We start from the raw sequence: 49,224 nt of genomic DNA on the forward strand, positions 1-49,224 counted from the left end.
GAAATATTGAAGGAGGGCTGTCTTCTATTGAGGAAAAATCACTTGGATGTGTTCATAAAGCAGGTACCAAACCTCTAGTTGATGTAATTGACTATGCTGAAAAGATAACTGAAAAAGGACTTGTATATATGGATACTCCGGGTAATGATATTGAGCAGCTATCTGGTATGGCGGCAGGCGGATGTCAGGTATGTGTGTTTACAACTGGAAGAGGTACACCTACAGGTTCAGCTATTGTACCTACTATAAAAGTTTCAACTAATTCTGAGATATTTGAAAAAATGAGGGATAATATAGACCTAAATGCAGGTACTATAATTGATGGCGATGAAACAGTTGAGGATGTAGGAAAAAGGATAATAGAAGAGATAATTGATGTAGCTTCTGGAAAACTTACAAAAGCTGAAATTCTCGGGGAAAATGATTTCGGAATTTGGCGTATAGGACCTACTATGTAGTCCTATATATTTGTCAGAAATAGGAATTGCTGTAGATTTAGATAAAATTCCTATTTCTGTATCAAGAAATCATGATATTCTTTGCAGCGTATAGTAATATAATTAAATAGAGCACTAATATTAATTAGGTGGTGAGTTTAATATGAATAACAATATATTATTGGTTGCACCTTATCATGGGCTTGAAATCTTAGCAAGGAAGTTCAATGAAAAATCTAAAGTTAAGTTATCTATCATAGAAGGAAATATGAATCAGAGTATTGATGAAGTAAACTATGCCGTAAAAAATGGTATAAGGATTGTGCTTAGCAGGTGGGGTACATCAAACTATTTGAAAGGCAAAGTTGATGTGCCAGTAATTGACATATCTGCAACGCCTGTTGATGTATTGAAGGCTGTGAATAAAATAATCATTGAGGGCTACAAAAAGGTTGCTATTGTCAATGTATCAAATATCATCGGTAAAAGTGAAAGACAGTATCTCAATAAAATTTTGGGTATAAATTTGCAATTTTCAGTGTGCCATGGAGTAAATGATGTCAGAATGAAAGTGAAGTATCTTGCAGAAAAAGAGCACATAGATGCTATAATTGGTGATGTAACCGCAGTATATGAAGCTAGAAAAGCAGGAATATATGCAGAACTGCTTGAATCTGGAGAAGAATCTATTGTGAATGCATTGTCATTATGTACCAATATACTGAATTATGATTTTATTAGCAGGTATAGGAATGAACAGATAAGAATTTTGTTGAACAGAGCTGAAGAAGGGATTGTCCTCAAAGATAAAACCGGTAATTTATTGTTTAACTCCAACATAGAAAGATTATTTAGATATTATAATACAGATATTAGCAAGGAAAATCTATATAAAATTTTAAATGGCAGTAGATATGAAGAAATTCCAGTAAACGTGGACAAAAAATATGTTGGAAGTGTATTTTTAATAAATCAAAAAAGTGCCAATGCAGTGACAAAGAATAATTTAGAATTCAGAGCCAAGTATAAACTCACTGATATCATAGGCCAGGATGATATAAAAACAAAAGCAGCTAAATTTGCAAAATCAAATGAAACTGTAATTATTTACGGAGAAACTGGTACGGGAAAAGAATTATTTGCCCAGAGTATTCATAATGAAAGTAAAAGATCAGGTGGGCCTTTCATATCTGTTAATTGTGCGGCTCTAAGTGAATCATTAATTGAGAGTGAATTATTTGGATATGAAGACGGTGCATTTACAGGAGCTGTGAAGGGAGGGAAAAAAGGATTATTTGAATTGGCAAATAACGGTACCCTATTTCTTGATGAAATTGGGGAAGTTTCCTTGAATTTTCAAAGAAAACTATTGAGGGTGCTTCAGGAAAATGAAATCAGGAGAGTTGGAGGAAATAGGAATATTCCGGTGAATGTGCGCATTATATGTGCAACAAATAAGAATTTGAAAGAAGAATGTAGAAAAAATAATTTTAGATATGATTTGTATTACAGAATAAATGTCCTTGAATTGAAACTGCAACCTCTCAGATTCAGGAAAAAAGATATAATACCTCTGTTTGAAAGATTTATAGACAAGCAATGTATTATTGAAGGTAAGAAACTTAACTGGAATAATGATAAAATATTTTTACCACTTTTGAAATATAGTTGGTATGGTAACGTGAGAGAACTACAGAACTTTGCTAAATTTGTTGTAGCCTGTTCAGAAGGTACCGAATTAAATGAGCAAATTATTTCTAATATGCTTGAGTCAAGAAATTTGGAAAACAGTGATGAAATAAATATTAGATTTTCTTATGATTTAAAAGAGATGGAAAGTGAAATATTTAATACTCTGTTAGATAGATACAATGGTGATAAAGATAAATTATGCCTGGATTTTAATATTAGTAGAACAACTTTGTGGAGAAAATTAAATTCCATGTAATCGATAGCAATCGAAAAAGTACTAAGATATATAGGGCTTTTCGGTAAAATTGCAAGATTAGTTATTATGAAAGGATGATGGAGATGGGAAATAAAATAAATTCACTTATAATAAGTGAAAAGGACAGTGTTGCAGTTGCCCTAGAAGAACTTAATAAAGACGATGTCACGAGCTATAAATCAGGCGATAAAGTTGTAAGTGTAACTATATTACAGCATGTTCCTATATATCATAAATTTTCTATTAAGAATGTAAAAGAAGGGGAGCTTGTATATAAATATGGGCAGGTGATTGGAAAGGCTACCCAGAATATAAAAAAAGGTCAGCATGTACATTCTCAAAACTTAGTAAGTATACGTGAATTTATTGAAGATTAAGGAAGGGAGATTTTACTATGAATTTTTTAGGATACAGAAGACCAGATGGAAAGGTTGGAATTAGAAATCATATTCTAATACTTCCTACCTGTTCCTGCTCCAGTGAAACTGCAAGGGCAATTTCAAATCAGGTTGAAGGTACTACCAGCATAATAAACCAGAATGGATGTGCACAGGTTAAAGGTGATCTTAAGATTACTATGGACATACTTTCTGGACTTGCAGCAAATCCAAATGTTTATGGTACCGTACTTGTAGGACTTGGATGTGAAAACGCACAGCCTAGAGATATGTATGAACTTATAAAGTCAAAGACAAATAAACCGCTTGAAATGGTTATAATACAGGAAGAAGGTGGAACTCTTGCTACTATAAAAAGAGGTGCGGAATATGCAAGAAGGATGAGAATGGAAGCGTCAATGAAGCAAAGAGAAAAAGTTCCACTGTCAGAACTGATTGTTGCCACTAACTGTGGAGGTTCAGATCTTACATCAGGACTTGCTTCAAATCCTGTGCTCGGAAATGCAACTGACAGGCTAGTTGATCTGGGTTCAACCTCTATATTATGTGAAACGACAGAGTTTATAGGAGCAGAGCATATTCTTGCAGAAAGGGCAGCTACTTCTAAAGTAAAGGACAGGATATACGAAATTATAAAAAGATATGAGGAGCATTTAAAAAATGTTGGAGAAAATCTTAGAAATGGGAACCCCTCACCTGGAAACAAGGCTGGAGGAATAACTACCCTTGAAGAAAAGTCACTTGGATGTATACACAAGGGTGGACATAGACCTATTGAGGAAGTTACAGACTATGGTGTCGGTCCAAGCAAAAAAGGACTTGTCATAATGGATACCCCAGGATATGATATAGCTTCTGTAACAGGGCTTGTTGCAGGAGGTGCACAAATAGTTGTGTTTACTACAGGGAGGGGAACTCCGACAGGAAATGGACTTGTACCTGTTCTTAAAATGACAGCAAACAAGATAACGTTCAATAAGATGAGAGAAAATATAGATTTTGATGCAAGTCCTATAATTAAAGGGACAAAATCCATAGAAGAAATGGGAAAAGAACTGTTAAATGAGATAGTAGCTGTTGCAAATGGAAAGGTTGTAAAGGCTGAAGCCTTTGGTTTCAATGACATTGCAATAAGTAGACTGTGCAATTATGTATAAACTTATTATAACAAGGGGATGATTATATGAAATTTGTAACTTTTAGTTTCAACAACCAGCAAAAACTTGGTATGTATGATTTGAATATGAAAAGTGTAGTTGATATTGGCAATCTGAAGAACCTTGAAGGACATTATGATAGCATGGTTGAGCTTATCAAAAAACTTAGGGAGGATGATATAGCAAGACTTCAAAAAATATGTAGAGAACCAGAAAATTATAAGCAGTATCATCTGTCAGATATCAAGCTGTGTACTCCTATAGAAAAATTTGACAATGATATAATATGCCTTGGACTTAATTATAAGGAACATGTAGAAGAAACTTCTAGAAGTTTCAAAGATAGTTCTATAAAAGTTCCTGAAGCTCCTGTGTATTTTTCGAAAAGGGCAAATAAACCTATAGGTCCGGATGATTTTATAGACAGCCACCCGGATGTTACTGGTCAATTGGATTATGAGGTTGAATTGGCTGTTATAATAGGTAAAGAAGGATCAAATATACCTAAAGATAAGGTGGAAGAGTATATATTTGGCTATACAATTATGAATGATGTCAGTGCAAGAGATATACAGCAGAAGCATGTTCAATGGTACATGGGAAAGAGCTTGGACACGTTTACTGCATTTGGACCATGTGTAGTTTATAAGGATGAAATAAAGTTTCCCGTAGAATTGAATCTTTGTAGCAGAATAAATGGTGAACTCAGACAGAATTCAAATACGAAAAATTTCATATTTGACATTTCAGCTATAATTCATGAACTTTCTTCAGGTATGACACTGAGAGCTGGGGATGTTATAGCTACAGGAACTCCATCGGGAGTCGGGATGGGATTCAACCCTCCTAGATTCTTGAAAAAAGGTGATACTGTAGAGTGTGAGATTGAGAACATAGGTGTTCTCAGAAACAGGGTTGTTTAATAATAATTAATCTTAATAAAGAGGTGTAATCATGGAAAATTTTACATTCAAAAATGCTACCGAGATAATTTTTGGCAGAAACACTGAAAATCTTGTAGGCAAAAAAGTACGGGAATATACAGACAAAGTGCTTTTCTGCTATGGTGGAGGCAGTATAAAGAGATCCGGCCTTTATGAAAGGGTTGTGAATTCTCTCAGGGAAAATGAAATCGAATTTATAGAACTTCCGGGAATAAAACCCAATCCCCGTCTGAGCCTTGTAAGAGATGGAATAAGGTTGTGCAGGGAAAATGATATAAAATTTGTTCTGGCAGTAGGCGGCGGAAGTGTAGTTGATACTGCAAAGGCCATCTCGGTAGGAGTTCCATATAAGAGGGATGTGTGGAACTTCTACATTGGAAAGGCAATTGTAAAGGAGTCACTTCCTGTAGGGGTTATAATAACTCTTCCTGCAACGGGAAGTGAAGCCAGCAACAGCTCGGTCATTACGAATGAGGATGGATGGTTCAAGAAAGGGCTCAATTCCGAATATATAAGGCCGGCTTTTTCAATTATGAATCCCGAGCTTACATTTACACTGCCGGCCTACCAGACGGCCTGCGGGGCTGCCGACATCATGGCTCACGTAATGGAGAGATATTTTACAAATGTGAAACATGTGGATTTTACGGACAGGCTTTGTGAAGCAGCGCTCAGGACGGTGATAAACAATGCGGAAATTGTACTGAAGGAACCGGAGAATTATGATGCAAGGGCGGAGATAATGTGGACCGGGACCATTGCACACAATGATCTTTTAAGTACTGGGAGAATAGGGGACTGGGGCTCCCACAAGATAGAGCATGAGCTTAGCGGATTATATGATATTTCCCATGGAGCAGGACTTTCAATCATATTTCCAGCATGGATGAAATATGTCTACAAACAAGACCTAAACAGATTCGTGCAGTTTGCAGTCAGAGTGTGGGATGTGGATCTGGCCTATGATTCCTATGATAAAATTGCGCTTGAGGGCATAAACAGGATGACAAAGTTTTTCAGTAAAATGGGACTTCCAGTTACATTGAAGGAGGCAAAAATTGGATATGACAGGTTTGAAGAAATGGCAGATAAATGTACTGTTGAAGACAACATTACTGTAGGACAGTTTGTTAAATTGAAGAAGCAGGACGTCATGAACATACTTGAACTTGCAGAATGAATTTGCAGCAGGGACTTGTCTTAAGAGAGAACCTTCTCAAAACATGTATTTTGGGAGGGTTTCTTTTTTTGAAAAAGTTTCTTCCTATATTGTCCCAAAGTGCATATATGTTATGTGAAAGGAGATGATAGTATGGCTGCTCAATCAACAAAACTGCAGACCTCGCTTGTAATCAAATATCAGGATGGGGTGGACGAAGATGGGAAGGACGTAGTTAAGTCACAGAAATTTTCCAAAGTAAAGGTTATGGCTACAGATGACGAAATCTACAATACCTCAATGGAAATAGGAAAACTCATTGGTAAAACTCTGGACGAGATAATAAAAATAGACCAGAACAACATAACTGGTTAAAAAGGGGGATATTTAGATGGAAAGGTCACTTGTAATGAATTTCTTGAATGAAGGTGGACAGAAAACTTCTCTGAGGGTCTCAAATGTGAAGGAGGCCCTCACTGAAGCCGAGGTCAAGACTGCCATGGAGGCTGTAGTTGAAAACAATATATTTGAGTACAAGGGTGGAGATCTGAAGACCATAGATTCGGCGCATATTCTGGAAAATGAGACAGTTGAACTGAATGTGAAGTAGCAGCTCCGTCTAGTGAAAGTTATCCAAATGCCCATTTGCCTTTTTGCAGATGGGCATTTATAATACATATATATGGGAGGTAGTGTATGAATAGAAAAAAGATGATTTTGAATATCGTACTTGGTGCTGCAATTGTATCTTCTTCGGTTGCTGCGGTACCCCAAAAGGCATTTGCAGCAATTTCAAGATTCGGAGGAGCGGACAGGTATGAGACATCCGTTGAAGTTTCAAAAGGTGGATGGAAAAATGGTGCCGATCATGTAATACTTGCAGGTGGGGAAGGTTATGCGGATGCTCTCTGTGCCGCACCACTTGCGAAAAAATATGATGCCCCGATATTTCTTACAGATGGCAAAGTCCTTAATGAAAAAGTAAAGGCTCGCATATCCGAGTTGGGTGCCAGTCATGTAACAATTATAGGGGGAAGTGGGTCGGTTTCAGATTCTATACAGGAAGAACTGGAGTCCATGAATATTGAGGTTGATCGTATATGGGGATCGAATAGATATGAAACTTCAGTTGCAGTAGCAAAAAAGCTTGAGAACTCAGGCAGCGTAGTTTTAACTTCAGGATTGGGTTATGCGGATGCCCTTTCAATAGCACCTTTGGCTGCAAGTCAGGGAATGCCAATACTTCTTACAGCTAGGGATTCTGTTCCGGAAAATGTTAAAAATTATATAGATGATATAAAAGATGGTATAACAAATACCTATGTTGTAGGGGGAAACGGGATTATAACGGATGCTTCTGTTGCTTCACTGCCTAAAGAGACGAGAATAGGTGGAAGTGACAGGTATGAAACAAATGTGGATGTTATGGATTACTTCAAGGGAAGAATTGATTTCAGTGATATATATGTAGTCAAGGGAAATGGACCTAATGGTGACGAATTCGCAGATGCTCTCTCGGCTTCTTCACTTGCTGCAAAAACATCTTCGCCAGTTGTGCTTACAGACAATATTCTGCCAAAGTGCACGGAAGACTTTATCAAAGAGGATGTAGATGATAATAAAAATGTCATTGCAATAGGTGGACAGGGTGCTGTCCCTGATGATCTTCTAAGTTATGTACAGTTTGTATCAAAAATTGATGAATTTAGATCAATACCGGGCGAACTAAAATCCATAGCTGATTCTGTGGAAAATGAGGATGAGAAAAATGTACTTCTGCATTTGTCCTCAATTATAGAAAAAGCAGTAAACTCCGGTGACTTTGGGACTGATTTTGAAACTGATATGGCTGATGCTGAAGAACTTCTCGGAAATCTAACCGACAGTGAACAGGTGGATCTATATAATAGAATCTCAGCCGATAAAGAACTGATGCAGAAGCTTCAGGATTTGAACAGCAGCGGTTTCAGCGAATAAATAATGAAATAAAATTATTGGAATCTAGGAGCTGAATATGAAAAAAACCAAATTGCGAACAGGGAAAATAGTATTATTAATAGTTGTTTTGATTATAGCAGCGGCAGTATTTTTTTCACTTATATTCTGGAATTCTTCTTATGATGTCAAGAAATATAAGGTTTCATCGGAAGTATTTGCTAAAATAATCAAAATACAAAAAGATGGTGGAACCATAAAGTTTAATTCAGAAGAAGTAAATGAACTCATATCTTCATTTGAGGGAAATCAGAAAACTTCTGGAGGTATTACGGTCAGGGGTGTAAATGCAGATATTACGGATAATACACTGAAATTCTACATACCGGTAACTTACAGAAAGTTCAATTTTCTCATGACCTCTGAAGGTAGAGTGTATTTGAAAAATCAAAGAATAATATATGATCCCTCATATTTTAAGGTTGGGAAGGTAAATATACCTGAGAAGTATGTGCTTGGAAGGCTTTCAGAAAAGTTGAATGGCAAATTGAAAGTCGAGGGAAATGTCATAAGCATGCCTTCCAACATGATTCCAGTAAAGGTGGAAAGTATCGGAGTTCAGAATAAAATGCTTTTCATAAATGCAGCCAAAGGTGATATGAGTATTGAACAGAAGTTGAAATGGTTCAGAAATACGCTCAAGGATACGCTAAATTCTTCTGAAAATACAGGGCAGGATCAGGCGGGTTCTACTGGGAACGCTGGTACCAAGTCGGCAAGTACGGCATCAGAAAATGAGAAGAAAGTTATATCAGAGATAATATCTGCTATAAACAGTCATGATGAGACTATGCTTGTTTCTGCACAGGCTGACTATGAGAGGCTTTCACCTGAAGGTAAAAAACGCGTAAAAGCTGCTGTAACGTCGAGTCTTGATGAAGATACACTGAAAGAAATTCAGGAAAAGCTCAATTGAGCAAATTATGAAGCTGGCTCGACTTTAGTTGTATGGAAGCCAAATAGACAGAGTGAAGTTTGGGGGAAAAAATGCTTGGAACAATAGTTAATTCATTGACCATAATAGGAGGATGCCTGATAGGTCTTGTTGTAAAGGAAAGATTGACAGAAAAAATCAGTAAAACTATAATGAGCGGATTGGGTTTATGTGTATTATACATAGGTATATCCGGGGTACTTAAAGGTCAGGATACTTTGCAGATAATAATCTGTATGGCAGTAGGTGCATTTATAGGTGAGATAATTGATATTGATATGAGTTTAAATAATCTGGGTAAATTCATAGAAAAGAAAATAAATAATACAGGAAAAAGTAACTCAGGTGAAAGAATTCCCATATCGGAGGGTTTTGTAACAGCGAGTCTGTTATTCTGTGTTGGGGCAATGGCGGTAGTTGGGTCACTGCAGAGCGGACTGCAGGGGAACAACAGTACATTATTTGCAAAATCCATATTAGATGGAGTATCTTCAATAATATTTGCTTCGTCTTTAGGAATAGGAGTAATACTTTCTTCAATAGCAGTGTTTATATACCAGGGAAGTATAACACTACTTGCAGGAGGACTTTCAACAGTACTTACTTCAGAAGTGATTTCAAATATGTCAGCAGTCGGAAGCCTTTTAATTCTGGGACTTGGACTTAATATGCTGGGAGTAACTAGAATAAAGGTCGCAAATTTGCTTCCTGCCATATTTTTACCGATTATATATGGAACTTTAAAAACTATCCTGGGAAATTGATTATATTAGATTTATAAAAACTGTTTTAAATTGCAAGTGTACCAAAATAGCCGCGTGTTTTGTTACTCCTGAGTATTGATATCAAATCAGTTCAAAGGAAACTAAAACATGCGGTTATTTCTATCTGCACCTATTTTGTGATCTGAGTTTTCTGATGCTCTCAAAAAACTTAAAAGAATTTGAAGAAGACTCCCTTGTTATTCGTCATAAATACAATGAAATTCCACCAAAAGTAGAATATGAATTATCAAAGCTTAGTCAAAGACTTATAATTGTTTTAAAGGCTTTGGATAAATGGGGGAGCGAAGTTTATAAATATAAAAAAACATCCATATAACATACAACTACCGTTGATTATATAATAAAATATAATTGCTTCGGGATAATTTATCATTCAACTGCGAATGAGCACAGTCTGCAAAGAAATAATTTTAACTCCAGCGTGGGAGAATTGTTCTAGGACTTATTTTTTCTTCTTTTTAATGGACATATTACTACAACAAAGGGCTATTGCAATGCAAATAATTAAAGCTATAATACTTCCAGTTGACCATCCACCGAAATTCATCTTCCAGTCCTCCAATTATAAAATTTTTGTCTACATTAGGTATAGTATCATAGATTCTAACTATAAGTCTATATTGTAGAATTATTTATGTTTACTTTTTTTACTTGACTGTATTGAATTTATATAGTATTATTTGAAGCATAAGTCTAATATATAATAGACTGTTTAATAATTTAATTGCTATGATGAGAAGAGTAGGCTGCACAATGCTACGAGAGAGAATTCCCCCTGGGTGTAAGGAAATTTTAGCTAAAATGTAGTCGAATTGCATCTTTGAGCACTGAGTTGAATCCTAGTAGATTTCAGCGTGTACGTACGTTAGAACGTTGAGGTATGATTGTACCAATAATTAGTTTTTACATATGAACTGTATTTGTGTAATTTATACAGTTTAATATGCGATAAACAGAGTGGAACCGTGAAAGTGACCTTTTGCCTCTGTATAGAGACGGAAGGTTTTATATATTTTTATATAATTTTGATTATAATTCTTAGTTGACCAGATATACTGGAGACTAGGTAAGCAGAAAGTTGATGCTTGCTTGGTCTTTTTTTGTATTTAAATTATGAAGAAAGGGTGATAAAATGTCAAAAAAAACAATAAATCTTAACTTGACGCAAGTAGAAAACAGGGAGACTAGATTAGGGACCATAACTGCCTGGGATGGTTCGGCAACTGAGTTGTGGAAGGAATCAAACTATGAATTGAGAAGTCAGAGGAAACATGATGGCTGCAAAAAACAGAAAGTTTGTCGATTGTGTGAATTAAATTCACCGATAAATCAACAGACAATGTGTGCTAATGCCATTGTTGAATGCCAGATAGGGAATATTACAGACTGTGTACTTATTCAGCATGCTCCAGTTGGTTGCTCGGCAGATAATGCCTGGTTTAATCTTGCCTTTAACATGGGACTTGGAAGAAGGAACAAGCCGCCACAGAATTTACAGATTTATAGCACAAATCTTTTAGAAAATGATATGGTTTTTGGTGCTTCAGATAAACTAAAACAGACAATACGGGATGCAAAGGAACGTTTTAATCCCAGAGCAATTTTTATTTCAATGTCGTGTGCTACGGCTATTATAGGTGAAGATATAGATAGTGTTGCACAAGAGATGGAAAAAGAAATTGGAATAACAGTTATTCCATTGCATTGCGAAGGCTTTCGCTCAAAACACTGGAGCACTGGATTTGATATTTCACAGCATGGAGTTTTACGTCAAATAGTAAAGCGCAAACCTGAAAAACAGAAGGATTTAATTAATATTGTGGCTTTGTGGGGAACTGATTATTTTACAGAAATATTAAAACCTCTTGGCTTGAAAGTAAATTATATGATAGACATGGCAAGCTATGATGAACTTGCTCAGGCATCGGAAGCTGTGGCTACAGCAACTTTTTGTCACACACTTGGTTCTTATATGGCTACAGCACTTGAGGAACATTTTGGTGTTCCGCAGATTGACGCACCTCAGCCTTATGGAATTTCAGGTACGGATGCATGGTTGAGGGCAATCGGTAAAGTTGTTGGGAAGGAAAAGGAAACCGAAGAATACATAAAAAGCGAGCATGAAAGAGTACTTCCCAAAATTAAGGAACTGCGAGAAAAGTTTAAAGGAATTAAAGGGTTTGTCATGACAGGTTCATCTTATGCACATAGTCTTATTTCAGTTCTGCGTGAATTGGGAATAGGTGTTGATGGTTCTGTGGTATTCCACCATGACCCTGTTTATGACGGTGGACATGAGAATCAGGATACGCTTAGAGAGCTTATCGGCACTTATGGAGATATCCCTAATTTTACAGTAAGTAAAACACAGGCATTCCAATTAAATGCCCTATTTAAACGGGTGAAGACAGATTTTGTAATAATTAGACATCAGGGACTTGCACCTGAGGCGGCAAAACTCGGTATCCCATCTTTGGCCATGGGTGATGAGCATTTTCCTGTTGGTTATGATGGAATAATTCGAACGGGTGAGGTTTTGCTGGATATTCTTGCAAGAAAGAAGTTTAATGAGGTTCTTTCTAGACACGTTAAAAGTCCGTATAATGAATGGTGGCTTAGCCAAAATGATCCATTTTTGCTTGCAAAACATCCTGAAGTGCTTGATGAAAGAGTAAAACTTGTGTAAAAACATATGAGGAGGATTAGAATGTCTGAAACTAAGATAGAGAAAAAAAGCAGTACAATAGTACATCCACATTATGCTTGTGCAGTAGGCGGCGCATATACTGCAGTAGCAATTAAGAATGGTGTTCCAATTACAAACTGTGGACCGGGGTGTATGTACAAGCAATACTTTTTTATGGGATTTGAAAATGGCTTTCAAGGTTCTACCAGTACCGGCGGAGGTAATGTTCCCAGTGTAAATGTAGGTGAAAATGATATAGTATTCGGAGGTGAAAAAAAGCTTGATAATTTAATAAAATCAGTTTTAGCAATTTATAATGGTGAATTGTTCGTGGTAGCTACAGGCTGTACTGGAGAACTTATAGGAGATGATGTCGGAGCAGTTGTAAAGAAATATCGTGAGGCGGGTTATCCTATAGTGTATGCAGATACAGCTGGTTTCAAAGGTTCAAACCTTATAGGTCATGAAATTGTTGTGAAAGCAATTATAGATCAATTTGTTGGAGATTATGAAGGGGAAAAGAAAAAAGGATTAATCAATTTGTGGTTTGAGACACCTTTTTTTAATACAAATTGGCGTGGAGACTATTTGGAAATTGTAAGGATTTTAAAGAATATAGGTTTTGAAGTAAATGTACTCTTTGGACCACAAAGTGGTGGGGCAAAAGAATGGAAGGAAATTCCCAAAGCACAATTTAATCTTGTAATATCACCCTGGGTAGGAGTAAATATTGCGAAACACCTGGAAAAAAAATATAATCAGCCTTATTTGCATATTCCTGTAATACCTGTTGGTGAGGAAGCTACTACAGCTTTTATAAGACAATTAGTTGAATATACAGGAATCGATGCTGGAAAAGCAGAAGCGTTTATTGAAGAAGAGACAGAATTGTATTATTACTTTTTAGATTCTTTTTCACATTTTTTCTCAGAGTATTGGTATGGCCTGCCCTCCCGATTTGCTGTTGTAGGCGACAGTGCTTATACGCTTGCCTATACAAAATTTCTATCAGATCAGATGGGGCTTATACCTGTAAAGCAGATTATTACAGATAATCCACCGGAGCAATTCAGAGAGAAAATAAGCAAGGAATTTAGGAATCTGTCTGAAGGTGTGTCTGTGGAAGTAGAATATATTGAAGATGGTTATCTTGCAGAAAAATCACTTGCAGAAGCTGATTTCGGTTCAGGAGTTCCATTGATATTGGGTTCAACATGGGAATCCGATGTAGCACGACAAAAAAATGCATTGCTAATAGAAATAAATTCACCTTCTTCCGAGACAGTAGTGCTGAACAGATGTCATATAGGATATAGAGGTGCTCTGCAGTTGATAGAGAGAATTTATACATCAACTGTAGGCGGAAAGTAAGAAGAATATATATTTACCGTTATAATTTTTATGTTATTGTGGTATAATATTAGTAATAAGAAGGGTGGATTATGAATTTAGTCTGCTTAATTAAATTTATATGCTTGAATAATAGATAGATCTTCCAAGGGACTATCTATTATTTTTTAAAAATATTGTTATTTATATTGACTATTAATAGACAATAGGTGTATTGTATAATTAACTTAAGAATAGAGATAATAAAAGCAGGATGCTGGTAACATCCTGTAGTATACAACTCAGTTGCTCGACCAACTGATAAAGCTTAAACTATAAAAAGTAGCCATACCAATTGAGACGGGTGGGCTACTTCTTTATGTTATTTATAAGCACGATAATTAAATTTATCAAAGCTATCAAAAACGATAGAGCAGCAAAAACTACTATAAACATTTCGTACATATGTATCACCTCCCTTCTTAAAGGGATGGCAATACCAGCTGCCCACACGCAACTTATTGAATTGTACATTTCATATTATATCATAGAATGTGAGTGCTGAAAATATATAGGTGGGTGGTGAAACGCCGATACCTACCACTATTAAAAACTTTCGGGACAATTATAAAATAAAAAAGAACCTACCATCCTGTAAGTCCTTTGATTTCAACATTTATGGCAGGGGTAGAAGGCTTCGAACCCTCAACCAATGGTTTTGGAGACCACTACTCTACCAATTGAGCTATACCCCTATAATATAAATATCTATCGACAGAAGTTATTATATTACATAAAGGTGTACTCGTCAAGTTCTAGTTGTTGTTTTTTGGCTCATATACTTTTCTGAGGCTTTCCATGTTGTATTTAATAGTATCTTCATAGGTTTCCCGTCCGTCAAACATATGTATTTTGGCAGTCTTAATATGAGAATTTTTTATTACATCGTAATTGCTTTTCAACTCAGAATCATTGGTATACAGAAGAACTGTAGAGCTGTCCAATTTGTCCTGTAAAGATTTACGGTCTACAGGATCTACTGGGAGAATATTCCCCATGGAGGAATTTATATTCATGAGTTTCAGTCTATTGTAATTCGTAAAATATGCTAGATTTTCATTTAATGTTATAAAATTGTACTCCTTCAAATTTTCATTTATGTCGTTTATATCCTTTTCATAATCCTGAATTTTTTTTAGTTCGTCTGAGAAGTTCTTTTCATAAAAGGATCTATTTTGTGGATCTTTGTCCTCTACTGCGTTTTTTATATTGACAAGTATGACCTTGTAATTGTCAAGATTCATAAAATAATAAGGATTTTGATTTACTGTAATATTGCCGTATTTTAAAGGTTTGTCATAGGATAAAAGTTTTGCACCTCTTGAAGAATTTATTATTCCAACCTTGTTTTTGTCAAGTTTTTGTGTGAAACTATCTATCCATGGCTCAAATCCAGCACCCACATATATAAATAGATCTTCTCTGGAAATATTATTTAAACTGTCATATGTAAATTTAAAATTAATTTCACTTTCTCTATTTTTAAACATATAGTTTACTCTGTGCTTGTCTTTTACAATGGTTTTTACAATTGTATACAGTAGTTTGTCGGTAGTCATTATATCCAACTTTACGCTGGAATCCTTTGGCGCTTTATATGTAGGAATATCGCTGCTGGTCTTTGAATTACTGCAGGCGGTAAGAAATAACAATGTAATAATTAATACGATCAAAACCTTCTTCAAAATTTTCACCTCTATACGGCTTTATAAGATTCTGTAATAAGTATATTTTACATAATGTGTTTTAACAATGCAAACAATGTATAATTCATATATGTTTCTTATTTTACCATTTTTAACTTAAAATACTTTGGATAAACTATTTATTATGATAAAATAAAAATTAGTTATATATTTTTTTATAAGGAGTTTAATTATGAAGATAAGCATGGATAAAATAATAAGAGCTATGTCGATTGCATTGGATTTGGCACAGATGAGTTCAAGAGGAAGTAATTATAATACCCCTATTATAGAAAAAATAACGAACATAAACTATTCTAATCATAGATTTATGCATCATTCACAAAGAACTACTTATATTGCTCTTAAAATTGCTGAACAGTTGAATTTGAGTGAGGATAGGAAAAAATATATATATGTGGTTTCTCTTCTTCATGATATAGGAGCGTCAAATTGTCTTGATGAAAGTCATTCATCAAGTTTATTTATAAAGAAACACTGCATTACAGGTGCGAATATAATCAGCACTTTCCCAAAATTTAAAGGAATTGATAGAATAATATTGTACCATCATGAAAATTTTGATGGCAGTGGTGCCATTGGACTGAAAGGAGACTCTATCCCTATAGAGAGTCAGATAATCAGGGTTTCCGATATAACTGAACTTCTGTATAAAGAAGATGAAAATGTTTTTAAACAGAGGGAGTACATCAGAAATTGGATAAAAAGGAAAAGTGGCATTATATTTTCAAAGGAGATAGCGGATGCATTTCTGGATATTTCATCCAAAGATATATTCTGGTTTGATATGGAAAACATATCTTTTATGGATATAATCCTGGATAAGGTAAGACCAAAACTGAATATATATTTTGATTTAAATGAATTTGCAATAATAGCAGGAATATTTGCAAATATTATAGATGACAAGAGCAAATTTACGGCTACACATTCCAAAGGTATAGCTGAGCTGGCTTATTTGGTTTCAATACATATTGGATATGACAGGGAGAAATGCAGTAAAATGAGGATAGCAGGGCTTTTACATGATATAGGAAAACTTGCCATTCCAATAAGTATACTTGACAAGGAAGGAGCTTTGACTCCTGAAGAATTTGAAATAATAAAGTCACATGTATATTACACAAGGATAATACTCGACAGGATAGAGGATATACCGGATATAAGTACATGGGCATCAAATCATCATGAAAAATTGAATGGAAAGGGATATCCAGAGGGGCTTACAGCAAAAGATCTGTCGGAGGAATCAAGAATTCTTGCCGTATGTGATATATATCAGGCCTTGACGGAAGACAGACCGTATAGAATTGGAATGGAACGTGGGAAGGCATTTTCCATAATGGATGATATGGTCAAGGGAGGATTTATATGTGGAAGAGCTTTTGGAAATTTAAAATGTGCATTGAATTCTATAAATGAAATTAAGGATGTAGCGAGGTGAGTGTCAGTGGATTTCTTTTCGGGCAGTGAGGAAGACACCGTAGGTTTGGGTGAGAGACTGGGGAGGCTTCTGAAGGCTGGAGACATAATTTGTTTAAATGGAGAACTTGGTACAGGGAAAACACATTTTGTAAAGGGATTGGCAAAAGGACTTGATATAGATGATACAATAACGAGTCCGACTTTTGCCATAGTGAATGAATACAAGGGGAGATTGAAACTCTATCATTTTGATGTATACAGGGTAAATGATCCTGATGAAATAGAGGCTATAGGATTTGATGAATATATTTTCAGCAATGCAGTGAGTATTATAGAGTGGTCGGATTATATAGAACAGCTTATACCGGAGGAACACATAAAAATAAATATAGAGAAAGACGCATTGCAAGGATTGAATTTTAGAAAAATAAGTATAAATTATTGTGGTGAAAGATATGATTATATAAAGGAGTTAGTTTAAATATGAAAGTACTGAGTCTGGATTCTTCAACGGAATGTGCAGCATGTGCAGTATTATCCGAGGAGAAATTGTATGGGGAAATATTATTTAATTATAAAAAACAGCATTCCAGGATATTGATGCCCATGATAGATAGTCTGCTCAACAATATCGGAATGGATGTGAATTCATTGGATGGATTTGTAGTTTCAAAGGGTCCGGGATCATTTACAGGACTTAGAATTGGGGCTGCAGTAGTGAAGGGACTGAGCCAGGGAAGCAGCAAACCTTTCGTGGGAGTATCTTCCCTGGATGGATTGGCATATAATTTATCCTATACTGAGGGAATAATATGCCCCATGCTCGATGCTCTTAGGGGGAATGTCTATACTGCTGCCTATAAGTTTCAAAATAGTCAGCTTGTTAGGATGAGTGAATACATGGTAGTTCCCATAGGGGATCTGATAAACAGGTTGAATTCTATGAAGCAGCAGATTTGTTTTATCGGGGATGCTGTTTCAAAATTCAGAGAGGAAATCTTGAAGAGCAGTACAAATACGGTGATATTTGCACCTGTCAGTATGAATATTGTAAGGGCTTCTTCTATAGGAGAAATTGGAATTAAGCTTATGAGGGATAAAAAATATGATGACATATACAGCTTTGCACCTTTTTATCTAAGAAAATCACAGGCGGAAAGAGAATATGAAAGGAAAGCGAAATTGGAACATCATGAGTGATATAGAGATAGTACCATTGAAATTGGAGCATATGGACAGAGTGGAAACAATAGAAAGACTTTCGTTTTCAATACCATGGAGCAGAGAATCAATGGTTCAGGAGATTGAAAACAATAAATTTGCAAGGTATATAGCTGCAATAAAATTCGGCACGATAATAGGATACGGAGGAATGTGGGTTGTACTCGATGAAGCGCATATAACAAATATAGCAGTACACCCTGAGTACAGGGGTATTGGAGCGGCAAGTGCCATTATGGAGGGACTCATGGAATTATGCAGACTTGAGAATATAGCTGCAATCACTCTGGAGGTTAGAAAATCAAATATAGTAGCCCAAAGCCTGTATAAAAAGTACGGATTTGTGGAAGAAGGACTGAGGAAAGCCTACTACGTGGACAATAAGGAGGATGCCATAATAATGTGGAATCATAACGTGTTGTAAAATTAATATCGATATTATAGAGGAAATAGGAACTTTTTATAGAATATTTTAAGTAGGAAATAGAAAGGATGTGTTGTATATGTCAAAGAAAAAAATTTTGGTACCACTCGATGGAACTGAGAGAAGTATGCACTCCCTTGATTGGCTTAAAAAAATGTTTCGGAGTGATAGCGTGAAAATAACACTTATGAATATTAAAGAAATAGTTATAGCAAATGATATGGTTATTACGAATGATGAAATTAAAAGAGTGCAGAAGGAAAGTGAAGATGTTTTAAATGATGCCGAGAAGCAGCTTGAAGGTTACGAGGTTGAAAAGTATTGTGCTTTTGGATATGCAGCAGATGAAATACTACTGAAAGCAAAAAGAGATAACTATGATATGATAATCATGACCAAATCTACAAAAAAAGGTCTGGCCAGGATGATTGGTTCGGTAACCTCCAAAGTTGTGAAAAATGCACAGACTCTGGTAATGATTGTACCTGAATAAATAGATATAACTTTAAATTCAGATGGCTATAATATTTGTATGTTATAGCCATTTTGTGCATAGGTGACAAACGATGTTATAAATTTAACAAATTTAGTATTTAAATAGAGGAAATAGGCTGTTTATGTAGAATAATATTATTATATAGATTAAGAAAGGGTGTGCTATCATTTTGGATAATAGAAAAAAAGTTTTAATCCCGGTAGATGGATCTGAAAGAAGTATGCATTCTATTGAATGGGTTAAAAAATTATTTAAAGAAGATGAAGTGGATATAACTCTCATAAATGTTATAGAAATAGTTCTTGTAAATGACAAGGTCGATCTTGATCAGAGATATAATGCAGAGAAAATAAGCAATGAATTTCTGGAAAAGGCAGCTGAAAAGCTAGAAGGATATGATGTAAAAAAATATTGTACCTTTGGATATGCTGCGGATAGAATATTGAAAAAAGCAAAATTGGATAAGTTTGATATGATAATTATGACCAGATCCACTAAAAAGGGACTTGACAAGATAATTGGTTCAGTAACTACCAAAGTAGTAAAAAATGCTGAAAATTTAATCCTGATCGTTCCGGAATAAGTTGATATTTTATGAGCCATAATGTTAATGATGCATTATGGCTATTGTATGTGTATAAAAATTTGTTATAATATATCTGAAATTGCGAACTGATATACATAATTATGGAGGTATTTAAGATGACTTTTAAATCAGACATAGAAATAGCCCAGCAGTGTAATATGCAAAACATATTGAATATTGCCGAAAAATTGAACATACCAGAAGAAAATGTAGAATTATATGGTAGATACAAGGCTAAGATAGACTATAATGTTCTAAAAAAAACACCCGATAAAAATGGGAAATTGATATTGTGTACTGCTATAAACCCAACTCCGGCAGGTGAAGGAAAGACTACAACCTCCATTGGTTTGGCAGATGCACTTTCAAAGCTTGGGAAATCTACTGTAGTGGCACTTAGAGAACCTTCCATGGGACCGGTCTTTGGAATCAAAGGAGGAGCAGCAGGAGGCGGATACGCCCAGGTTGTTCCTATGGAGGATATAAATTTGCATTTTACAGGAGATATACATGCACTGACAGCAGCCAACAATCTGCTTGCTGCCATGATAGATAACCATATACAGCAGGGAAATTCCCTGGATATAGATCCGAGGAGAATAACCTGGAGAAGATGTGTGGATATGAATGACAGACAGCTTAGATTTATAGTTGATGGACTTGGCGGAAAACCGAATGGAAATCCAAGAGAGGATGGATTTGATATAACGGTGGCATCGGAAATAATGGCGATATTCTGTCTTGCCAACAATATAAAAGACCTCAAGGAAAGAATTGCGAAGATAATAATAGGTTACAACAGAAGCGGAGATCCTGTGACTGCACATGATTTAAAAGCTGAAGGTGCCATGGCCGCACTGCTGAAAGATGCACTCAAGCCAAATCTTGTTCAGACACTTGAAGGCACCCCTGCTTTTATTCACGGCGGTCCTTTTGCAAATATTGCACATGGGTGCAATTCAATAATGGCAACAAAAATGGCAAAACACTTTGGAGATTATGCGGTTACGGAGGCCGGTTTTGGTGCCGATCTCGGAGCGGAAAAGTTTGTTGACATAAAGTGCAGAATGTCAGGTCTGAAACCTGATGCAGTTGTAATAGTTGCTACTGTAAGGGCACTAAAATACAATGGCGGAGTAGAAAAAGCAAATCTTGGAAAAGAGAACCTGGGAGCACTTAAAGCTGGAATACCGAATTTATTGAAACATGTTGAAAATATAACAGGGGTATTCAAGCTGCCGGCAGTGGTTGCCTTGAATAAATTCCCGACGGATACTGAAGCTGAACTTAAGCTGGTGGAAGACGAGTGCAGTAAACTTGGAGTAAATGTAAAGCTCTCTGAAGTATGGGAAAAGGGAGGAGAGGGTGGAATAGAGCTTGCAAAAGAAGTACTCAGGATTATAGAGGAAGAGGATAATAATTTCCAGTTTGCCTATGATGTGGACTTACCTGTTAAAGAGAAAATAAAAGCTATAGCATCAAGAATATATGGAGCAAAAGATGTGAATTTTACAAAAGAGGCAGATAAAGAGATAAAAAATCTTGAAAGACTGGGATTTGTAAATACTCCAGTATGCATAGCAAAGACTCAGTACTCATTGACAGATGACCAGACGAGACTTGGCAGACCGACTGATTTTACAATTACCGTGAGACAGATATCTATTTCTGCAGGTGCCGGCTTTATAGTTGCAATGACCGGTTCCATAATGAAGATGCCAGGACTTCCAAAGGTTCCGTCTGCGGAAAAAATAGATGTGGATGAGAATGGGGTAATAAGTGGACTATTTTAATATATTTATGTGTAAGGTGATGAAATATGAAAATTGTAGATAATCCATGCAGAGATTTCTTGGAGGAGCTTTCTTCCAAAAGTGCGGTACCAGGCGGAGGCGGTGCGGCAGCCATGGATGGGGCCATGGGGGCGGCGCTGTTGAGTATGGTATGCAGTCTTACTCTTGGAAAGAAAAAATATCGGGAATATGCTGAAAAGCTTGAATCAGTACTGGAGAGTGCAGGGAAGTTAACTAAAGAGTTCCTGGATATGGTTGATGAGGATGCAGAGAATTTTATACCGCTTTCTAAAGCTTATGGAATTCCCTGCAGCAATGAGGAAGAAAAGATCAAAAAAGAGAAAATAATGGATAAGTGCCTGAAATCGGCCTGTATAGTGCCTGTGAAGGTGATAAAGAGAAGCTATGATACTATCCTTTTACATTCATCCATAGTTGGTAGCTGTTCTGAACTTGTGCTCAGTGATATAGGAGTGGGAGTTCAATGCCTTAAAGCAGCTATGTCAAGTGCATATTTAAATGTGATTATAAATATTAAATTCATAAAAGACAGGGAATATGTTGCAAAAATAGAGGACGAAGTAAAGTCTCTGCTTAAAGATGGAGCCAAAATTGCAGATGATGTCTATGAAAATGTAGTAAAGAAGCTTTCTGAATAGTTTCAAATCAATGTTTTAACAGATGGGAGATAACTGATGTGCAATATAATCAAGGGTAAACCTGCAGCAGATGATATAAGTTCTTCACTGATTTCTGAGGTGGCTGATTTAAAGTCAAAGAATATTATACCAAAGCTCACTATAATAAGAGTCGGGGAAAATGAAAGTGATATCGCCTATGAAAGAGGAGCCTTGAAAAGATGTGGGAATATAGGCATAGATGTAGATGTGAGAAAATTGCCTGAGAATATAAGCCAGAAAGATTTCATACGGAAGCTGGAAGAAAAAAACGATGACAGATCTGTTAATGGAATAATGGTATTCAGGCCGCTTCCGGAACATCTTGATGAGAATGTTATAAAATATTCAATAGATCCTGAAAAGGATGTAGACTGTTTTAATCCTGCAAATATGTCTAAAATACTGGAAAATGACATTTCTGGATTTGCACCCTGTACTGCAGCAGCCGTGATGGAGATTTTGAAATACTACAAGGTGGAAGTCCAGGGTAAAAGGGCTGTTGTAGTAGGCAGATCAATGGTAGTGGGGAAACCACTTTCACTTCTGCTTTTAAATGCAAATGCCACAGTTACTGTATGCCACTCCAAAACACAGAACATGAAGGAAATTTGTTCTGAAGCTGACATACTTGTAGCATGTGTTGGAAGACCCAATATGATAGATTCCGCTTATATCAAGCAGGGAGCTGTTGTGATTGATGTGGGAATAAATGTGGATCAAAATGGAAGCTTGTGCGGCGATGTGGATACAAAAAGCTGTATTCAAAAGGCAGAAATGATAACCCCGGTACCCGGAGGTGTCGGTTCAGTCACTACGTCCGTACTTGCAAAACAGGTTGTTGCAGCTTGCAAATTTCAGCATAATCTTTAAATTATTTTCATCATATACTTGAATATTGTTTTCATATATGCTAGACTTTAATTGTAAATAAAAGATAATATGTTGGCAGAGTTTATGAGAGCCAGTTTTAAGATATGTTCATATCTTGAAATTGGCTTTTTTGTTTTATAGACAATCAGATTTATGGTTTAAGATATAAAATTAAGAGGAGGCATATTCAATGTTTGATGTAACAATTATAGGTAGTGGGGTTATTGGAAGCATAATTGCAAGGGAACTATCGAGATATAAATTGAATATATGTGTTCTTGAGGCAGATTCGGATGTGGCAAACGGAACAAGCAAGGCAAACAGTGCCATAGTACATGCAGGTTTTGATGCAAAACCTGGAACGCTCAAGGCTAAATTGAATGCAAAGGGAAATAAAATGTTCGATGAACTTTCAAAGGAGCTGGATTTCCCATTCAAGAGGATAGGCTCTCTGGTGCTGTGCTTTGATGAAAATGATATGGACAATCTAAATGGATTAAAAGAACAGGGGCAGGAAAATGGAGTGCCGGATCTTCAGATACTGAGCGGTGATGAAGTAAAAAAGATGGAACCAAACCTTTCAGACAACGTAGCAGCAGCTCTTTATGCGCCTACTGGAGCTATTGTCTGTCCATATGAAATGACCATTGCTCTGGCTGAAAATGCAGCGGATAATGGAGTGGAGTTTAAGCTTGATACGAAGGTTTTGTCTCTGAATAAATATAATGACAGGTATAAAATAGAAACTACAAGAGGCAGTGTAGAGAGCAGGCTGGTTATAAATGCTGCAGGTGTATTTGCAGATGAAATAAACAATATGGTGAGTTCAAATAAAATTCACATAATTCCAAGAAGAGGCCAGTACTGCCTGTTTGATAAGGCGGTTGGGAACATGGTTTCAAAAACTATATTTCAGCTTCCAACTAAAATGGGCAAGGGTGTACTTGTTACTCCAACTGTAGACGGCAATCTCCTTATAGGACCTGATGCAGAGGATATTGATGACAAGAATGATGTTACAACCACAAGCCAGGGACTGGATTTTGTAACAGAGAAAGCAGAGCTGAGTATAAAGCAGGTTCCGGTGAGACAGATTATAACTTCATTTTCAGGGCTCAGGGCCCACAGTATTTCGGGAGATTTTATAATAGGCGAGGCAGAAGATGCCGAAGGATTCATAAATGCCGCAGGAATAGAGTCACCTGGACTTTCCAGTGCTCCTGCCATAGGTGAAATGGTCAAAAATATAGTAGTTCGGAAGTTGAACCCAGCTGTAAATGAAAAATTTAATCCTGTAAGAAAAGGGATACCAAAGTTTAGAGAAATGAGCAATGCTGGGAGAAAAAAACTCATAGCCGAAGATTATAGGTATGGAAAAATAATATGCAGATGTGAGACTGTTACCGAAGGTGAAATAGTAAATTCCATAAGAAGAACTCTTGGAGCAAGAACTCTGGATGGAGTCAAGAAGAGGACAAGAGCAGGAATGGGAAGATGCCAGTCGGGATTCTGTGCTCCGAAGGTTGTAGAAATACTTTCAAGAGAACTTGGAATATCACCTGAAGAGGTGACTAAATTTGGAAAACACTCAAATATATTGGTAGGAAGAGACAAAGAAGATATCTAGGTTACAGAATCTAATTTAAAATAGTTGGAGGTTGGAAATATGGAAAAGCATGATATAGTTATAATCGGTGGTGGTCCGGCAGGACTTGCAGCTGCCATATCCGCACGGGAAAATGGAATTGATGATATATTGATACTTGAAAGGGACACCCAGCTTGGCGGGATATTGAACCAGTGCATCCACAATGGATTCGGACTTCATACCTTTAAAGAGGAATTGACGGGGCCAGAGTATGCCCAGAGATTTATAGACAAGGCAAAAGAGATGAAAATACCGTATAAATTGAATACAATGGTTTTGGATCTCAGCAGAGACAGAAAGATAACAGCAGTAAATGAAGAGGATGGAATAATAGAGATAGAGGCCAAAGCGGTTATACTTGCCATGGGATGCAGGGAGAGACCTAGAGGGGCCATAAATATACCTGGAAGCAGATGCGCCGGAATATACACGGCTGGAGCAGCTCAGAAATTTGTAAATGTGGAAGGATACATGCCTGGAAAGGAAGTTGTGATACTTGGTTCAGGTGATATAGGACTCATAATGGCAAGGAGAATGACACTTGAGGGTGCCAGGGTAAAAGCAGTGGTAGAACTTATGCCATACTCCAGCGGACTTAAGAGAAATATAGTCCAATGTCTGGATGACTTTGGAATACCGCTTGAATTAAGCCATACTATTACAAATATAAGGGGAAAAGACAGGGTTGAAGGGGTAACTATTGCAGAGGTAGGCAGTGATAGAAAGCCTATTAAATCTACAGAAGAGTATATACCCTGTGATACGCTTCTTCTGTCTGTTGGACTGCTTCCGGAAAATGAACTTTCACGAAAGGCGGATATCAAGCTTTCAAATGTAACAGGTGGACCGCTTGTTGATGAAAGCCTTGAGACTGACGCAGAAGGTATATTCGCATGCGGAAATGTACTTCATGTTCATGACCTTGTAGATAATGTAACTCTGGAAAGTATAAATGCAGGGAAAAGTGCCGCTGAATTTGTAAGCGGAAAGAGATTTGATGGAGAAAAAATAGAGGTTATAGCTACGGATGGAGTCAGATATACGGTACCTAAATATATAAATCCTGGAAATATAGAGAAGTTCATAGATGTAAGGTTCAGAGTTGGACAGGTTTATAGGGACAGCTATATATCCGTATATTTTGATGAGACCAGGGAGATGCATATCAAAAAGAGAATACTTACACCGGGAGAGATGGAAACAGCAAAACTTGTAAAGGCACAATTTGAAAAACATTCTGACTGCAGAAAAATAACCATAAAGGTAGAGGAGGAATAATAATATGGAAAGTAGAGAATTAACTTGTATAGGATGTCCCATGGGATGTCAGCTGCTGGTGAAACTGGACGGACACAAAGTTGTACAGGTTACAGGCAATACCTGCAAAAGAGGAGAGATATATGGTGAAAAAGAATGTACGAATCCTACCAGAATAGTTACATCCTCTGTATATGTTAAAAACGGTGAAATAGACGTAGTACCGGTCAAGACCAAACGTGATATTCCCAAAGAGATGATATTTGACTGCATAAAGGCCTTGAAGGATGTAGTTGTGGAAGCACCCATAGACATTGGAGATGTTGTGGTCCAGAATATATTGGGCACAGGTGTGGATGTAATTGCCACAAAAAAGATAGAAAGAGTAGATGCTTCGGGCAATATAAAAAGTGCCTAGATAATATTTTACATTTAACTATATAAATGATAGTCCGTACACAACTTTGTATGGGCTATTTTTATTCGAATTGAAATGCAACAGCATATTGGGTATAATTAGCATAGACATTGGAAGGAGAATATTGATAGCATGGATAATAACAAATTGAAAAAATTACTGGAGGAGCTTTCATCCTTTGAACAGCTGAAGCCGTCCAGCATACCGGATATAGACCTGTATATGGATCAGGTTACTACCTTTATAGATGAAAAACTTGGATATCTCAAGAGAAACGAGAAGGATACGGCCCTCACCAAGACAATGATCAACAATTACACTAAAGCAGGAATACTCATGCCTCCAAACAAGAAAAAGTATTCGAAACAGCACATGATACTTATTGTGCTTATTTATTATTTGAAACACATATTATCTATAAACGATATCCAGAGATTGTTCCTGCCGCTGGTTGAATCAATCAATTCAGGAGAAAATCATGATGAGGATCTGGAATATATATATAACAGCTTTTTGAAGATAGAGAGAAAAGAAATGGATGAATTCATAGGGAATTTTGAAGACAAAATTCATGAATGCACCGATTACATTGACGCTGAAGATACCGGTTTGGAACGTGGAAAACGGGTTGATAAAGATGATGTAAGCAGCCTTATCGTCATTGTAATTATGCTGGTTGTAAAGGCGAATATAGAAAAGAGGATGGCAGAGAAGATAATTGATGAATTTTTTTAGAATTCATCAATATACTAAAACAATTTGTTGAAGCAGTCCTTGCAGATTATAGTGCTGCCCTTGTTTCCATAAATTGCATCTTGAGAGTTTACTATTTTGCCGCATATTTCACATCTTACGGATGACGTGGAACTACTGCACTTCATATCCGCTTTTTTCAGAGTGCTCCTGGAAAAGAGTTTCAGGTTTTTTTTACTGTTTGGAGGAGGGGAATACAGAATTGGCTTTTCACAGGTTGTCCTTTTTATGACTTTATAATCTATGGAATACTGGCTTTCACCGAATAATTCCAACTCAAACCGTGGGTTGTCCTTATCATAGAATTCCTCGATGATTATCCTTCTGATCTGCGCATCGTTTATTATGAGTCCACTCTTTTCAATACCGTCAAATATGCTTTTTGTTATGTTGTTTGTATCAGGATGACGTTTCCTGCTTTTATAATATACCTTGAGCACTGCAATAAGGGCTTCCTCAATTACTGTGCCTGGATTCTGGCACATTGCCTCGTAGGCAATCTGTTCTTCATACAGTGCATATCTGTCATGATATTTTCCTGAATTATAGGGCAGGATAGCCCTCCCCTTTATGTTGAAAAGTTTGAAGTTTGATTTTGATATAGGTGAACCTCCGACTACAATTTTTGCATAAGTTTTATTCATGGTATACTTCCTTGTGAATTTATTATATTAAATACTATTATAACATACTTGTATTTTACAATTACTAAGAATAAAATAGTTAAAGTGACAATAATTCAAGATTAGAAGGGTAAAAATATGGAAAAAGATATGAGAATACTTGCTATTGAGAGCAGTTGTGATGAAACTTCGGCAGCAGTCGTATTGAATGGAAGGGAAGTTCTTTCGAACATAATATCCTCTCAAATAGATATACATACCAAATTTGGAGGCGTTGTCCCTGAGGTGGCATCGAGGAAACATATAGAGGTTATAAGCCTTGTTGTAGACAGGGCTATAAAGGAGTCCGGAATGGATTTGAAGGATATAGATGCAGTGGGTGTTACATATGGACCGGGACTTGTAGGTGCACTTCTCGTGGGACTTCAGTATGCAAAGGGACTTGCCTATGCACTTGACATACCTTTAATTGGTGTAAATCATATAGAGGGACATATAAGCGCCAATTTTATACAGTATAAGGAATTGAATCCCCCATTTATATGTCTTGTAGTTTCCGGAGGGCATACCTATATTGTATATATGAAGGACCATGGAGATTTTGAGGTACTCGGCCAGACAAGGGATGATGCTGCAGGAGAGGCTTATGACAAAGTGGCCAGAGCCATAGGACTTGGATATCCTGGTGGACCCAAAATAGATAGGCTGGCCAGGGATGGAGATGAGGATGCGATCAAGTTTCCAAGGGCCAATTTCCATGACAGGAAGTCTCTTGATTTTTCATTCAGCGGACTGAAATCGGCAGTTTTGAATTATCTCAATCAGAAGGAAATGAAGCATGAGTCAATAAATAGAGCTGATGTGGCGGCATCTTTTCAAAAGGCAGCAGTGGATTTTCTGGTGGATAATTCAATGAAGGCATGCCATATGAAAATGGTAGATAAGATGACGGTAGCCGGAGGAGTAGCTGCAAATACTTATCTTAGAAAAATTTTAACTGAATCTGGAGACAGAAATGGAATAAAGGTACTGTTCCCGGAATTTGTACTCTGTACTGACAATGCGGCCATGATAGGAAGTGCGGCTTACTTTGAATATATGAAGGGAAAAATTTCCGGAATGGATTTGAATGCCGTGCCGAATTTGAAAATAGGTGAAAGATAAATCGGTATAGATAAAATTGTCATGACAATATTTCATGACAATACATAATAAATGCAAGTCAAAAAAATAAATAATTCAATTGAAATAATTTTGATACTTATATATAATAGTGTTATGTCTAAAAATTATTTACAATTATGTGATAAATTAATTCTAATTTATCATTTTTTGCATAAGGGGTTGGTTTGCTTTGATAAAAAAATTTAAAAGGGTTCTTGTAGCAAACAGAGGAGAAATTGCTATAAGAATATTTAGGGCGTGTCAAGAATTAGGAATAAGAACAGTGGCTATTTATTCAGACGAAGACAAGAGATCATTATTTAGAACAAAGGCTGATGAGGCCTATTTAATAGGAGAGAACAGGGGACCTGTAGAAGCCTATTTGAATATTGATGAAATAATAAGTCTTGCCTTGAAAAAGGGTGTAGATGCCATACATCCGGGATACGGTTTTCTTTCGGAAAATCATGAATTTGCAAAAAAATGTGAAGATGTAGGTATAGAATTTATAGGACCTACATCCAGTATGATGGAAAAGCTTGGGGACAAGATTACCTCCAAGATATTCGCAGAAAAAGCAGGTGTAAAAACAATTCCGGGTGTAAAAAAACCGATAAAGTCGGAAGATGAGGCACTTGAATATGCAAGATACTGTGGATATCCGGTTATGATTAAAGCGGCCGATGGCGGCGGTGGAAGAGGAATGAGAATAATTCAAAAGGAGGAGGATTTGCTTGAAGCTTATAGAAATGCGAAAAGTGAATCTTTAAAAGCTTTTGGATCAGACGAGATGTTCATTGAGAAATATATTGAAAGTCCAAAGCATATAGAAGTTCAGGTGCTTGGAGACAAGTATGGCAGCATAGTTCACCTCCATGAAAGGGATTGTTCCATACAGAGAAGGCATCAGAAGGTTATAGAATTTACTCCCGCCTTTGCACTAACCCAGGAATTAAGGGAGAGTATATGCAGTGATGCACTTAAAATAGCAGGTTCTGTAGATTACAGAAGTGCCGGTACACTGGAATTCCTGGTGGATAAGAATGGAAATCACTATTTTATAGAAATGAACCCTAGAATTCAGGTAGAACATACAATAACTGAAATGGTAACCGGAATAGACATAGTTCAGAGTCAGATACTCATAGCTGAAGGTTACAGCCTTGATTCAAAAGAAATAGGCATCACATCACAGAATGATATAAAGCCCAGAGGTTATGCCATCCAGTGCAGGATCACCACTGAAGATCCATCAAATAATTTTGCACCGGATACAGGCAGAATTGACAAGTATATGACAGGATCGGGTTTTGGTATAAGGCTGGATGGAGGCAATGGCTTCACGGGTGCAGTTATAAGTCCCTACTATGACAGCCTTCTCGTAAAGACAATATCATGGTCAAGGACATTCAGGGATGCTGTAAGAAAGGCCACAAGATCTGTAAAGGAGACTGTTGTAGCAGGAGTAAAGACAAATATCGACTTTTTGATAAATGTGTTGAATCATGAGGAGTTCATAAAAGGTAAATGTGATACCAACTTTATAGCAAATAATCCTGAATTGTTTGAAATATCGCCTAAACAGGATACGGAATTGAAAATATTGAAGTTCATAGGAGAAAAAGTTGTAAATGAAACCCACGGTGATAAAAGAGATTTTGATGTCCCAGTAGTGCCTAAAGTTGAATTTAATGGCGAACTCAGGGGAACAAGGCAGATATTGGATGAAAAGGGACCTGAGGGACTAATCAAGTGGATCAAGTCCCAAAGCAGACTGCTGCTTACGGATACTACCATGAGGGATGCACATCAGTCTCTAATGGCTACCAGGATGAGAACAAAGGATATGATAAAGATAGCCAGAGATGAATCTATTATATCAAAAGATCTGTTTTCCATGGAAATGTGGGGAGGAGCCACTTTTGATGTATCCTACAGATTCTTGAAGGAGTCACCATGGGAAAGACTTGAAAAGCTTAGAAAGAGGGTTCCAAATATACTTTTTCAGATGCTCATGAGAGGTTCCAATGCAGTAGGATATAAAAATTATCCGGATAATGTGATAAGAAATTTCATAAGGGAATCTGCGCAATCAGGAATTGATGTATTTAGAATATTTGATTCACTCAATTGGCTGAAGGGAATGGAAGTAGCAATAGATGAAGTGTTGAACCAGGGCAAGATCGCCGAGGCATGTATGTGCTATACAGGTGACATACTTGATACGGACAGGGATAAATATACACTTGAGTACTATGTAAACTTTGCAAAAGATATTGAGAAATCAGGTGCGCATATACTGGGTATAAAGGATATGTCGGCACTTTTGAAGCCATATGCTGCGGTCAAGCTCATAAAGGCACTTAAAAATGAAATATCCATACCTATACATCTTCATACTCACGATACAACTGGAAATGGGGTGGCTACCATATTGATGGCTGCACATGCAGGGGTGGACATAGCAGATGTTGCTTTCAGCAGTATGTCCGGACTTACAAGCCAGCCTTCTCTGAACTCTGTAGTTGCAGCGCTTGAGAATACAAGCAGGGATACAAGAATGGATCAGGACGGTCTTCAGAAGATTTCCGATTACTGGAGTGCGGTCAGGCCGGTTTACAGTCAGTTTGAATCCGGACTAAAAGCTGGAAGTGCAGAAATATACAAATATGAAATACCTGGAGGACAGTATTCAAACTTGAAACCTCAGGTTGAGAGTTTTGGACTTGGACATCGATTTGAGGATGTAAAGGAAATGTTCAGAAGAGTAAATATTATGATGGGAGATATAGTGAAGGTAACCCCTTCTTCCAAAATGGTCGGTGACATGGCCATATTCATGATCAAGAACGGGCTTGATGAAAATAACATATATGAAAAAGGGAAGAATTTAACTTTCCCTGATTCAGTAGTTTCATATTTTAAAGGAATGATGGGACATCCAATGGGAGGATTTCCTGAAAAGCTCCAGAAATTAGTTCTCAAAGGTGAAAGGCCTCTTGATGGGAGGCCGGGGGAACTGCTTCCGCCAGAAGATTTCGACAGGATAAAGGAAGACCTTTCAAAAAAATACAAGAGAGAGTTTTCAAACAAGGAATTATTGAGTTATGCCCTATATCCAGATGTATATGAAGATTACCTGAAATATTTGAAAGAACATGGAGATTTCAGCTGCATGGGAAGCGATATATTCTTTCATGGGCTCCGGGAAGGTGAAACTTGTGAAATTAACATAGCCGAGGGAAAGACACTTATTATACATTTACTTGAAATAGGAAAGGTCGATTCGGAAGGCTATAGATATTTGGTATTTGAGGTAGATGGAAACAGGAGAGATGTCAGAATTAAGGATAGAGCAAGTATGGAAGCTGTACATTCCTATGAAGAAGGGATTACCATGGTAGATCCTGACAGCGAGAAGGAGATAGGTGCGAGCATACCTGGAACCATTGTAAAAATACTTGTAAATCCCGGTGATAATGTAAAAGAAGGTCAGAGCCTTGTAGTTATAGAGGCCATGAAAATGGAGACAAATATAACTGCTGGTGAAGACGGCATTATAGACGGAATATTTGTCAAAGAAAGACAGCAGGTTAAATCAGGACAGCTTTTAATTAGATTTAAATAAATTTTATAAATATTGTGGGATTCAACATAAAATGGGGCATTTTATGTTGAATCCTATTTTTTATTTATGTTAGAATATTTATAATTTCATAATTTCAGAGGAGGATAATAGAATATGGAAAAAGTAGGTTTGGTTCTGGAAGGCGGAGGAATGAGAGGACTGTATACAGCAGGAGTCCTGGATTTTTTTATGGAGAAGAATCTATACTTTCCATATGTAATAGGGGTTTCAATGGGTGCCTGTAATGCTGCGTCCTATATTTCAAGGCAGAAGGGAAGAAATAAGAGAATCAATATAGATTATATTGATGATCCGAGATATTTGAGCATAAGGAACTGGATTTCAAGAAAGGGAATATTTGGCTCTGATTTTATATTTGATGAAATACCAAATAAATTGGAACTTTTCAATATGGAAGCTTTTAAAAATTCAAAGGAAAAATTTGTTATAGGTACAACTGACTGTGACAATGGAAAACCTGTGTATTTTGAAAAGGATGAGTGCATGGACGATGTACTGGATATTATTAAGGCCTCCAGCAGTTTACCTTTTATGTCACCTATTGTAAAATATAATGGTATAAATCTTCTCGATGGAGGGATTTCGGACCCCATACCTGTGAAAAAATCCATTGAAGATGGGAATAATAAAAATGTAGTCATACTTACCAGAAATAAGGGTTATGTTAAAAAACCACTTAAATTTAAATTCCTGGTGAGAAAGGTTTATGCTTCCCACAAAGGTCTGATAGATTCCATGATAAACCGTTATAAAAAATATAATGATACAATAAAATATATTGAGAAATTGGAAAGACTTGGGAAGACATTTGTAATACGCCCCTTGCAGGCAATGAAGGTCAAGAGAATAGAGAAGGACAGAAAAAAGCTTGTTGAACTTTATGAACAGGGTTATAAGGAAGCCGAAAAGTATTATGAAGATCTAGACAAATGGCTTCAACTTAATTGATAAATATGAGAGGAGATTGTAAATGAATATAGGAGAAAGTTACAGTGGCTTTAAATTTATAGAAAAAAAGGATATAGCCGAGTTGAATTCTACCGGAATGATTTTCGAACATGAAAAAAGTGGTGCCAGATTATTCTTTCTGAAAAATGATGATGAGAACAAGGTGTTTGCCATAAGTTTCAGGACCCCGCCGGAAAACAGCAAGGGAATACCGCATATACTTGAGCATTCAGTATTATGCGGCTCAAGAAAATTCCCGGTGAAAGAACCTTTTGTTGAACTTGTCAAAGGTTCATTGAATACTTTTTTAAATGCCTTTACTTTCCCGGACAAAACCATGTATCCTGTTGCAAGTGTAAATGACAGGGATTTTGAAAACCTTATGGACGTATATCTTGATGCAGTTTTTTATCCAAACATATATAAGTATCCGGAAATCATGATGCAGGAAGGATGGCATTATGAACTTGACAATAAGGATGCCGATTTAACGTATAAAGGTGTAGTATATAATGAGATGAAGGGGGCATTTTCATCTCCCGAGTCCATATTGTTCAGAAAAATTTCGGAGTCACTTTATCCCGATACCCAGTATGCAGTTGAATCAGGAGGAGATCCGGACGTAATACCTGAACTTACACAGGATGAATTTCTCGCATTTCACAGCAGGTACTATCACCCTTCAAACAGCTATATATATCTGTATGGAAATATGGATATAGAAGAAAAGCTTAAATTCTTAAATGATAATTACTTGAAAGAATTCAACAGAATAGATGTGGATTCACATCTTCGCAGGGAAAGTTCATTTGAAAATAAAAGGGAAATGATTATAAATTATCCTATATCAAGCAGTGAAAAATATGAAGACAAGACATTTCTAAGTTTGAACTACTCTGTGGGAAGTGCAGTGGATTCAAAGCTCTATCTGGCATTTGACATACTGGAGCATATGCTTCTCGAAACACCATCCTCCCCGTTGAAAAAGGCCTTGATAGATGCAAATATAGGGAAAGATGCCTTTGGAACTTTTGAGGCAAGTATGCTTCAGCCCATGTTCAGTATAGTAGTTAAAAATTCCAATGAAAGTGAAAAAGACAGGTTTAAGGAGCTGGTCACAAATACACTTCAAAAACTTGTAGATAATGGAATAGATGAAAAACTGGTGGAGGCATCTATCAATATAAAAGAATTCAGATTGAGGGAGGCTGACTACCAGGGATATCCCAAAGGCCTGATTTACGGGATGAAGGCCATGGATGGATGGCTTTATGATGCGAAACCATGGATACATCTTGCATATGAGGAAAATTTGAAGGATATAAAATCTTCACTGAAAGATAACTATTTTGAAGAACTTATAGAAAAGTATATTTTAAATAACAATCACAGTTCATTTATAATGGTTAAACCTGAAAAAGGCCTTGAGGAGAAAAAGGAACAAAATTTAAAAAATGAACTCAGGACATTCAAGGAGAAACTTAGTGAAGGTGAAGTGGATAAAATAATCCTGGATGCAAAAAATTTACATGACAGACAGAGAACCGAGGATAAAAAGGAAGACTTGGAAAGGATACCCCTTTTGTCCGTATCGGATATAGAGAAAAAGGCAAAGAATCTGGAGTTGGTTGAAAAAGAGGATTATGGTGTAAAAACCTTGTTTCACCCTGCATTTACCAATGGAATTATCTATGTGAACCTGTATTTTGGATCAGATACGGTGGAAAAGGAATTGATACCATATGTCTCACTTCTGGGTACCGTACTTGGAAAGATAAGTACTGAGCATTATGACTATGGAGAACTGTCCAATGATATAAATATATATACTGGAGGTATAAACTTTATAGCAGAATCCCTTTATGACAGTAGGAATATAGATGTGTTTTATCCAAAGTTCATAGTAAGATCCAAGGTATTGAGAAATAACATGGAGAAGCTTTCAAAGCTTGTGAATGAAATTGTGAATTACAGCAAATTTGATGAATACAAGCGTATAAAGGAAATAATCCAGGAAACCAAGTCGAGAATGGAAATGATAATGTTTGACAGAGGCCATGTTGTAGCTGCAAATAGAGCAATGTCCTATTTTTCAAACATGGGGAAATATGATGATTTGCTGAACGGACTTGGATTCTATAAATTTATTTGTGATAGGGAAAAGAACTTTGATGCCGAGAAGGAAAAAATAAGTGCCAATTTGAAAAAAGCTGCATCGCTTATTTTCAATAAAAACAATTTGATGTCAGGTGTTACATGCGATTCAAAAGACTATGATATATTTGGGAGCAGTGTAGATGAAATATACGGCAATCTTCAAAAGGACGATGTCAAGCACAATAAATACGACTTTAAACTGGAGGTTAAAAATGAAGGACTGATGACTTCGGGAAAAGTACAGTATGTAGCTAAAGCCTATAATTTCAGAAAACTTGGTTATTCCTATAATGGAAGCATGCAGGTCTTGAAGTCTATAGCAAATTATGACTATTTGTGGAATCAGGTCAGAGTTCAGGGTGGTGCCTATGGCTGTTTCTCCGCATTTTTAAGAAATGGGAATGTATTTTTTACATCCTACAGGGACCCGAATCTGGATAAGACTCTCGATGTATATGACAGTGCCGGGGAATTTTTTGTGAAATTTGAAGCCGACAATAGACAGATGAGCAAGTATATAATAGGAACCATATCTGACTTGGATTATCCGCTTTCACCTTCAGCTAGCGGCCAGAGGGCATTTGAAAATTTCATTAAGAATATAACTTATGAAGATCTTCAAAGAGAAAGAGAGGAAATTTTGAGAACTACGGTTGAGAATGTAAAAAAACTTGCTCCGGTTGTTTCAGAGATAATGAAACAGAATTACTTATGTGTACTTGGAAATGAACAGAAGATAAAAGACAGTGAAAATATATTTAGCACAACCTTCAATTTGTTTGAATAATAAAAGCTGCGGCGCTAAAAATAGTGCCGCAGCCTCTTTAAATTATAACAATTAAACTACACTGTTTTCATTTAAATTATCGTAGTCACCGGATTTTAAATCTTTAATCCAATGTTTTATGCTTTCATACAATATGACTACAAGTATTGCTATAAGTATAAAAGAAAGTACTACAAGCAGGTGTTTGCCGTTTGGTATATAATTTGAGAATATATTTGTAATGGAAGCTGCAAGGGTCATTACAGATATAAACGCCATAGGAAGTACTGTCATAGGTATATACTTTTTCTTTCCCATTCTTATAAGTACCGATGTACCTATTGCAAAGGCTATAGCTGCAAGGCTCTGATTTGCTACACCAAACAGAGGCCATATTGTAGAAATATTTCCTGTATAAAGCAGATAGCCCCAGGAGAATGACATCAGGAAGCTGAAAAATATAATGTTGAACCAGGAGTCTCTTCTTTTAAATGGTTCGTATACTTTGCCCAATAAGTCCTGAAATAGATATCTTCCTATTCTTGTACCGGAGTCTATAGTTGTAAGTATGAACAATGCCTCAAACATTATGCAGAAGTGATACCAGTAAGACATCAATCCTTTCATGCCGGGTATTTTGTAGAATACATAGGACATACCAACTGCAAGGGATACAGATCCACCGGGTCTTCCTGCAAGCTGTTCTCCTACCATCTGAGACAGCATAGGGAGCTCTTTTGGGATCATACCCAATTTTTCAAAGGCAGCTGGTGCAGAGTTTATGGCAAAATAGTCGGCAGTAGGAAGACAGGTTGCTGCAATCAATGCCATAAGTGCTATAAAGGATTCTATAATCATGGAACCATAACCTATAGGCAGTATGTCCTTTTCATTTGATATAAGCTTAGGTGTAGTTCCCGTACCTATTAGAGAATGGAATCCTGATAATGCACCACAGGCAATAGTTATGAATACAAATGGAACGACCTTGCCTGGAACTATAGGACCTCCTCCACTTATAAATTGTGTAACTGCAGGCATTTGAAGTGTAGGCCTTACAAGTATTATACCTATTACAAGAAGTCCTATAACGCCAAGTTTCATGTAGGTGCTCAGGTAATCACGCGGAAGAAGTAAAAGCCATACAGGAAGAACCGATGCACAAAATCCATAAAGGGCAAGAATAAGTGACATTTGTTTTAAATTGAAAGTCAGATATGGTGCCAGAAATGAATGTTGGACATAAGGTCCTGCAATAACACCCACAAGAATAAGAAGCATTCCTATGATGGTAGCTTCTGCTATTTTCCCCGGTCTTAAGAATTTAAGATATATACCGATAAAAATAGCTACAGGAATTGTGAAACCTACAGTAAAGGTTCCCCAGGGACTGTTGTATAGTGAATTTACAATAGGAAGGCCCAGACCGGCCATGGTTATTACAAGTATGAATATAACTGAAATGGATGTGATAAGTCCCATCCTCTCGCCGAGATTCTTCCTTGCAATTTCTGCAATGGATTGTCCATCTTGTCGGACTGATGCAAATAAAATAACCATGTCATGAACGCCGCCTGCAAGAACACCTCCAATTAAGATCCATAGAGTACCTGGAAGATATCCGAATTGTGCTGCAAGAACAGGTCCTATAAGTGGCCCTGCACCGGCAATTGCCGCAAAATGATGGCCTAGCAGTACCCATTTGTTGGTTGGAACATAGTCATGTCCATCATCAAATTTCTTTGATGGTACCTCCCTTGTTTCATCTAGAACAAGTACCTTTGCTGCAATAAAAGATCCATAAAACCTATAACCTAAAACTAATACGAGTGCGCCTACTATTACAAGTACTATTGAGTTCATAAAACCCCTCCCTAATTTAATATTTGCGAATAGTAAAGTTTATTAAATCGATTTCATATATATATTAATACTTTATACACAAATTTTATATTAAAATTCCTTGAAGTGATAAAAATCAACTATGAATTGTAATAATAGGTGGTTGATTGGCAGAGAGAATTTATATCTTGACAACAATTCATAATTAGTAAAGAATAAAAATATAGCTTTATTCTGTTTGGGGGGATTGGTGTGATATATGTACAACTGCTTGAAAGTATGTCATTAATAGCTTTGGCGGCATATATGTATAATCAAACTCGATTTTTTAGGAATTTGATTAGTAGAGATGAGATTCAAATTACAGATAAATTTTTGCTTGTGCTATTTTTTAGTGCTTTAGGTATTATTGGAAATTATACTGGAATAAATGTACAGGCACATGTTATAAGCAATATTAACCACAACATAGGATTTAATGATGCCATAGCCAATACAAGACCTATAGCTGCGGTTGTCGCCGGCTACATAGGTGGACCTTTGGTTGGGGTCTCGGTAGGAATTGTAAGCGGTCTCAACAGGTATTTTCTTGGAGGGTTTACTGCATTTGCCTGTGCCATAGCCACGATTTCTGAGGGATTGATAGGTGCGGCTGTTAGAAAGTACTCAAAAGATGGGGATTTCAAAGTAAAACATATATTTGCAGGTACAGTTGCTGCAGAGATAATTCAAATGGCTATAATTCTAATATTTTCAAGACCTTTTGATGAAGCTTTCAAATTGGTATGTACTATAGCTCTTCCCATGATATTGATAAACTCCTTCGGAGCAGCAATCTTTGTAAATATAATTAAAAATGCAAGGGAATCATATAATAGAATTGGAGCAATTCATGCACAGAAAGCACTTAGCATTGCACAGAAAACTGTCAACTATATGCGTCGGGGACTTAATCCGGAAACTGCACGGAATGTATCACAGATAATATATGAGATGTCAGACATAGAAGGAGTTTTTATTGGAGATAAAAATAACCTTCTGGCGTATTCCGGGACCAAATTGGATAAAATAGAATTAAACTGCAAGTTAAAGAATTACTATTTAAATCCACATTGCGAAATTATGGAAATATCAAATAAAGGAGAGAAACTGTTTTTTATCTGTATGCCTTTTAATGTGCGCAATTCTGGCTTTGAAGGGATGCTTGGACTTGGGGTAAAGTCCAAAAAACATTTGAACGTTTATTTTAAGCAGTTTGTTGAAGAATTGAGTGATTTGCTGTCGAATCAGATAGAACTTTATAAATTGAATAAGCTGGCACAGGAAGCATCTACGGCCAAATTCAAGGCTCTCAGAGCACAGATAGAACCCCACTTCCTGTTTAATGCATTGAATACAATTGCTTCACTTTGCAGAACAAATCCTTTGAAGGCCAGAGAACTGATAGTAGATCTGTCAAATTATTTCAGACAGACTCTAAAAAAACAGGAGGAGTTTGTAACACTTGGAGATGAAATAGAATTTATCAAGTCATATCTTTCAATAGAAGAAGCCAGGTTTGGTGACAGACTGCGGCTAATTATAAACATACCGGATTTTTTGATGGACAAAAGAGTGCCTGTATTTGTCCTTCAGCCTATTGTAGAAAATGCTGTAAAGCATGGTATACTTCCGAAGGCCGAGGGGGGCAGTATTTTTTTAAAAGCTGTTCTGGTGCAAGGTAAAAATTCAAATATACTGTTTTCAATAGAAGACACTGGTGTCGGCATGGACAGTGACAGATTGAATTATGTAACAAGCAAGTGGCCGGGTATAGGACTCAAAAATGTGAATGAACGCTTGAAACTGTTGTATGGTGAGGATTATGGAATTGATATAGAAACTTCACCGCATAAGGGTACCAAAATAAGCTTTATTATACCAATAAAGGAGGCTTTTACTTTAAATGGATGATAAGTTGAGTTGTATTATTGTGGAAGATGAAATCCCATCGGCACAGGAACTTGAGTATATAATATCCAGTTATGATGATATAGAAATCCATGGGATAGCAACTAATGGCGATGAGGGCATGAGACTGGTAAAGTCTAAAAAACCAAATGCAGTATTTTTAGATATAAATATGCCTCTTAAGAATGGAATTGAACTTGCAAAAGAAGTTAAAAATATTGATAGTTCAATTGATATTATATTTATAACGGCCTATGAAGAATATGCAGTTGAAGCTTTTAAATTATATGCGCTTGATTATATATTGAAGCCATTCAATGAAAAAAGAATAGATGTTACCGTAAATAGATTGAGAAAAAAGTGGAATGATAAATTGAGAAATGTGGATTCACTGCCGGAAATGCTGAATGAGATAATGGATAAGCTTGACAGGGAGAAGAAACTGGCAAAGAGAATTCCCTGTTATAAAAATGGGAAGATAATATTCCTGGATATAGATAACATATTTTTTTGCTATATAGAGGATGAAAAGACATATGTTAAAACAGCTGAAAAAAGATATTTTATAGGCTGTACCCTTAGCCAAATTGAAAAAAAAACTAACTTTTTCAGAGTACACAGAAGTTATCTTGTAAATATGGACAATATAAAGGAAATGTATCCATGGTTTAATGGAACATATAAACTGGTTATGAATGACAGAGAAAAATCAGAAATACCAATAAGCAGGAGCAAGGTAAAAAGATTAAAAGAATATTTTAAAATGTGAGATGATTTTATGTGGGAGTTTTTCTATTATATAGAAGACTCCCAGTCTGTGTACAATTCATCCAGTTTGTTCTGTGCATTTAAAAGTTCTTTGTTTATCTTTTCGCTTTCTTCCGAGTCTGAATATACTTCCTTCAGACACAGCTTTTTTTGAATTTCTGAAATTTTACTTTCCAGATTTGTTATTTCATCCTCTATATTTTTTATTCTAAGATTCTTTTCATTCTCTATTTGTTGAAGCTCTTTTTTCTTCCTCTTTTCATGATTGATCTGGGTTTTTGTCTTTCCGGTATTATTGCAGTTTTCTTCAAATCTAAGAGGACTTTTTTTCTTCTCTGCATAATAGTTGTAGTTGCCTAAATACTCCTTTATTCCATCTTTGCCCAATTCATATATTTTATCAATTACTTTGTTTAGGAAATATCTGTCATGAGATATTAAAAGTACTGTTCCATCATATTCCAGAAGAGCCTTTTCCAGAGCTTCACGGGACATGATGTCAAGATGATTTGTAGGTTCATCTAGAAGTAAAAAGTTTGCCCTGGATAGAATCAATTTCAATAAATTTATTCTGCATTTTTCTCCACCACTTAGAGAAGAGATAGTTTTAAAGACGTCATCACCTGTAAATAAAAATGACGCCAAGGCATTTCTTATTTCAGTGGTTGTGAGCTTTGGAAATTCATCCCATACCTCATCTATAATTGTTTTATCCATATTCAAATCCGATTGTTCCTGATCGTAGTAGCCGATAAATACATTTTTACCTATGGAACAAATACCTTCATAATTATTCAGTTCATTGTTTATTATTCTAAAAAGTGTGGTTTTTCCCCTTCCGTTTTCTCCAATTATAGCGATTTTTTCACCTTTTTTGACATCAAAACTTACATTCGAAAAAAGCTCTTTTTCACCGAAGTTCTTTTGTAGATTCTCTATGTGGAGAACGTCATTTCCACTTTTTACTTTGGACTTGAAATTTATGTCCTTTAGCTTGGGAGGGTTGTCAGGTGCATCTATTCTTTCGATTTTATCCAGCATTTTCTGGCGGCTTTCAGCAGCTTTTATGCTCTTCTCTCTATTGAAGGATCTGTACTTTTCGATTATGGATTCCAGCCTTTTTATTTCTGCCTGTTGAATATTATAAGCCTTAAGCTGGGATTCGTAATCTTTTTCTTTCAAATCTATGAATTTTGTATAACTTCCATTGTAAAAATTAACATGCCCGTTTATCAATTCTGCAGTTATAGATGTTACCGAATCCAGAAAATATCTGTCATGTGATATGAGAATAACTGTGCCCTTGTAATTTTTAAGATAATCTTCAAGCCATTCTATTGCTTCCAAATCGAGATGATTTGTAGGTTCATCCAGCAGAAGAATATCTGGTTTTGTTAAAAGAAGCTTGCAGAGTGCAATCCGGGTTTTCTGACCGCCGCTTAGAAGATCTATTTTTTTGTCGAAGTCACTTTCAAAGAATCCAAGTCCTTTCAATACCCTGTTTATGTCTGCCTTATATGTATAACCACCATTGTTTGTATAGAGTTCAGAATACGTTGTATAGTTGTTTATCAATTTGTTGTGATATTCTTCATTGTTTTTATCATAAGGTTCACCCATTAAAGTTTCTAAATCTGATAATTTTTTTTCCAGATTGATTAGCTCCTTGAAAACCAGCATCATTTCTTCATATACTGTGTTGGAGGAATTCAAAGATAAATGCTGTGCCAGGTAACCTAAAGTTTTAGTTTTATCTATAAATAAATCTCCACTGTCATGTTCAAGTTCTCCTGTGAGAATTTTGAACAAGGTAGACTTGCCAGCACCGTTTGGTCCTATCAGACCGACTTTTTCACCTTCGTTTATGTTGAAGGTTATATTGTTCAATATAGTATCTATTCCATAACTTTTGTGGATATTTTTGCAGCTTAAAATTACCATAGTATAAACACCGTCCTTAACCATTATATTTTACTATTTATACTGATATTTTTGTAGTACTATTTGAAATTAGTTGTATTTGTTTTTCTGCATTAAATTATTAAATTTATATGAAATAGACGACGGATACTATTGACATTTAATAGTTAGAAATAATACTATTAAATAAGAATTTGTATTAGTATATTAAAATGATATGATATAAATATACAAAGGAATAATATAATGAGTATAAGTCGCAGATTAAATATTAAATAAATACGAGGTGCAGTTTATGGATAGAAAAAAAAATATATCAATGGCAGTTATAAAGAGACTTCCAAAATATCACAGATATTTGGGCGATCTTATGAGAAATGATGTTGACAGGATATCTTCCAAGGAATTAAGTGAGACTATAGGATTTACAGCTTCACAGATAAGACAGGATCTAAATTGTTTTGGAGACTTTGGACAGCAGGGATATGGATACAATGTAAGTGAATTGTACAGTCAGATAAGAAATATACTTGGACTTACAAAAGTTTACAATACAGTGATAATTGGTGCCGGGAATATAGGCCAGGCTCTTGCCAATTATACTCGATTTGATAAATTGGGATTTTGCCTGAAAGCCATTTTTGAAAGAAATCCCAAGCTTATAGGGATAAGAATCAGGGATATAGAAATACGGGATGTGGATTATCTTAGTGATTATCTGAAGGAAAATCACATAGACATAGGAATAAATTGTGTGCCTAACAATAATGCACAAAATGTATGTGATATACTTGTTAAAAATGGAGTTAAGGGAATATGGAATTTTGCCCCGGTGGATTTGGTTGTACCTGAAGATGTAAAGGTTGAAAATGTTCATTTGAGTGACAGTTTATTAACACTCAGCTGTCTGCTGAACGATATAGATCAGAACAATTCAATATAAAAAACAATATAAGTACTTTAAAATTTAAAAATAAATTAAATTTTGTTTGGATTTTTATTGAAATGTATTGAGGTAGGGTATATAATAATAACTGAGGTTAAAAAAATGAAGTTATTTTTATAATTAAACTTGTGATATTATTAACAATTTATTGTTAATAATATCACAACAATATAATTGTGGAGGTTTAATATGGATTTTAAAAATGTTATTTTTGAAAAAGAAGGGAAAATAGCCTTAATTACAATCAATAGACCGAAGGCTCTTAATGCACTTAATTCAGAAACACTGGTTGAAATCGATTCTGTAATCGATAAAATTGCTGCCGACGATGAAATATTGGCTGTAATACTTACAGGCGCAGGAAAATCTTTTGTTGCAGGTGCTGATATATCAGAAATGAAAGGTTTAAATGCATCCGGCGGAAGAAAATTTGGAATTTTGGGGAATAAAGTATTTAGAAAATTAGAGAATTTGGAAAAACCGGTTATTGCAGCGGTAAATGGATTTGCATTAGGTGGAGGATGTGAAATATCCTTGGCTTGCGACATAAGAATAGCTTCATCAAAAGCTAAATTCGGTCAGCCGGAATCAGGACTTGGAATCACTCCAGGATTTGGAGGAACTCAAAGACTCCCAAGACTGGTAGGTACTGGAATAGCTAAGGAACTCATATATACTTCCAAGATCATAAATGCAGATGAGGCACTTAGGGTAGGATTGGTAAATAAGGTAGTAGAACCAGAGGCATTGCTGGATGAAGCAAAGTCAACTGCAAATCAAATAGCTGCCAATGCACCGATAGCTGTAAAGCTGTGTAAAGCGGCTATCAATAAGGGTATACAGACAGATATAGATACTGGTATAGCATATGAATCAGAAGTATTTGGAGAATGTTTCGCTACAGAAGATCAAAAAGAAGGAATGGGTGCATTCCTTGAAAAGAGAGACAAATCCTTTAAAAATAAATAAAATAATTGAGTAATAATGTTTTTCCACATATATAGGCTTTATTTTTGAAATCATATAGATATGATTTCAAAATTAAAATATTTAACTTATCAAGGAGGAAAATAAGTATGAAAAAAGTATTTGTTCTTGGAGCCGGCACAATGGGATCTGGAATAGCTCAGGCTTTTGCAGCTAAAGGTTGCGAAGTAACAATAAGAGATATAAAAGAAGAGTTTGTTGAAAGAGGAATTTCAGGAATAAAAAAGGGATTCGATAAAAGAGTATCGAAGGGAAAAATATCACAGGCAGATGCTGATGCTGTACTTTCCAGAATAAATGGAACAGTTGACCTCAACAAGGCAGCTGATTTCGATCTAGTAGTAGAAGCAGCAGTTGAAAATATGGATATCAAGAAACAGATATTTGGAGATCTTGATAAAATATGTAAACCGGAAACTATTCTTGCTTCCAATACTTCTTCACTGTCAATAACAGAAATAGCATCTGCTACAAACAGACGTGATAAAGTTATAGGACTGCATTTCTTTAACCCTGCACCTGTTATGAAATTGGTTGAGATAATAAGAGGTATAGCTACTTCTCAGGAAACTTTCGATGCAGTAAAGGAACTTTCAGTTGCAATAGAAAAAGATCCTGTAGAAGTAGCAGAAGCTCCAGGATTTGTTGTAAACAGGATATTGATACCAATGATAAATGAAGCAGTAGGAATTTATGCAGAGGGAATAGCTTCAGCAGAAGACATTGATAAAGCTATGAAGCTTGGTGCGAACCACCCGATAGGACCATTGTCTTTGGGAGATCTTATTGGACTTGATGTATGTCTTGCAATTATGGATGTACTTTACAAGGAAACAGGGGATTCAAAGTACAGAGCTCATCCACTGCTCAGAAAATATGTAAGAGCAGGATGGCTGGGTAGAAAGACTAAAAAAGGATTTTTTGACTATTCAAGATAATTGATTAGTGAACATATTGAAAGAATTCCGGATTAACTGACAATTAATCCGGAATTCTTTTTTCAATTGTGTTAAATACAGTGAAATTGCTGTATCAATATGATATAATTATAAAGGCTTATAGTCAAAATATTTTTATAAGTTTTTATAAGTTTTACAGATGGGGTGAATAAAAGATGTATAAAATTGTAGACAAAAAAGCTCTTGCGCCCAACATATTTTCTATGGATGTAGAGGCACCGAGAGTAGCAAGGTCCTGTCTTCCAGGACAATTTGTCATAGTCAGAATTGATGAGAAGGGTGAAAGAATCCCTCTTACGATTTGTGATTATGATGCTGAGAAGGGAACAGTAAAAATAGTTTTTCAAACACTTGGTAAATCTACTAAAGAAATGGCTCAATATGAAGAGGGTCAGTATTTTAGTGATTTTGTTGGACCACTTGGTCAGCCATCAGATTTAACCAACGAAAGTGAACAGGAACTTAAAAAGAAGAATATCATATTTGTAGCAGGTGGAGTTGGAACAGCTCCAGTCTATCCGCAGGTTAAATGGCTCAATGCCCATGGAATCAAGGCAGATGTGATTGTAGGATGCAAATCCAAGAATTATCTGCTTTTTGAGGATGAGTTAAAAGCTGTTGCCGGTAACTTGTATGTAGCTACCGATGACGGAAGTTATGGATACAAGGGATTTGTTACAGACAAACTTAAGGATCTCATTGAAAAAGAGGGAAAAAAATATAATCATGCAGTTGTAATAGGGCCTATGATAATGATGAAGTTTATGTCCAAACTTACAAAAGAGTATGGCATAAAAACCATAGTAAGTTTAAATCCTATAATGGTGGATGGAACTGGAATGTGTGGTGCATGCAGAGTTACTGTAGGCGGTGAAGTAAAATTTGCCTGTGTGGATGGTCCTGAATTTGACGGCCATCTTGTGAATTTCGATGAAGCTATGAGAAGGCAGGCTATGTACAAAACTGAAGAAGGAAGAAAGATTTTGAAGGCAGAAGAAGGAGATACCTTTCATAGAAAAGGATGCGAATGTGGAGGTGACAAATAATGGCTGCAGATAAGATGAGAAGAGTTCCAATAAAGGAACAGGATCCGAAGGTGAGGGCAACTAATTTTGACGAGGTATGTCTTGGATATACTAAGGAGGAAGCCATTAAGGAAGCTTCGAGATGTTTGAATTGTAAAAAGCCGATGTGTGTCACACAGTGTCCAGTTTCAATAAACATACCTCAATTTATAGAACAGGTTAAAAATGAAAATTTTGAAGAAGCTGCGAAAATAATAGCCAAATCAAGTGCGCTCCCGGCAGTCTGTGGAAGGGTATGTCCACAGGAAAGCCAGTGTGAAGGCAAGTGTGTTCTTGGAATAAAAGGGGAGGCTGTTGCTATAGGTAAACTTGAAAGGTTTGTAGCTGACTGGTCAAGAGAAAATAATGTAGATCTTTCCCAGAGAAAACCGAGCAACGGTAAAAAAGTTGCTGTTATAGGAAGTGGTCCATCAGGACTTACCTGTGCTGGAGATCTGGCGAAGCTTGGATACAAGGTCACCATATTTGAAGCACTCCATAAGGCAGGCGGAGTACTTGTTTATGGAATTCCGGAGTTCAGGCTTCCAAAGGATACAGTTGTGCAGCACGAAGTTGAAAATGTAAAGAAACTGGGAGTTGAAATAGATACTGATGTTATAGTTGGAAGAACTGTTACTATAGATCAACTTTTAGATGAGGAAGGTTTTGATGCTGTATTCATAGGCTCTGGAGCAGGACTGCCAAGATTTATGGGCATACCAGGAGAAAACTTGAATGGGGTATTTTCTGCAAATGAATTCCTGACGAGAAGCAATCTTATGAAGGCATTCAGGGACGACTATGATACACCTATAAAGGCAGGAAAAAAGGTTGCCGTAGTAGGCGGTGGAAATGTTGCAATGGATGCAGCAAGAACAGCTCTGAGGCTGGGGGCGGAAGTACATATTGTGTACAGAAGGTCAGCAGGAGAAATTCCGGCAAGGGCAGAAGAAGTTCATCATGCACAAGAGGAAGGAATCAAATTCAATCTTCTCACTAATCCAGTAGCCATACTTGGCAATGAGAAAGGATGGGTCAGTGGAATAAGGTGTATAAAGATGGAACTCGGTGAACCGGATGCATCCGGCAGAAGAAGACCTATTGAAATAAAGGGCTCGGAATTCGATATAGATGTAGATACTGTTATAATGGCCCTGGGAACGTCACCAAATCCACTCATATCATCTACAACAAAAGGACTTGAGATAAACAGACGAAAATGCATAATTGCAGAAGATGAAACGGGTAAGACATCAAGAGAAGGAATATATGCCGGCGGAGATGCTGTAACCGGTGCAGCTACTGTAATTCTTGCAATGGGTGCAGGCAAAAAAGCTGCAAAGGCCATAGACGAGTACTTGAAGACTAAATAAAATATATTTTGAATAAAAAACTGTGCTTATTTATCGGGCACAGTTTTTTATAATTTAAAATCATATGGGCAATTACTATAGTATAATAAAAATATATTCATATACGGAAGAGGGACGAAAATGGACTTTAACTATGTAGAAAATTTTAAAGACGGTATAGTTGTGAAAGATGTAAGAAATTTTGAACTGGAACACATATTTGACTGCGGACAGTGCTTCAGATGGGATAGGCAGAATAATGGCAATTACATAGGCGTAGCTTTTGGAAGGGTTATTGAAGTTGAAAAAAGCAAAGACGATGTAATCATATATAATACAAATGAGGATGATTTTAGAAATATATGGGTAAAGTATTTTGACCTGTATAGGGATTACGGTGAGATAAAAAATGTTTTAAGCAGCGACAGTACCTTGAGAGAATCGATAAGATTTGGATATGGCATGAGACTGCTTCAACAGGAGCCATTCGAACTGATAATATCTTTTATAATATCGGCCAATAACAGAATTCCAATGATAAAGCGTGCCATAAAAAATATAAGTAAAAAATGGGGAGAAGAGATAAAATACAAAGATAAGACATATTACAGTTTCCCAACTATAGAAAGTCTGAATACAGCCAGTATGGAGGAGCTTCAGAATTGCGGCACCGGTTTTAGAAACAAATATATAAAAGATACTGTTTCAAAAATATATTCTCTGGGAAATCATGAAAATGAAGAGTATGATGAAAAATATGATATTCACTGGATTAAGAATCAGGAGGATCAAGTATGCCATAGAGAGCTTCAAAAGTTTATGGGAATAGGTCCCAAGGTAGCGGATTGTATAATGCTGTTTTCAATGCAGAAGTATTCAGCTTTTCCTGTAGATGTATGGGTAAAGAGGGCGATGATCCACTTTTATCTTGCCCCGGACGTTTCACTGAAGAAAATAAGGGATTTTGGAATAAATAAGTTTGGAAAATTTTCAGGATTTGCCCAACAGTATCTTTTCTAC

At 36.3% G+C, this 49,224-nt stretch carries 43 protein-coding genes and 1 tRNA gene (1 of these 44 running past the window's edge); 39 read left to right on the forward strand and 5 right to left on the reverse strand.

Features of this window, described 5'->3' with window-relative positions; genetic code table 11:
- The 14 genes from LKE46_RS17420 to LKE46_RS17485 form a co-directional block, all read left to right on the forward strand.
- A protein-coding gene (locus LKE46_RS17420) for a UxaA family hydrolase (RefSeq protein WP_291725404.1) crosses the window boundary here: on the forward strand, window positions 1–458 show its end. The gene continues 706 nt to the left of window position 1, outside the view; the window shows 458 of its 1,164 coding nt (coding positions 707–1,164); the start codon falls outside the window, past its left edge; it ends in the stop codon at window positions 456–458.
- Window positions 459–600: 142 nt separating this feature from the next.
- Window positions 601–2,385 carry a sigma 54-interacting transcriptional regulator gene (locus LKE46_RS17425; RefSeq protein ID WP_291725406.1) on the forward strand — a complete coding sequence of 595 codons (1,785 nt, stop codon included), beginning with the start codon at window positions 601–603 and terminating at the stop codon, window positions 2,383–2,385.
- 83 nt (window positions 2,386–2,468) lie between these two features.
- A complete protein-coding gene (locus LKE46_RS17430; RefSeq protein WP_291725408.1) occupies window positions 2,469–2,762 on the forward strand; it encodes a UxaA family hydrolase in 294 nt (97 codons plus the stop codon).
- 17 nt (window positions 2,763–2,779) lie between these two features.
- Window positions 2,780–3,940 (forward strand): UxaA family hydrolase, encoded by a 1,161-nt coding sequence (locus LKE46_RS17435; RefSeq protein ID WP_291725410.1) that lies wholly within the window; start codon window positions 2,780–2,782, stop codon window positions 3,938–3,940.
- Window positions 3,941–3,966: 26 nt separating this feature from the next.
- The gene (locus LKE46_RS17440) at window positions 3,967–4,863 is read left to right on the forward strand and encodes a fumarylacetoacetate hydrolase family protein (RefSeq protein ID WP_291725412.1); all 897 of its coding nucleotides are present in this window, start codon (window positions 3,967–3,969) and stop codon (window positions 4,861–4,863) included.
- Between the two features lie 31 nt (window positions 4,864–4,894).
- The gene (locus LKE46_RS17445; protein ID WP_291725414.1) at window positions 4,895–6,064 is read left to right on the forward strand and encodes an iron-containing alcohol dehydrogenase; all 1,170 of its coding nucleotides are present in this window, start codon (window positions 4,895–4,897) and stop codon (window positions 6,062–6,064) included.
- A 132-nt stretch (window positions 6,065–6,196) separates the two neighbouring features.
- On the forward strand, window positions 6,197–6,418 hold the full coding sequence (locus LKE46_RS17450) for a DUF1659 domain-containing protein (RefSeq protein WP_291725416.1): 222 nt from the start codon (window positions 6,197–6,199) through the stop codon (window positions 6,416–6,418).
- A 16-nt stretch (window positions 6,419–6,434) separates the two neighbouring features.
- Window positions 6,435–6,653 carry a DUF2922 domain-containing protein gene (locus tag LKE46_RS17455; RefSeq protein WP_291725418.1) on the forward strand — a complete coding sequence of 73 codons (219 nt, stop codon included), beginning with the start codon at window positions 6,435–6,437 and terminating at the stop codon, window positions 6,651–6,653.
- An 86-nt stretch (window positions 6,654–6,739) separates the two neighbouring features.
- Complete coding sequence (locus tag LKE46_RS17460) at window positions 6,740–8,020, forward strand: cell wall-binding repeat-containing protein (RefSeq protein ID WP_291725420.1); 1,281 nt, start codon at window positions 6,740–6,742, stop codon at window positions 8,018–8,020.
- A gap of 37 nt (window positions 8,021–8,057) precedes the next feature.
- Window positions 8,058–8,954, forward strand: a complete 897-nt coding sequence (locus tag LKE46_RS17465) for a hypothetical protein (protein ID WP_291725422.1) — start codon at window positions 8,058–8,060, stop codon at window positions 8,952–8,954.
- Between the two features lie 71 nt (window positions 8,955–9,025).
- On the forward strand, window positions 9,026–9,736 hold the full coding sequence (locus tag LKE46_RS17470; protein ID WP_291725424.1) for a DUF554 domain-containing protein: 711 nt from the start codon (window positions 9,026–9,028) through the stop codon (window positions 9,734–9,736).
- 154 nt (window positions 9,737–9,890) lie between these two features.
- Window positions 9,891–10,073, forward strand: a complete 183-nt coding sequence (locus tag LKE46_RS17475; protein WP_291725426.1) for a winged helix-turn-helix transcriptional regulator — start codon at window positions 9,891–9,893, stop codon at window positions 10,071–10,073.
- An 816-nt stretch (window positions 10,074–10,889) separates the two neighbouring features.
- A complete protein-coding gene (locus LKE46_RS17480) occupies window positions 10,890–12,443 on the forward strand; it encodes a nitrogenase component 1 (protein WP_291725428.1) in 1,554 nt (517 codons plus the stop codon).
- A gap of 21 nt (window positions 12,444–12,464) precedes the next feature.
- Window positions 12,465–13,814, forward strand: coding sequence for a nitrogenase component 1 (locus LKE46_RS17485; RefSeq protein ID WP_291725429.1), 1,350 nt, complete (start codon window positions 12,465–12,467; stop codon window positions 13,812–13,814).
- Window positions 13,815–14,451: 637 nt separating this feature from the next.
- Here LKE46_RS17485 and LKE46_RS17490 read toward each other — a convergent pair.
- A tRNA-Trp gene (locus tag LKE46_RS17490) sits at window positions 14,452–14,527 on the reverse strand.
- Between the two features lie 60 nt (window positions 14,528–14,587).
- A complete protein-coding gene (locus LKE46_RS17495; protein WP_291725431.1) occupies window positions 14,588–15,517 on the reverse strand; it encodes a metal ABC transporter substrate-binding protein in 930 nt (309 codons plus the stop codon).
- A 193-nt stretch (window positions 15,518–15,710) separates the two neighbouring features.
- On the opposite strand from LKE46_RS17495, the gene LKE46_RS17500 reads away from it, so the two are divergent.
- From LKE46_RS17500 to LKE46_RS17560, 13 genes are all read left to right on the forward strand, one after another.
- Complete coding sequence (locus tag LKE46_RS17500) at window positions 15,711–16,982, forward strand: HD-GYP domain-containing protein (RefSeq protein ID WP_291725433.1); 1,272 nt, start codon at window positions 15,711–15,713, stop codon at window positions 16,980–16,982.
- A 6-nt stretch (window positions 16,983–16,988) separates the two neighbouring features.
- Window positions 16,989–17,444, forward strand: a complete 456-nt coding sequence (gene tsaE / locus LKE46_RS17505) for a tRNA (adenosine(37)-N6)-threonylcarbamoyltransferase complex ATPase subunit type 1 TsaE (RefSeq protein WP_291725435.1) — start codon at window positions 16,989–16,991, stop codon at window positions 17,442–17,444.
- A 2-nt stretch (window positions 17,445–17,446) separates the two neighbouring features.
- Window positions 17,447–18,163, forward strand: coding sequence for a tRNA (adenosine(37)-N6)-threonylcarbamoyltransferase complex dimerization subunit type 1 TsaB (tsaB, locus tag LKE46_RS17510; RefSeq protein WP_291725437.1), 717 nt, complete (start codon window positions 17,447–17,449; stop codon window positions 18,161–18,163).
- A complete protein-coding gene (gene rimI / locus LKE46_RS17515) occupies window positions 18,156–18,608 on the forward strand; it encodes a ribosomal protein S18-alanine N-acetyltransferase (protein ID WP_291725746.1) in 453 nt (150 codons plus the stop codon). Before tsaB ends, rimI begins: the two co-directional genes overlap by 8 nt.
- Before the next feature lie 79 nt (window positions 18,609–18,687).
- Entirely contained in the window at window positions 18,688–19,101 is a 414-nt protein-coding gene (locus tag LKE46_RS17520; RefSeq protein ID WP_291725439.1) for a universal stress protein, read from the forward strand.
- A gap of 172 nt (window positions 19,102–19,273) precedes the next feature.
- Window positions 19,274–19,687 (forward strand): universal stress protein, encoded by a 414-nt coding sequence (locus LKE46_RS17525; RefSeq protein WP_291725441.1) that lies wholly within the window; start codon window positions 19,274–19,276, stop codon window positions 19,685–19,687.
- Between the two features lie 119 nt (window positions 19,688–19,806).
- A complete protein-coding gene (locus tag LKE46_RS17530) occupies window positions 19,807–21,483 on the forward strand; it encodes a formate--tetrahydrofolate ligase (RefSeq protein ID WP_291725443.1) in 1,677 nt (558 codons plus the stop codon).
- A gap of 26 nt (window positions 21,484–21,509) precedes the next feature.
- The gene (locus tag LKE46_RS17535) at window positions 21,510–22,142 is read left to right on the forward strand and encodes a cyclodeaminase/cyclohydrolase family protein (RefSeq protein WP_291725445.1); all 633 of its coding nucleotides are present in this window, start codon (window positions 21,510–21,512) and stop codon (window positions 22,140–22,142) included.
- A gap of 36 nt (window positions 22,143–22,178) precedes the next feature.
- Window positions 22,179–23,033 carry a bifunctional 5,10-methylenetetrahydrofolate dehydrogenase/5,10-methenyltetrahydrofolate cyclohydrolase gene (locus LKE46_RS17540; RefSeq protein WP_291725447.1) on the forward strand — a complete coding sequence of 285 codons (855 nt, stop codon included), beginning with the start codon at window positions 22,179–22,181 and terminating at the stop codon, window positions 23,031–23,033.
- Window positions 23,034–23,223: 190 nt separating this feature from the next.
- The gene (locus tag LKE46_RS17545; RefSeq protein ID WP_291725448.1) at window positions 23,224–24,660 is read left to right on the forward strand and encodes an NAD(P)/FAD-dependent oxidoreductase; all 1,437 of its coding nucleotides are present in this window, start codon (window positions 23,224–23,226) and stop codon (window positions 24,658–24,660) included.
- A 39-nt stretch (window positions 24,661–24,699) separates the two neighbouring features.
- Window positions 24,700–25,959 carry an NAD(P)/FAD-dependent oxidoreductase gene (locus LKE46_RS17550; RefSeq protein ID WP_291725450.1) on the forward strand — a complete coding sequence of 420 codons (1,260 nt, stop codon included), beginning with the start codon at window positions 24,700–24,702 and terminating at the stop codon, window positions 25,957–25,959.
- A 4-nt stretch (window positions 25,960–25,963) separates the two neighbouring features.
- Entirely contained in the window at window positions 25,964–26,356 is a 393-nt protein-coding gene (locus tag LKE46_RS17555) for a DUF1667 domain-containing protein (RefSeq protein WP_291725452.1), read from the forward strand.
- Window positions 26,357–26,488: 132 nt separating this feature from the next.
- Entirely contained in the window at window positions 26,489–27,091 is a 603-nt protein-coding gene (locus LKE46_RS17560) for a DUF1836 domain-containing protein (protein WP_291725454.1), read from the forward strand.
- Between the two features lie 14 nt (window positions 27,092–27,105).
- Here the strand turns inward: LKE46_RS17560 and LKE46_RS17565 are convergent, their stop codons facing one another.
- Window positions 27,106–27,753, reverse strand: a complete 648-nt coding sequence (locus LKE46_RS17565) for a RusA family crossover junction endodeoxyribonuclease (RefSeq protein WP_291725456.1) — start codon at window positions 27,751–27,753, stop codon at window positions 27,106–27,108.
- A gap of 117 nt (window positions 27,754–27,870) precedes the next feature.
- On the opposite strand from LKE46_RS17565, the gene tsaD reads away from it, so the two are divergent.
- From tsaD to LKE46_RS17585, 4 genes are all read left to right on the forward strand, one after another.
- Entirely contained in the window at window positions 27,871–28,896 is a 1,026-nt protein-coding gene (tsaD, locus tag LKE46_RS17570; RefSeq protein WP_291725458.1) for a tRNA (adenosine(37)-N6)-threonylcarbamoyltransferase complex transferase subunit TsaD, read from the forward strand.
- Between the two features lie 193 nt (window positions 28,897–29,089).
- Window positions 29,090–32,524 (forward strand): pyruvate carboxylase, encoded by a 3,435-nt coding sequence (locus LKE46_RS17575; RefSeq protein ID WP_291725748.1) that lies wholly within the window; start codon window positions 29,090–29,092, stop codon window positions 32,522–32,524.
- A gap of 114 nt (window positions 32,525–32,638) precedes the next feature.
- Window positions 32,639–33,493 (forward strand): patatin-like phospholipase family protein, encoded by an 855-nt coding sequence (locus LKE46_RS17580; protein ID WP_291725460.1) that lies wholly within the window; start codon window positions 32,639–32,641, stop codon window positions 33,491–33,493.
- A gap of 22 nt (window positions 33,494–33,515) precedes the next feature.
- Window positions 33,516–36,437 carry an insulinase family protein gene (locus LKE46_RS17585; protein WP_291725462.1) on the forward strand — a complete coding sequence of 974 codons (2,922 nt, stop codon included), beginning with the start codon at window positions 33,516–33,518 and terminating at the stop codon, window positions 36,435–36,437.
- 51 nt (window positions 36,438–36,488) lie between these two features.
- Here the strand turns inward: LKE46_RS17585 and LKE46_RS17590 are convergent, their stop codons facing one another.
- A complete protein-coding gene (locus LKE46_RS17590) occupies window positions 36,489–38,279 on the reverse strand; it encodes a carbon starvation CstA family protein (RefSeq protein ID WP_291725464.1) in 1,791 nt (596 codons plus the stop codon).
- 231 nt (window positions 38,280–38,510) lie between these two features.
- Between LKE46_RS17590 and LKE46_RS17595 the strand changes: the two genes are divergently transcribed.
- Both LKE46_RS17595 and LKE46_RS17600 read left to right on the forward strand, forming a co-directional pair.
- Complete coding sequence (locus LKE46_RS17595) at window positions 38,511–40,211, forward strand: LytS/YhcK type 5TM receptor domain-containing protein (RefSeq protein ID WP_291725466.1); 1,701 nt, start codon at window positions 38,511–38,513, stop codon at window positions 40,209–40,211.
- Window positions 40,204–40,977 (forward strand): LytR/AlgR family response regulator transcription factor, encoded by a 774-nt coding sequence (locus LKE46_RS17600; RefSeq protein ID WP_291725468.1) that lies wholly within the window; start codon window positions 40,204–40,206, stop codon window positions 40,975–40,977. The genes LKE46_RS17595 and LKE46_RS17600 overlap by 8 nt, the downstream gene beginning before the upstream one ends.
- 26 nt (window positions 40,978–41,003) lie before the next feature.
- On the opposite strand, the gene LKE46_RS17605 is transcribed toward LKE46_RS17600, so the two are convergent.
- Window positions 41,004–42,917 (reverse strand): ABC-F family ATP-binding cassette domain-containing protein, encoded by a 1,914-nt coding sequence (locus LKE46_RS17605; protein ID WP_291725470.1) that lies wholly within the window; start codon window positions 42,915–42,917, stop codon window positions 41,004–41,006.
- Between the two features lie 274 nt (window positions 42,918–43,191).
- Here LKE46_RS17605 and LKE46_RS17610 point away from each other — a divergent pair, with 274 nt between their 5' ends.
- The 6 genes from LKE46_RS17610 to LKE46_RS17635 form a co-directional block, all read left to right on the forward strand.
- Window positions 43,192–43,839 (forward strand): redox-sensing transcriptional repressor Rex, encoded by a 648-nt coding sequence (locus LKE46_RS17610; RefSeq protein WP_291725471.1) that lies wholly within the window; start codon window positions 43,192–43,194, stop codon window positions 43,837–43,839.
- A 192-nt stretch (window positions 43,840–44,031) separates the two neighbouring features.
- Window positions 44,032–44,811: a short-chain-enoyl-CoA hydratase gene (locus LKE46_RS17615; protein WP_291725473.1), complete on the forward strand. Its 780-nt coding sequence runs from the start codon at window positions 44,032–44,034 to the stop codon at window positions 44,809–44,811.
- A gap of 107 nt (window positions 44,812–44,918) precedes the next feature.
- Complete coding sequence (locus LKE46_RS17620; protein WP_291725475.1) at window positions 44,919–45,767, forward strand: 3-hydroxybutyryl-CoA dehydrogenase; 849 nt, start codon at window positions 44,919–44,921, stop codon at window positions 45,765–45,767.
- A 176-nt stretch (window positions 45,768–45,943) separates the two neighbouring features.
- Complete coding sequence (locus LKE46_RS17625; protein WP_291725476.1) at window positions 45,944–46,834, forward strand: sulfide/dihydroorotate dehydrogenase-like FAD/NAD-binding protein; 891 nt, start codon at window positions 45,944–45,946, stop codon at window positions 46,832–46,834.
- On the forward strand, window positions 46,834–48,225 hold the full coding sequence (gltA, locus tag LKE46_RS17630) for an NADPH-dependent glutamate synthase (RefSeq protein WP_291725478.1): 1,392 nt from the start codon (window positions 46,834–46,836) through the stop codon (window positions 48,223–48,225). Before LKE46_RS17625 ends, gltA begins: the two co-directional genes overlap by 1 nt.
- A gap of 120 nt (window positions 48,226–48,345) precedes the next feature.
- Window positions 48,346–49,224: DNA-3-methyladenine glycosylase family protein (locus tag LKE46_RS17635; RefSeq protein ID WP_291725480.1), on the forward strand; the 879-nt coding region annotated here is incomplete at its 3' end.

The organism is Clostridium sp., assembly GCF_022482905.1.
In the GTDB taxonomy this organism is placed as follows: Bacteria; Bacillota; Clostridia; order Clostridiales; family Clostridiaceae; genus Clostridium_B.

Bases quoted from the DNA above. Each gene is read 5' to 3' on its own strand.
- LKE46_RS17565 (WP_291725456.1), bottom strand. From the start codon at position 27,753: ATGAATAAAACTTATGCAAAAATTGTAGTCGGAGGTTCACCTATATCA.
- LKE46_RS17560 (WP_291725454.1), top strand. From the start codon at position 26,489: ATGGATAATAACAAATTGAAAAAATTACTGGAGGAGCTTTCATCCTTT.
- LKE46_RS17485 (WP_291725429.1), top strand. From the start codon at position 12,465: ATGTCTGAAACTAAGATAGAGAAAAAAAGCAGTACAATAGTACATCCA.
- LKE46_RS17470 (WP_291725424.1), top strand. From the start codon at position 9,026: ATGCTTGGAACAATAGTTAATTCATTGACCATAATAGGAGGATGCCTG.
- LKE46_RS17550 (WP_291725450.1), top strand. From the start codon at position 24,700: ATGGAAAAGCATGATATAGTTATAATCGGTGGTGGTCCGGCAGGACTT.
- LKE46_RS17460 (WP_291725420.1), top strand. From the start codon at position 6,740: ATGAATAGAAAAAAGATGATTTTGAATATCGTACTTGGTGCTGCAATT.
- LKE46_RS17435 (WP_291725410.1), top strand. From the start codon at position 2,780: ATGAATTTTTTAGGATACAGAAGACCAGATGGAAAGGTTGGAATTAGA.
- LKE46_RS17535 (WP_291725445.1), top strand. From the start codon at position 21,510: ATGAAAATTGTAGATAATCCATGCAGAGATTTCTTGGAGGAGCTTTCT.
- LKE46_RS17615 (WP_291725473.1), top strand. From the start codon at position 44,032: ATGGATTTTAAAAATGTTATTTTTGAAAAAGAAGGGAAAATAGCCTTA.
- LKE46_RS17600 (WP_291725468.1), top strand. From the start codon at position 40,204: ATGGATGATAAGTTGAGTTGTATTATTGTGGAAGATGAAATCCCATCG.
- gltA (WP_291725478.1), top strand. From the start codon at position 46,834: ATGGCTGCAGATAAGATGAGAAGAGTTCCAATAAAGGAACAGGATCCG.
- LKE46_RS17625 (WP_291725476.1), top strand. From the start codon at position 45,944: ATGTATAAAATTGTAGACAAAAAAGCTCTTGCGCCCAACATATTTTCT.
- LKE46_RS17480 (WP_291725428.1), top strand. From the start codon at position 10,890: ATGTCAAAAAAAACAATAAATCTTAACTTGACGCAAGTAGAAAACAGG.
- LKE46_RS17545 (WP_291725448.1), top strand. From the start codon at position 23,224: ATGTTTGATGTAACAATTATAGGTAGTGGGGTTATTGGAAGCATAATT.
- LKE46_RS17465 (WP_291725422.1), top strand. From the start codon at position 8,058: ATGAAAAAAACCAAATTGCGAACAGGGAAAATAGTATTATTAATAGTT.
- LKE46_RS17475 (WP_291725426.1), top strand. From the start codon at position 9,891: ATGCTCTCAAAAAACTTAAAAGAATTTGAAGAAGACTCCCTTGTTATT.
- LKE46_RS17430 (WP_291725408.1), top strand. From the start codon at position 2,469: ATGGGAAATAAAATAAATTCACTTATAATAAGTGAAAAGGACAGTGTT.
- LKE46_RS17580 (WP_291725460.1), top strand. From the start codon at position 32,639: ATGGAAAAAGTAGGTTTGGTTCTGGAAGGCGGAGGAATGAGAGGACTG.
- LKE46_RS17445 (WP_291725414.1), top strand. From the start codon at position 4,895: ATGGAAAATTTTACATTCAAAAATGCTACCGAGATAATTTTTGGCAGA.
- LKE46_RS17425 (WP_291725406.1), top strand. From the start codon at position 601: ATGAATAACAATATATTATTGGTTGCACCTTATCATGGGCTTGAAATC.
- LKE46_RS17500 (WP_291725433.1), top strand. From the start codon at position 15,711: ATGAAGATAAGCATGGATAAAATAATAAGAGCTATGTCGATTGCATTG.
- LKE46_RS17520 (WP_291725439.1), top strand. From the start codon at position 18,688: ATGTCAAAGAAAAAAATTTTGGTACCACTCGATGGAACTGAGAGAAGT.
- LKE46_RS17585 (WP_291725462.1), top strand. From the start codon at position 33,516: ATGAATATAGGAGAAAGTTACAGTGGCTTTAAATTTATAGAAAAAAAG.
- rimI (WP_291725746.1), top strand. From the start codon at position 18,156: ATGAGTGATATAGAGATAGTACCATTGAAATTGGAGCATATGGACAGA.
- LKE46_RS17590 (WP_291725464.1), bottom strand. From the start codon at position 38,279: ATGAACTCAATAGTACTTGTAATAGTAGGCGCACTCGTATTAGTTTTA.
- tsaD (WP_291725458.1), top strand. From the start codon at position 27,871: ATGGAAAAAGATATGAGAATACTTGCTATTGAGAGCAGTTGTGATGAA.
- LKE46_RS17540 (WP_291725447.1), top strand. From the start codon at position 22,179: ATGTGCAATATAATCAAGGGTAAACCTGCAGCAGATGATATAAGTTCT.
- LKE46_RS17610 (WP_291725471.1), top strand. From the start codon at position 43,192: ATGGATAGAAAAAAAAATATATCAATGGCAGTTATAAAGAGACTTCCA.
- LKE46_RS17440 (WP_291725412.1), top strand. From the start codon at position 3,967: ATGAAATTTGTAACTTTTAGTTTCAACAACCAGCAAAAACTTGGTATG.
- tsaB (WP_291725437.1), top strand. From the start codon at position 17,447: ATGAAAGTACTGAGTCTGGATTCTTCAACGGAATGTGCAGCATGTGCA.
- LKE46_RS17455 (WP_291725418.1), top strand. From the start codon at position 6,435: ATGGAAAGGTCACTTGTAATGAATTTCTTGAATGAAGGTGGACAGAAA.
- LKE46_RS17450 (WP_291725416.1), top strand. From the start codon at position 6,197: ATGGCTGCTCAATCAACAAAACTGCAGACCTCGCTTGTAATCAAATAT.
- LKE46_RS17620 (WP_291725475.1), top strand. From the start codon at position 44,919: ATGAAAAAAGTATTTGTTCTTGGAGCCGGCACAATGGGATCTGGAATA.
- LKE46_RS17605 (WP_291725470.1), bottom strand. From the start codon at position 42,917: ATGGTAATTTTAAGCTGCAAAAATATCCACAAAAGTTATGGAATAGAT.
- LKE46_RS17530 (WP_291725443.1), top strand. From the start codon at position 19,807: ATGACTTTTAAATCAGACATAGAAATAGCCCAGCAGTGTAATATGCAA.
- LKE46_RS17555 (WP_291725452.1), top strand. From the start codon at position 25,964: ATGGAAAGTAGAGAATTAACTTGTATAGGATGTCCCATGGGATGTCAG.